This is a genomic window from Parvibaculum sp. (assembly GCF_035325945.1).
Taxonomy (GTDB): Bacteria; Pseudomonadota; Alphaproteobacteria; order Parvibaculales; family Parvibaculaceae; genus Parvibaculum.
Window position 1 is genome coordinate 26,093 of sequence record NZ_DAOKYX010000004.1, and the last position, 41,931, is coordinate 68,023.

Consider the following 41,931-nt stretch of genomic DNA (forward strand, 5'->3'; position numbering starts at 1 on the left):
GCGGTCAGCTTCTCGGGCGATGCGGCCACTTCGCTCTTTGGCGGCGATGCCAAGATCGACAACGGCACGAGCCGCGCCAAGTTCGTCCAGCAGTACAACGACCTGCTCACGCAGATCGACCAGCTTGCCGCTGACTCCAGCTTCAACGGCGTCAACCTGCTGCAGAGCGGCGCCACGCTGACCGTGAACTTCAACGAGAAGCAGACCTCGAAGCTCGACATCCAGAGCGTCAACTTCTCGGCTGCCGGCCTCGGCCTCGCGGCGCAGACGGACTTCTCGACCGACTCGGCGGTCAAGGCCGTCACCAACAAGCTCGACGGCGCCACGACCACGCTGCGTACGCAGGCTTCGACCTTCGGTTCGAACCTCGCCGTCGTGCAGAACCGTCAGGATTTCACGAAGAACCTGATCAACACGCTGCAGACGGGCGCCGCCGGGCTGACGCTCGCCGACACCAACGAGGAAGGCGCGAACCTTCTCGCCCTCCAGACGCGCCAGTCGCTGGCGACGACCGCCCTCTCGCTGTCCAACCAGGCGCAGCAGAGCATCACGCGAATCCTCGGCTAAGTCCGCAGGACCGCGCGATACCGGACGGGACGGCGGGGACGAAAGTCCCCGCCGTTTCATTTGGGGCAAGGCCCGGATAGGGTAATCTGCGATCAATCCCGCATGCGGGAATCACTTGCGGTTTGGACGAACCCCATGGCCCTGAAAGTCGAACTCAAGCCCGGCGAGCGCTTCATCCTCGGCGACAGCATCATCACCAATGACGATCAGCGCACGCGCCTCTTCATCGAGGGGGACGCGCCGATCCTGCGGGAGAAGGACATCCTGCGCCTCGACGAAGCGGATACGCCCTGCAAGAAGATCTATCTCGTGCTGCAGATGATGTATCTCTCGACCGATCCGATGCAGCACCACGAGCTCTACTTCCAGCTCGTGCGGGACGTTCTCCAGGCCGCGCCGAGCACCGGGCCGATGCTCGATAACATCAACAATAAAATCTTAACCGGGCAATTGTATAAAGCTCTCAAGGAAACTCGGAAACTGATCGAGTACGAGCGGGAGCTAATATCGAATGTCAAGACCGCATGAGGCCTACGCCGCAGTCGCCAAGAGCGCCGTCGATCCTCGCGAGTTCGAGGCTTCCGTGCTTCTGAAGGCTGCGAGCCAGTTTCAGCGGATCAAGGACAATTGGGAGACGGCCGCCAAGGGCGAGCTTCAGCCCGCCCTGCTCTACAATCGCCGGCTCTGGACGGTCTTTGCGACAGCCGTCACCGAGGCAGACCACCCGCTGCCGCGCGAGGTCCGTCAGAACATCGCCAATCTCGCCGTCTTCATTCTGAAGCATACGATCGACGTGCAGGCCAATCCGGCGCCCGAACGCCTCGACAGCTTCATCAACATCAATCGTCAGATCGCGGCGGGCCTTCTTCAGCGCCCGGCCTGAGCCGCGGACGGAACGAGCCGGAATCGAAAAAGGACCCGCAATGCGGGTCCTTTTTCTTTGCTCCCCGAACAGATCGGGTCTGACGGCTTATAGAACCGCCTCTCAGAGATAATTGACCAGCGACAGCTTGGAGAGCGTCGATGTCACCTGATAGCTCGCCTGGAGCTGCGTGACGAGCGTGGTGAGCTGGGTCGCCACGGTATAGGGATCGGCGTTCTGCGTGTTGTCGAGCAGCGTCTGGCTGGTCGAAATCTGCGTCTGGAGATTTTTCTTCGACATGTCGAGCGTCGAGGCTTTGAGACCGAGATCGGTGACGACGCTCTGCACAGATTGCGTGTTGTTGAAGGCGAGCGCGGCCGAGGTGCGCTGCGTCAGCGCGCTGTAGGAAGCCGGCGCATTGGCGTCCGTGGCGCTGTAGGACACGGCGGCGAGAACCGCCGTGCTCTGCACAACCGTGCGCAACGCGCTTTGATCGGCCCGTGCGCCATAGGCGATCTGCGAGCCGTCGCCGATGGTGGCGATGAAATTGTTTCCCGCCGTGCCGTTCGTATCGCCCTTGTACCAGAAGACCGTGTCGGCGGGCGTGCCCGCCTGCATCGCCGTCGCGGTTGCGAATGCCGGACCCGTCACGCGCATGGGCGGATTGGAGAAAAAGTCGTTGCCCGCCTGCACGGCCGAAGCCGCCTTCAGCGTCGTCTGTGCCTCGCCCTGAATGGCCGTATCGAGCGCGGCCCTGAAGTTCGCCGCCGTCGCCGTGGCATCGGGCCCCACGGTGAACTGCCCCTTGCCGGGCGGGTTGTCCGCCGTCGCGGTGAGCGTCACCGTCCTCTTCGTCCCGTCGGGCAGCATGAAATCCATCGAGATCGCATCGCCTTCGCTCGGTAGAGACGCGCCGAAATCGATATCGAGCGCGGCCGGTGTGCCCGCGGGGCCCGTCACCGTGGCGCCATTGAGCGTGGAGCTGACGGCCGAGAGCTTGAAGCCGAAGGGGCTCGGCGCCGCGTCCTCGGCCAGCGAAACGCTCGTCGGCGTCGGCGAGGAAAGCGCGAGGCGCCCGCGCCCGTCGCCGAGATCGGCCGCCGCCCTTTCGGCGATGACCTGCTTCAGCCCCGCGCGGCCCGTATCGCCATTGAGGATGAGATCGGCCGTCTCGACGGGTTCCGTCTGCGTGTCCTTGCCGCCGAAAAGCCTGCGGTCCGCGACGCTCAGATTGAGAAGGTCGACAAGTTCTCCGAGCCGCATGCCGGCATTGGTCTGAAGGCTCGTCTGCCCGCTGCCCGTCAGGTTGAACTGGCTCGTCAGACCGCCCGTCTTCATTTCAGAGGCGATCTGATCGACACGCGTCAGCGCATCGGAGCTGGCCTTGATGCGCGTCTGCGTCATGTTGATCGTGTCGAGATAGCTGTTCGACTGCGACACCTGATTGTTGAGCGCGAGCACGAGATTGCGCGCATCGCCGAGCTTGGCGAAGCTGTCGGCCTTCCGCCCCGATGCGAGCTGGCGCTGAAGATCGGCGAGCTGCGTCTGGATCTGCGACAGGTTGCTCCGCATGGTCGCCGACTGCGCATATGACGAGATCTGCATGACGTTACCTTCCGATGCTCAACAGGACCTGGAACAGCTCGCTTATCGTCGTGATGACGCGGGCATTCGCCGCATATGTGTTTTGCAGCATGATGAGGTTCGACATTTCGCTGTCGATATTGACGCCCGTATCGCTGTTGAACTTGTCCTCGAGCGTGTTCGAGACGATCTGCTGCGCCTGGGCGTCGCTCGAGGCGTTCGCGGCCTGCGATGACTGGAACGAGACGATGCGGCGCGCGAAACTGTCGAGTGAGCCGGCAAAGGGCGTCGTCGCGCTACCGATGCCCGTCGATGCCGAATAGAGGCGGCTTCCATCCGTCAGACGGCGCAGGAGATCGTTGGGCCGCGTATCGTCGCCGATCAGCGTCTGCGGGCTCGTCCGATAGATGACGAGGCTCGTATCGTCGGCGAGCACGGCCTTGTTGACGGCTATGCGTCCCGCAAAGCCGGTGATCTGCGGCGGGTTGTCGAAACTGCCCGAATAGGGTCGCTGCGCCGTGCCATCGACGAAGAGCGGCAATCCCGTCCCCGCATCCGCAAGCGAGGTCGGCGTAACGGTCGCGCTCACGCCGTTGACGTCGGAAGTTCCCGCCGCGCCGTCATCGAGGAAGCTCAGCGTCGTGCCGCCGGGGTTCGACACAGTGACGGAAGCCGGCAGCGCCGCCTGGATGTCGGCGACGATCCCCGCCATCGGCTGATTGAAATTGATGCCGATCACAACGTCGTTCGGGTCGCTCGTCGCCATGTTCGAGAGCGGCAGCGCCGAGGGATCCGTGACCTTGACGATGGTGACGTTGTGCTTCGTCCCGGCGGGCGTGTCCGTATAGGTGAGGTGGATCGTGTTGCCGGAGAGGAGCGCGCCCGTGTCGATGCTGTATCCGGTCGCGGCGCCCGAGGATGTCGCCGTCCCCGCCACCGTCTCCTGCGAGAGCGACAGCGCAAGCTGGCTCGCAAGCTCGTCGAGCTGCGCCTGCGCCTGCGGCAGCACCTTGTCGCGCATTTCGAGATAGCCGGCGATCGAGCCGGAGCGGAACGCGCCCGAGGCGATGAGATCGACCGAGGTCGTGCCGTTCTGCAGCGTCACCGTGCCGACGGTGCGCTTGCTCGCATCAATATTGTAGCTCGATCCCGCATCGAGGTTCAGATGCGCGTCGAATGTGAGCTGCACCGCCTGCTTGTCGAGGAGAAGCTGGCCGCCCCCGGTGAAGAGCGCCACCGTGCCGTCATCGCGCTCGAGCGCCTTGATGTCCATCAACTGCGAGAGCGAGTTGATGGCGGCGTCGCGCTTGTCCTGAAGGTCGGCGACCGAAAGGCTGCTCGCCTGCCGCTGCGCGATCTGGTTGTTGAGATCGGCGACCGACTTCAGCAGCGTGTTCGCCTGCGAGACGGCGGCGGAGATGTTCTGTTCCGCCTCCTGCCGCATGCCCTGTATCTGCTTCGTCATGCTGTTGAGCTGCGAAGCGAGATTGGAGGCGGCATTGAGGAAGGTCTGACGCGCGGCGGGATCGTCCGGCGTCGTCGCCAGCGCCTGAAGCCGGGTTTCAAGCGCCGTGACCGAGCCCGCGATCGAGCTGCTGCTCTCGGGTGTGCCGAACATGGTGTCGATGCGGCCGAGAAAGGTCGTATAGACATTGAGCCGCGCGGTGGCGGCGCCTTCCGTGCGGATCTGCTGCTGCAGGAAGCGGTCGACATTGCGCGTCGCGGCGAGAAGCTGGACGCCGATGCCCTCGCCGCCGGCGATGTTGTTCTGCACCACCTGCGTCTTGCGCGTGTAGCCGGGCGTGCCCGAATTCGCGATATTGCGCGAAACGAGATCGAGGCCGGCCTGGCTCGCATTGAGGCCGCTGATGGCGCTTCCGATGGCGGAGTAGAGGCTCATGACGCTTTACCTGCGACGATCTTGTCAGCGCTTCATGTTCAGCGTTTCCTGGATCAGCTGATCCGAGGTCGTGATGATGCGTGTGCCCGCCGTATAGGCTTGCTGCGCGATGATGAGCTTGGAGAACTCGTCGGCGAGATCGACGTTCGAGGCCTCGACCGCCTGCGCGATGATTTCGCCCGTCCCGCCGATGATCGGCGCGCCGGAATCCTGCGTCGCGGCGAAGGCCGTTCCGTTCATCTTCTGAAGCGCGTTCGGATTGTTGAACTTGGCGAGCGAAACCTGGAAGAGGTCGATCGTCTTGCCGTTCGTATAGGTGCCGGTGATGCGGCCATTGGCGGCCACGGCGACGCTGACGAGCTGGCCCGAGGCATAGCCGTCCTGATCGATCCTGTTCACTGCGACCGTGCCGTTCGTATCGGCGAACTGGGTCATGTTTCCGGGGCCGTGATGCAGCGTGATATTGCCGAGATTGACGCCATTGACGGTGAGCGCGCTGATCGTCGTCGAGTCGACCGGCGGATTGAGCTGCCCCGAAGCGTTGAAGGCATAGGACTGGCCGATATTGGTCCATTTGGCGGCGGTGCCGGTCGCGCTGTCGTCCGACTTGTAGAACGCCTGCCACACATCGCCCGCGGCGCCCGTGCCCTCGCCGGCGGTGTTGTTCACCTTCACCCAGCGGATCTGCACGTTCACCGGATTGCCCTGCCCGTCATAAACGGTGATGGCGCCGCCCGCGACCGAGCGGTCGAGGAAGGACTGCTCGTTCGCGGCCTGCACGAAGCCGTCGGTCGCCGTCGGCGGAATGACCGTCGGATCGTTGGCGAAGGGCGGCGTCGGCGATGCGGCCTCGGCGGCCGTTTGCAGGAGCTCCGAGCCCGACGCATTCATCATCATGGCCGCCTGCGCCGTCATGGGGAAGTTCGGCAGGTTGGCGGTGTAGTTGATCGTCGTCGACTGCTTGGCGGCGAGGAACTGGTTGTTGATCTGGATGACCTGCGGCGTGTCGCCGGTCGGATTGTTCGTCATCGGATCGATCGGCAGGCCCTGGAGATAGTAGCCGCCGCCATTCACGAGAAAGCCGTTCTTGTCCATCGCGAAGTCGCCGCGCCGCGTGTAATAAGGCACCTGCTGGAACACGGGCTTGCTGTCCACGGTCGCGACGCGCTGCGAGACGATGAAGAAGCCTTCGCCATTGATCGCCATGTTGGTGGAGACCTGCGAGGCATCGACCGAGCCCTGCACGGCGTTGGTGTAGCTCGGCTTGGCGACCACGGCGCCCGGCTGGTGGAAGTTCGGCGAGGACGCGGTCACGATGTCATAGAAGCTTGCATCGGTCCGCTTGAAGCCGGTCGTCTGGCTGTTCGCGATATTGTCCGAGATGTAGCCGAGCGCGCTCGACTGCGCGCGGATGCCCGTGATCGCGGTGGTCATCGACCCAAAAAAACTCATGGCCTTGTCTCCATGCCGGTGGCGCCGCCGAGGCGCATCTGTTCGGACCACAGGGAGCAAGGAGCGGGCCAGCCGCAAATATCAATTATTTCAACGCCTTAACCAGATGAAAACCATGGCCCGTCGGGTAGAAACCGCCCTGCCCGGCAGCTTTTGCCGGGTCGAATTGCAGGTCTGATCAGGCGGGCGGGCGGCGTTTGTCTTGAACCCGTGGAGCCCAGGCCCTAGTTTCGGTGCCGTTTAGCCATTGTCACGGGAGGGAGCGCGTGCCCCGGCCGCAGCTTCCGGAGAGAAAGCCCAAATCCATGAAGTTTGAAGGTACAAAGAATTACGTTGCGACCGAGGACCTGCGCGTCGCCGTCAACGCATCGATCACGCTTCAGCGCCCGCTTCTGATCAAGGGCGAGCCCGGCACCGGCAAGACGGTTCTGGCCGAGGAAGTCGCAAGCGCGCTCGGCGCCGAGCTGATCACCTGGAACATCAAGTCGACGACCAAGGCGCATCAGGGCCTTTATGAATATGACGCGGTGACGCGCCTGCGCGACAGCCAGCTTGGCGACGAGCGCGTGAAGGACATCCGCAACTACATCACCAGGGGCAAGCTCTGGGAGGCGTTCGAGCGCGACACGCGCCCCGTCCTGCTCATCGACGAGATCGACAAGGCCGACATCGAATTCCCCAACGACCTCCTTCAGGAGCTCGACCGGATGGAATTCTATGTCTACGAGACGAACGAGACGATCAAGGCCCGCCAGCGCCCCATCGTCATCATCACCTCGAACAACGAGAAGGAACTGCCGGACGCCTTCCTGCGCCGCTGCTTCTTCCACTACATCAAGTTCCCGGACGAAGACACGATGCGCGCCATCATCGACGTCCACTTCCCGGGCCTCAAGGGCAAGCTCGTGCAGGAAGCGCTCAACATCTTCTACGAGATCCGCGAAGTGCCGGGCCTGAAGAAGAAGCCCTCGACGTCCGAACTCATCGACTGGCTGAAGCTGCTGCTCTCGGAGGACATTTCGCCCGAGACGCTGCGCGAGAAGGACCCCTCGAAGCTCATCCCGCCGCTCCATGGCGCGCTGCTGAAGAACGAGCAGGATGTCCACCTCTTCGAGCGCCTCGCCTTCCTCGCGCGTCGCGAGAGGAACTAGGCATTTCCTCATCCGTCATGCCGGGCACGCCCCGGCATGACGATCGGAAACCGGCAGGATCGTCGCTCGAACGGCAAGGTGCGCCCCATGTTCGTCCATTTCTTTCATGAGCTGAAAAAGGCAAACATCCCCGTCAGCCTGCGCGAGTATCTGATGCTGCTCGAGGCGATGGATGCCGATGTCATCGACCGCAAGGTCGAGGACTTCTACTACCTCTCGCGTTCCTCCCTGGTGAAGGACGAACGCAATCTCGACAAGTTCGATCAGGTCTTCGGCCATGTCTTCAAGGGCCTCGACCTCATGAGCGACACCCAGACCGCCGACATTCCCGAGGAATGGCTGCGCAAGCTCACCGAAAAATTCCTCACCGAGGAGGAGAAGGCGCAGATCGAGGCGCTGGGCGGCTGGGAGAAGATCATGGAGACGCTGAAGAAGCGTCTCGAGGAACAGAAGGAGCGCCACGAGGGCGGCAACAAGTGGATCGGCACCGCCGGCACCTCCCCCTATGGCGCCTATGGCTACAACCCGGAAGGCGTGCGTATCGGCCAGAAGGAAGGCCGCCACGGCAAGGCCGTGAAGGTCTGGGACAAGCGCGAATACAAGAACCTCGACGATTCCGTCGAGCTTGGCACGCGCAACATCAAGGTCGCGCTGCGCCGCCTGCGCAAGTTCGCCCGCGACGGCGCGCCGACCGAGCTCGATCTCGAGGATACGATCCGCTCGACCGCGCATCATGGCTATCTCGACATCAAGATGGTCCCGGAGCGGCGCAACAAGATCAACCTGCTCGTCTTCTTCGACATCGGCGGGTCGATGGACAGCCACATCAAGCTCTGCGAGGAGCTGTTCTCGGCGGCGCGTACCGAATTCAAGAACATGGAGTATTTCTACTTCCACAACTGCCTCTATGAAGGCGTGTGGAAGGACAATCGCCGCCGTCACAACGAGAAGATGGCGACCTGGGACGTGCTCCACAAGTTCCCGTCCGACTACAAGGTCATCTTTGTCGGCGATGCGAGCATGAGCCCCTATGAGATCACCTATGCGGGCGGCTCGGTCGAGCACTGGAACGAGGAGCCGGGCGGCGTCTGGCTCGAGCGCGTCACGCAGATCTATGAGAGCGCGGTCTGGCTCAACCCCGTGCCCGAGCGGCACTGGGAGCACACGCCCTCGCTACAGATCATCAAGCAGATCTTCGCCGAGCGCATGTATCCGCTGACGCTCGAAGGTCTGGACAAGGCCATGCGCGAGCTGAGCCGCTAGGAGCGAAGTTATCTGACCGGCCAACAGGAAATGCCGCCGCGGAGAGACACCCCGGCGGCATTTTCATTGCGCCACGTTCAGCGCCGCTCGTCCTTCACGATCCTGCCATCGACGAGATGAATATTGCGCTCGGCGGCGGAAGCGAAGGCAATCTCATGCGTCACCGCAATGACCGTCCGTCCCTGCTCACGCACGAGACGACTGAAAATATCCTGCACGATCTCGCTGTTCTTCGTGTCGAGATTTCCGGTCGGCTCGTCGGCCAGAATGATGCCCGGATCGTTGGCGAGCGCGCGGGCGATGGCCACACGCTGGCGCTGGCCGCCCGATAGCTGGTCCGGCCGCTTGCCCGCCTGATCTTCTATATCGAGATCGGAGAGAAGCTGTCTTCCACGCGTCTCGATCTGCGCCTCGTCGAGCGCGCCGAGCCGCAGCATCGGCAATGTCACGTTCTGCAGGACGGTGAATTCCGGCAGCAGGAAGTGGAACTGGAAGACGAAGCCGAGCTTCCTGAGCCGGATCGCCGCCAGCGCGTCGGCGCTGTGCCCGCTCGTCGCCTCGCCGTCGATGAAGACTTCGCCTTCGGTCGGCACATCGAGAAGGCCGAGCAGATAGAGCAGCGACGATTTTCCGGAGCCGGAGGGCCCCGTGATGCTGACGAATTCGCCACGATTGACCGAGAGGTTGATATCGCGCACCAGCGTCACCGGCACCACCTCCTTGAGGATGCGCGTGACGCCGCGCATTTCGACCAGAGGCGCCTCCCCGCTCATGCCGCCCCCCGGATGATGTCGACGGGCCGCACCTGCGCGGCCTTGCGCGCCGGATACCACGCCGCCGCGATTGCGGCCGTCAGCGCGAAAATGCCGCCGATCGCGAACGGCCGGAAGCTCCTGTCGAGCACGAAGCCTTGCCTCTCCGTGACACCGGGCACGTTGAATTTGACGAGGGAGAGAAGCTCCAGAAGCCCGTAACCGATCGACCAGCCGATCGCCATGCCGAGAAGGCCGACAAGCACGCCCTGAATGAGAAAGACGGCCTCGATGTCCCTGGCGCGAAATCCCATCGACATCATGATGGCGATGTCGCGCCGCTTCTCCATCACGACTGTCGAGATGATGTTGAAGATGCCGAACGCGGCGACGACCATGATCGCGCTCACGATCGAATAGGTGATCGCGTTGCGGATGACAAAGAGGCCGAGAATGTCGCGATTGACCTCCTGCCAGGATTCCGAACGATATCCCCAGCGCGCCTCGAGCTGGGCGGCAAAGGTTTCGGCATCATCCGGATTTGGAATCTTGATGCGAATCTGGTTCGCGATGAAGGGCTTGTCGAGCAGCACCTGCGCGTTCTTGAGCAGCACATAGACCTGCCCCGTATCGAGAAGCAGATTGCCGACATGGAAGACCCCGACGACCTTCATGCGCTTGACAAGACCGGTCGGCGAAATGACGGTTGCCAGATCGTCCATCTTGAGCCCGATCTTGTCCGTGACGCCGGTGCCGATGACGATGCCGTCCGCCGTCGTGCGAAGCCGCTCGAGGCTCCCCTGCCGCATGTCGCTTTCGACTTGCGTCAGATATTTCTCCTTGTCGGGATCGATGCCGGCGACAGAGGCGCTCACATCCTTGTTCGCGAAGCGGACGATCACCTGCCCCGTCAGCGCCGCTTCGGCGATGACGCCGGGACGCTGAGAAAGCTCCTCGACCTTGGCGCTGTAATTCTTGATGCCGCGCAGATATTCGCGCGGCTTCGTGCGCACGAGCGAGATCGCGCCATGCCTGAAGGCGATGAAGACGGGCTGCGTCGTCGGGTTGCGGAACTCGTCCTTGATCGTGATGTGTGGTGCGTTGTTCACGAGCCGCTGCACGAAGTCCTGCTCCGAGCCCGACATGATCGAAGACGTCGCGATGAAGAAGCCGACGCCGAGCGCGACGCCCAGCATGGAAACGAGGGTCTGGCGGCGCCGGTTCATCAACTGCGCGAATGCAATCGACAGGGTGACGCGCCAGAACATCTGCTCAAGGCCCCGAGGCGCGAAGCCGAGTGCCCTCGGATAACCCCGCGGGCGGCGTCGCGATGACGAGCGCATCTTCCGCAAGGCCCGATTTCACTTCGGCCTTGTCCTTGCCGACCGCGCCGATCTCGACCTTGACGAGATGCGCGCGCCCCTCCGCGAGGGTCCAGACCGAGCCGCCGGAGAGCGCCGCCACGGGCACGAGCAGCGCGTTCTTTTCCTCCCGCACGATGATGTTGATTTCGGTCGTCATGCCGGAAAGAAGCGGCGTGTCGGAAGGCAGCGCGATGTGGACGCGATAGGTCCGCGCGACCGGATCGCCATAGGGCGTGATGTCCTTCACCTCGCCGTCGAGCACGCGGTCATTGAAGGCGTCGGCGCGGATCAGCGCCTTCTGCCCCGGCTTCACCAGCGGAATGTCCTCTTCATCGACTTCGGCGTCGATCTGGAGCGCGGACGGATCGCCGACGACGAACAGCGTCTGCTGCGGCTGCACCATGTCGCCAACCTTGAGCTGCAACTCCGAGCGCAGCACCGTGCCGTCTATGGGCGCGCGGATATAATGATCCTCGAGCCTGGCCTCCTCCGCGCGAAGCGCCGCCACGGCCGCTCCGAGCGCGCTTTCCGCCTGATCGAGCGCCGCGATGCTGATATTTCCGGACTGCCGGAGCGCGCGCGCGCGTCTGGCATCGCGCTCGGCAAGGGCGAGCTTCGCCTTGAGCTGCTCGACATTGTAGGTCTCTTCCGCGAAGTCGACGATGGCGAGGATGTCGCCCTTCTTCACCGTGTCGCCTTCCTTCGCGTGGATCTCCGCGACGCGGCCCGCGACCTTCGAGCCCGTCTGGGCATAGACGACGGGTTCGACCGTGCCGGTCGCATAGACCGCCTCGACGGCCGGTCCGCGCTCGGGCTTCACCACCACGACGGAAGCGGGACGAAACAGAAATACGGCCCCTGCAATTGCAACCACCGCCAGCGCGGCGCCGCCGATCCAGATCGACTTGGCTCTCAAGATGGGCTCCGCTTCTGCCTCGTGACTTGCGGCCGCAGGCCCGCAATTGCCGGATTGCAGGCAGGCGGAAAAGTCTATCCGTCCCCGTGCCGGTGCCGCCAGTCCGGGATTATACCGATGAGTTGCCGCCAAAAGGCCGGGGTCGACCCGCCGCCGCCCCTAAAAAATTGCGGATGAAACGCCGCTATTTCGCCCCGTTTCCATTTAATATGGAGCGGAACGAGGAGGCAGCCGGCATGAAGATGAAACGGATTTTATGGATTGGCGGCATATTGGGCTTCGGCCTCGCGCTTTCGGCCTGCGCCGACAGCGCCGCCGAAAAGGCCCGCCTTGATGCCGTGGATCATCAGAACTGTGTCGATCTCGGCTTCAAGCCCGGCACCGACGCCTACGGAAATTGCCGCCTCAAGATGCGGGAAATCCGTGCCAGGAACGAAGGCGCGCGGTCCCCGAATGTGAATTTCGGCGTAGGGGTGGGCGTCGTTCACGGATTTTAGCGACCGGCGGACAGAGGAGGCTCAAATGCGAAAATCCTTGGCGCTTCTATTCCTTCTTCTCGTCGCGTCCTGTGTGAGCCCCGAGGAACAGGCGGCCCGCGCGGCGGCGCAGCGCCAGGCCGATGCCCAGGAATGTCAGCGCCTCGGCTTCAAGCCCGATACGCCCGCCTTCGGCAATTGCATGCTGAAGCTCCGGGAAATCCGCGCGCAGGAAGAGAACACCCGCGCCATCGACCGCGCGAACACCATGCCGCCGCCCTGGTGGGGCCCCCGCTACGGTCCGCCCTATTGGTGGTGAGCCGGGCCGCCGCCCGCCTTCACGCCTCCGCCATGCCCCAATAGTTGAAGCCCGCTATGCGCGGCGTCGAGGGCAGATACATGCTCTGAAGATCGGTGATCCTGAACCCCGAGCTTTCGATGAGCGATGGCATCTGCCTGTTGAGGTTGCAGCCGCCGAAAAGCGTCCGCCAGACCGGGTTGACGCGGTTCTGCCATTTGAGGACATCGGCATCGGGCGCCGCGCCATGCTCGCAGAAGACGAGCTTGCCGCCGGGCTTCAGCACGCGCCGCATGCCCTCCAGCGCCTTCACCGGATCGGGAATGGTGCAAAGGCTGAATGTGACGAGCACCGTGTCGACGCTCTTGTCGTCGAGCGGGATCTGCTCGCCCGGCAGGCCGATGAACTCGACCGGAAACGGCAGATCCTTCGCCCGCTCCCCCGCCAGCTTCCATGAAGCCTCGGAGGGGTCGAGGCCGATCACTTTCTTCACCTTGGCCGGATCGTAATAGGGAAGATTGAAGCCCGTGCCGATGCCGATTTCGAGCACCGTGCCTTCCGCCAGCGGCACGACCTTCCTGCGCTGATAGCGGATCGGCTTCGTTCCGCACGCACAGTTGATGATGTGCGGCACGACATATTTTTCGTAAAGGCCCATGGCGCTCCTCCCTTTGCTCGGGCGGAATTATGGGCATGTCCGGTGCCTAGCGCCACTCCGAAACGCCGAAGCGAAGCAGCCGGTCGCCGTCGATGGGTCCGAGCGTGCGGCCGCGCCCCCTGAGCGCGAGGACGCAGGCGCGCAACAGCGCCTTCTCGCGCAGCGCGCTCGCCCGTTTCACGCCCCCGGACAGCGCCTCCCGGATCGTATCCGGCGGCAGCGCTCCCACCTCGCCGGTGAGCCTGCGCCCCTGAAAGGCGCTGGCCACGAGCGGGTCGGCAAGCCGCCCCTTGCGGTGAGCGGAAGGAGCCGCCGTTCCGTCGGCGATAAAGGCCGCGGCGAACGCCGCCATGGCCGCGCTCCTGGCATGCACCATCACCCCGTCGGCCGCGCCCGAGGTCGGGAAATGCCCGCGAAGACCGGCAAGCGCGACGCCCCCCTGCCCCGGCCCGAGCGCGCGCAGGAACTCGCCGAGCATGAGCGGCGCCGAATGGGTGGCGGCGAGCGCCGTCCTGCCCTCGACCTGCCCCTCGATATGGAACGCGGCGGCATCGTCGAGCGAGACGACGATCACGGGGCAGCCGCCCGCCTCGCGCATGGCGGCGAGCGTGGCGTCGCAAACGGCGCCGGGCAGCGCGACGAGCGGCGGCGGCACATCGGCGAGGCTCGCCCCGCCATTGGCCTGCATCAGCGCGCGCACGGCGTCGGGCACCATCCGGCCCGCCGCCCCGCGCGGCAGCATGTCGAGCGAGCCCGCCGCCCCCATCTTGGCGATGAGGTCGGCATCCGCGATGAGGTTGAGCGTCAGCTCGCGCGCCATGTCCATGCCGGCGTCGAGCGCGGCATGGGCGTTCTCTCCTGCGGCTGCAAAGCGCAGCACGCCCGGCCAAATCTCGAAACTTTTCTCGACAAGCGGTTCGGCGGCAAGCATGGCCCGTTTTCGCAAGGTAGATGTGGCTTGTCCAGTGGGCGCGGTCTATTCGACGACGCGCACCGGCTGGTCGGTGTGGAAAACGGCGTCCTGCCGGAAGCGCTTCACATAGGCCCGCTTGATTTCCCCGATCGCCTTCGCCGTCGCCACCGTTTCCGGATGCACGATGATGACGATCTTCGTCGGCTCGGACACGACCCTTGTCGACTTAGCCTTCGGATCGCGCCACTGGCCCGTCGCCGGAACGATGGTGAGCCCGTCGGGAAAGCGCGGCGTCACGACCTCGGCCACGAAGCGATGCCACTCCTTCTCGCTGACATGCCCGCCCCCCTTTATCCCGAGGCCGAAATAGAGCGTCGTCTGGATGGCGCCGCCATCCGCCAGCGCCGGCGACGGCAGGGGCTGAACGAGCAACAGGACGAGAAAGAGGGAAAGAACGAAGCGCTTCACGGTATCGGGCTTGCCTTTTGCTCCGGCCGTCATGCGACGGGCCGCGGCCGGAAGAAGTGGGATCTGCCTTGCCGCCCGACTATGCCATGCCACACCCGCCCGCGCATCCGGTCATGCGGGCCGCCATGCGCCCCGCCTCAGGCCGCGTCCTTCAGCGCCACATCCGCGATGCGGAGCCGGAGCCCGTCAAGCTCGGCAGTGAAGATGAGCTGGCAGGAAAGCCGCGACCACGGGCCGCCATAGTTCTGGTCCAGCATGTCGAGTTCGTCCTCTCGCGGATCGTGAAGCCGCGACGCCCATTCCGGATCGATCTCGACCTGGCAGGTGCCGCAGGCGCAGGCGCCGCCACATTCGGCGATGATCGGAAATCCGTGATCGCGGACGATCTCCATCACCCGCCAGCCCTCGAGCGCGTCGAGCTTGTGTTCGCGGCCTTCGCCATCGGTGAGATAGATATGCATGGGATAACCTCCGGGCGCGGAATTCCGGCGGCGCGGAGCCTGCTTGGCCCGCGCCCTGAACGATATGGAAAAGTGCGGCTTGCCTACGCGACGCCGAGCTTTTTCTGCAGGCTCGTCGATGAGGTCGTGTACTGGAACGTGATCTTCGCGTCCGGATTGATGTGCCGCGCCGCTGCCTGCGACATCAGCGCCGCCTCGTGGAAGCCCGAAAGGATGAGCTTCAGCTTGCCGGGATAGGTGTTGATGTCGCCGATGGCATAGATGCCCGGCTCGCTGGTGGCGAATTTCTCCGTATCCACCGGAATGAGATTTTCGTGAAGATTGATCCCCCAATTCGCGATCGGGCCGAGCTTCATCGTCAGACCGAAGAAGGGCAGAAGCGTGTCGCAGGCGACATCGAACTCCACATTGTCGTTGCCCTTGATGGTCACGCCTTCGAGCTGTCCGTTCGCGCCATGGAGCTTCGTCACCTGCCCGAGGTGGAACTTCATCTTCTCTTCCTGAACCAGCCGGTGCATCTCGTTGACCGAGGCGGGCGCGGCGCGGAAGCCGTCGCGGCGATGGACGAGCTGCATCGAGTCCACGATGGGCTGGAGGTTGATCGTCCAGTCGAGCGCGCTGTCGCCGCCGCCCGAAATGAGAACGTTCTTTCCACGGAATGTTTCCATCTTCTTCACCGCATAGAAGACGGACTTGCCCTCATATTCCTCGATACCGGGGATGGGCGGACGCTTCGGCTGGAAGCTGCCGCCGCCCGCCGCGATCACGATGACCTTGGTGTTGAAGACGAGGCCGCCATCGGTCTTGAGGCGCCAGCTTCCGTCCGGCTGGCGCTCGACCTCCTCCACCATCTCGTTGAAGTGGAATTCCGGATGGAAGGGCGCTGCCTGCTCCATCAGCCGATCGGTCAGTTCCTGGCCGGTCACGATCGGAAGGCCGGGAATGTCGTAGATCGGCTTCTCCGGATAAAGCTCGGCGCACTGCCCGCCCGGCCGGTCGAGAATGTCGACGAGATGCGCCTTGATATCGAGCAGCCCAAGCTCGAACACCGCGAAGAGCCCCACGGGCCCCGCGCCGATAATGACTACATCCGTCGTGATCGTCTCAGCCATGTCTCTCACCTGCTCTTGGTACCTGCCGTTGGTCCACGCGCTCCGGCCGCCGGAACAAAAAACATCGAATAAATGTTATTCATTCGATTTCACAATTCGGACCGCTTATATAGGTCGAGCCGGGCTCCGCGCCAAGCGCTTTTTCCGTCCGATGCGCGGGCCGAGCCGCCCGCCGCGCTTTGCCGCGGAAATCCTTGAAGATTCAAGGGTGACAAAGCCCGCCTCGTGGCTATGTTGTGGCCCGGATGCGGCGCTGCAGCAAAGCGCCTACGCCCCCCGGAGAGCAACATGATGAAATGTCACACGATGGAGGAGGTCCGCCGCGAGATCGACCGGATCGACCGGGAACTCGCGAAACTTCTCGCCGAGCGGCAATCCTATATCGACGAGGCCGGCCGCATCAAAGGCGAACGCTCGGCGGTGCGCGACGAGGCGCGGATCGAGGATGTGGTGTCGAAGGCGCTGGCCGCGGCCGACGAATACGGACTGTCCCGCGAGATCGCCGAACCCGTCTGGCGGCTCCTCATCGAAAAGTCGATCGAGCACGAATTCCGGGTTTTCGACGCCAAGATGCGCGCAGCGGGGGAATGACGGGCAAACGGGTCCCGAACGCAATCAAGCCCCGGATCGGCTCCGGGGCTCGTGCGTGCCCTGTAATGTAAAGGCCGTTCAGGCCGAAGAGGCGATGCCCCTCAGAACTGCTTGTCCGGCGTCGTCACCACGAGGCCGTCCAGCTCGTCCGTGATCTTGATCTGGCAGGAAAGCCGCGAGTTTTCGCGCACGTCGAAGGCGAAATCGAGCATGTCTTCCTCCATGCTCTCGGGCTTTCCGACCTTGCCGCTCCATGCCTCGTCCACATAGACGTGGCAGGTCGCGCAGGCGCAGGCCCCGCCGCAATCGGCGTCAATGCCGGGGATCATGTTCTTGATGGCCGCTTCCATCACGGTCATGCCGTTTTCGGCTTCCACCGTGCGTTCCGTGCCGTTGCTTTCCTTAAAGGTGATCTTCGCCATCGCCGTCTCGACTGCAAGAATGTGAACGCGCCGGTTGGACCGGCAGATCTCGAATTGCCGCTGAAAGAAGTCGCCGGAGCTTTTCACGGCCGGAGCTTTTCAAGGCATGGGGGGAGGTAGCATGGCCCACGGCCCCGGGTAAAGCCGCTTCTTGCCCTCCTCCGCCGCCCCCGGCCCTCGTTGCAGGCCCGCCCCATCCCGCGCATAGTTTCGCGAAAGCGAGAGGATCAGGGGAGAGGCCTTCCATGGGCGAACCGCTCAACGTCATTTTCATCACCGCCGACCAATGGCGCGGCGAGTGCCTGTCGGCGCTCGGGCACCCGCAGGTCCGGACGCCGAACCTCGATGCGCTGGCCAAGGAAGGCGTCACCTTCAGCCGGCACTATGCGAACGCCGTCCCCTGCGGCCCTTCGCGCGCCTCGCTCCACACCGGCATGTATCTGCAGAACCACCGTTCTGGCACCAACGGAACGCCGCTCGACGCCCGCCACACGAACTGGGCGAAGGAGGTGGCGAAGGCGGGCTACGATCCCGTCCTTTTCGGCTACACGGATACGAGCCAGGACCCGCGCGAGGAAGATCCCGAGAGCCCCTGGCTCAGAACCTATGAAGGGCCGCTGCCGGGCATTCGTCCGGTCTGCATGATGGGCACCTGGCCGACGCCCTGGACCGACTATCTGAAGGCCAATGGCTACGAGGTGCCGGACGACATCCGCTACGCCTATGGCCACCGGGCTTCCGGGCCGGACTATGAGGACGGCGCGCCGCACCCGAAGCCCCTCCTCTATCCGCAGGCCGAGGATGACACGGCCTTCCTCGTCAACCGGCTCATCGACTACATCGCCGCCCAGCGCGAGCCCTTCGTCGCGCATCTCTCGCTGCTCCGGCCGCATCCGCCCTTCGTCGCGCCCGAGCCCTATAACGCGATGTACGATCCGGCATCAGTGCCGGGCTTCACACGCTGCGCCACGCCGGATGACGAAGGCCGCCAGCACCCGTGGCTCGCCCACCAGCTCTCCCGCAGGCTCTTCCGCGCGCCCGCGAACGAGAAGAAGCTCCGCCGGCTCAAGGCCGTCTATTACGGGCTGATGAGCGAGGTCGATGCCGAGATCGGCCGCCTCATTCACTTTGTCAAAGAGCGCGGCCTCTGGGAGAAGACCCTCATCATCTTCACCTCCGACCATGGGGAGCAGATGGGCGACCACTGGCTCCTCGGCAAATGCGGCTATTTCGATGCCTCCTACCGCATTCCCCTCATCATCCGCGATCCGCGCCCCGGCGGGGACAAGTCGCGCGGAAAGATCGTCACGCGGTTCACCGAGAATGTGGACATCATGCCGACCATGCTCGAGGCGCTCGGCCTCGACAGCCCCGTCCAGTGCGACGGCAAGGCGCTGACGCCCTTCCTCTCGGGGGACGGCGCGCCCGGCGGCTGGCGGACGGAGGCGCATTGGGAATTCGATTTCCGCGACCCCGCCGACGATGCGGCGGAAAAGGCGCTCGGCCTCACCCTTCATCAGTGCACGATGAATGTGATCCGCGACGAGAAATTCAAATATGTCCACTTCACGAAGCTGCCGCCGCTGCTTTTCGATCTCGAAAAGGACCCCGGCGAATTCGTGAACCGCGCCGATGATCCGGCCTATCTGCCCGTCGTTCTCGAATATGCGCAGAAGATGCTTTCGTGGCGCATGAACCATGACGAGCAGACGCTGACACATATCGCGCTGACCGATGACGGCCCGGTCGCGCGCCGCTCGGCACGGTGGTGACACAAGGAAGTCATGGATGGCCCGCATGAAGCGGGCCATGACGGGCTGACGTTCCACCTCAAACGTCATGGCCCGGCTTGTCCGGACCATCCACGCCTTCACCCTGCGAAGGATCGCGGACACTCCGCCACTTCTACGCATCCGTCATGCCGCGCCTGGCATTTACGATACCGGCAGGAATATCCAGGCGCCCATTGCTTTCGGCGTGCCTGCCCGTGCTAGGCTGCGCCACCGGTTGTTTCAGGGGGTCAGCATGAAGGCGGGTACATTCGCGCGCGGCGCGGCGATGGCGGTTCTGACGGTTGCGGCTGCGGCTCTCGCAATGCCCGCTTTCGCGGCCAGCATGGAACCGCGCTTCGACAACACCATGGTTGGAACGCGGCCCGACGGCACCGTGCTGAAGCTCTATTACAACCGGGATCACACCTTCTCCGGCGAGATCACGCCCGCGGGCTCGCCCACCTCCTTCGAGGCGAAGGGCACATGGCGGCTCGACGGCGACAAGCTCTGCGTCACCCCTGAAACGCCGGGCGGCGAGCCCGGACCGGAAGCCTGCGCCGTTCTCAAGGGCGACAAGGTCGGCGACAAGTGGAAGACGACCGTTCAGGGCACGGATGGAAAGCCCGTCGTGCAGACGGTCGAGATCGTCAAGGGACGCTGAGGCGGCGGAAAATTCCGGCACCGAGGAGCGGTTGCCCGGCTCCTGCTCGCGGGGTGAAAACATCAGCCGCTTTTCCGGGCTGAATTCGCCCATCCCACTTGCCAAGCCCGCGCGAAAGCGGCACACCCCTTTGGTGGGCAATGCGAGGGGCGGACGGCGATGGCGCAAACCGAACTCGGACTGATCGAAGGCTTTTACGGCACACCCTGGGACTGGAAGACGCGCGCCGAAACGGTCGCCTTCCTGAAACCCCATGGCTACCGCTTCTATCTCTATGCGCCGAAAGCCGACGCCTATCTCCGGCGCCGCTGGCAGGAGGAGCACCCGGAGGCCGAGGCTGAAGGCCTCCGCGCCTTCGCCGCCACTTGCCGCGCCGAGGGCGTGCGCTTCGGCGTCGGGTTGAGCCCTTACGAGATTTACCGCGACTTCAACGCCGATGCGAAATCGGCGCTCGCACGCAAGCTCGCCTTCTTCGACGACATCGGCATCGAGGAACTGGGGCTGCTGTTCGACGACATGCAGGGCAGTCAGGCGGATCTCGCCGAGGCGCAGGCACGGATCGTCGATTGGGCCGCCGCGCGGACGCGGGCCACCCGCATCACCGTCTGCCCGAGCTATTACACGGACGATCCGATCCTCGACCGGATCTTCGGCGCCCGCCCGCCCGCCTATCTCGAAACGCTGGGCCGCCTTCTCGACCCGGCGATCCATGTCTTCTGGACGGGCGAGGAAGTCTGCTCGCGCGAATATTCGCCGGGCCATCTCGCCCGCGTCTCGGAAACGCTGCGCCGCAAGCCCGTGCTCTGGGACAATTATCCGGTCAATGACGGGCCGCGCATGTCGCAATATCTCCACATCCGCGCCTTCACCGGCCGGCCCGCGGCGATGGGCGGCCACCTCGCCGCCCATGGCGTCAATCCGGCGCTCCAGCCCGTGCTCTCGCGCATCCCAGCGCTGACGCTCGCGGCGAGCTACGCCGAGGGCGAGGCCTATGAATATGGCCGGGCGCTGGCGCGGGCCGCCGAGACCGTCGCGGGACCGGAACTCGCCGCCTTCATCCGCGACGATCTCCTCTTCCTTCAGGATGTCGGCCTCGACCGGCTGGGCAAGGCGGCCGACGGGCTCCGCGTCCGCTACGCCGCCATCGACCATCCTGCCGCCCGCGAAATCATCCGTTGGCTCGACGGCGCCTATCGCATCACCCAGGCCGCGATGGAGGCACAATGAACCATCGGGCGGCGTCCTCGCCGGAGGGCGGATGGTGAGTGGCGTCGACAAGATCGATGCAGTCGTTGTCGGCGCGGGCGCCGTCGGTCTTGCTTGCGCCCGCGCGCTCGCCATGGCCGGCCACGAAGTCGTCGTGCTGGAGCGCCACGCCGCCATCGGCACCGAAACTTCGGCGCGAAACAGCGAGGTCATTCACGCCGGCATCTATTATCCGGCGGGAAGCCTCAAGGCCCGGCTCTGCGTCGAGGGGCGCCGCAGGCTCTACGAATATCTCCAAAGCCGGAGCCTGCCCCACCGGGCTTGCGGCAAGCTCATCGTCGCGACCGACGAGCCGCAGATCGCCGAGCTTGAAGCGATCGCCCGCCGCGCCCGCGCGAACGGGGTCGATGACATCGAGGATCTGTCCGCTGCACGAGCCCGCGCCGAGGAACCCGCGCTCCGCTGCACGGCCGCCCTCGTCTCGCCCTCGACCGGCATCATCGACAGCCACGCCTATATGCTGAGCCTTCGTGGCGAATTGGAAGACCATGGCGGCGCCATCGCGTTCGGCAGCCCGCTCGAACGGGCAGAAGCGACCGGCCAGGGCTTCCTCCTCCATATCGGCGGGGCGGCGCCCATGCGTCTCGGAACACGGCTTCTCGTCAACAGCGCCGGGCTCTCGGCCGTCGCGCTCGCCCGCCGCATCGAGGGGCTCAGGCCCACCCATGTGCCGCAGGCCTTTTTCGCCAAGGGCAACTATTTCACGCTGTCCGGTTCCGTGCCCTTCTCCCGCCTCATTTATCCCGTACCCGAACAAGCCGGGCTCGGCGTTCACCTGACGCTCGACATGGGCGGCCAGGCGCGTTTCGGTCCCGACGTCGAATGGATCGCATCCCCCGATGACGGCATGAATGGCAGCTTCGACTACACGGTCGATCGCGCGCGCGGCGAAGCGTTTTACGCCGCGATCCGCCGCTATTGGCCGGCGCTGAAGGACGACGCGCTCGAGCCCGCCTATTCCGGCATCCGCCCCAAGATTTCCGGCCCCGGCGAAGCACCGTCCGATTTCATCATTTCCGGGCCGGAGGCGCATGGGCTTCCCGGGCTCGTCAATCTCTTCGGCATCGAAAGCCCCGGCCTCACCGCCTCGCTCGCCATCGCCGAAACCGTGCGCGCGCACCTCCTCGGGGAGGCGCCATGAGATTTCGTCCGCCGCTCCCCGCATCGCTCGCCCAGCGCCTGCGCACGATCAGCCGCATTCTCTTCTATCGCTACGCCGCCTTCCGCCGCGCGCTTCGGAGCTGGGAGGCGGGCGTCATCATTCTCTGCGCGCCGCTCGGCGCGCTGGTGGGCCTCGTCGTCTATGTCATCCGCGAGGCGGTCTATGCGCTTCACGACATCAATTTCGGCCTTGCGCCCGGCAGCTATCTCAGCGCCCAGACCTCGATCGACATCTGGCGGCTGGCTCTCGTGCCCGCGGGCGTCGGCCTCATCTTCGGCGTTCTCGCCTATTTCATTCGCAAAAACCGCTCCGCCGACATCACCGACCCGGTCGAGGCCAATGCGCTTTTCGGCGGACGCATGTCCATGCTGGATTCGATCCGCCTCACCGTGGCGACCATGCTGTCGAATGCGGCCGGCGCCTCCGTCGGCATGGAGGCGGGCTACACGCAGATGGGTGGAGCGATCTATTCATGGGTCGCGCAATATTTCCGCCTGCGGCGCGACGATGCCCGCATCTTCGTGACGGCGGGCACCGCATCGGCCATCGCCGCCGCCTTCAACGCTCCGCTCGCAGGCGCCTTCTACGGTTTCGAACTTATTCTCGGCTCCTATGCGCCGCGCGCGCTCGCGCCCGTCGCCATCGCCGCCCTCGCCGGAGCCCTCGTCGTGCGCATTCTCGGCGGCGAAGCGCCGCTCTTCGCCGTCGATACCGAGTTTCACATCACGCCCTTCATCTATCTTCTCTTCGCCATTGTCGGCATCGGGGCCGCGGGCTTCTCCATCCTCACCATGCGCGCGGTGACCTGGGCGGACTGGGCCTTGCGCTGGTTGCCCATATGGGCCCGGCCCGCGGTCGGCGGCGCGCTCCTGAGCGTGCTTGCGCTCGGCTCCCCGCAAGTGCTCGGCAGCGGCCATGGCGCGATCCAGTATCAGATCGAGCACTCGCGCTCCTTCCTTCTCGTCGCCGCCCTCCTGCTTGGCAAGCTCGCCGCTTCCGCCGTCTCGCTCGGCGCGGGCCTGCGCGGCGGCATGTTCAGTTCCTCGCTCTTTCTCGGCATCCTGCTCGGCGCCGTCATGGCCGAAGCCATGATCTTCATCGTTCCCGATCTGGAGACGCAGCGCATCGCCCTGATGCTCGCCGGCATGGGCGCGGTCGCCGCCGCGATCATCGGCGCTCCCGTGACCATGGTGCTGCTGGTGCTCGAAGGCACGGGCAGCTTTCCCGTCACCATGGGGGTGCTCGTCGCCGTCGTCATGGCCTCGACGGTCACGCGGCTCACCTTCGGCTATTCCTTCTCCACCTGGCGCTTCCACCTGCGCGGCGTGCCGATCACGGGCGCGCATGATGTGGGCTGGATCGCCGATCTCACCGTCGGGCGCATGATGCGCGCCGATCCATTCACCGTGCCTGTCGGCATGCCGCTGCTGAAGCTCCGCGACATGCTGCCGCTCGGCGCGGCGACGCGCGTCTTCGCCGTGGACGAGGCGGGCCGGTATTGCGGTATTGTCGACATGGCGGTCGTGCACGACCCCGACCTGACCGATGCGGCGGCGGGGCTCGTCGCCGGCGATCTCGCCAAGGGGCGCGGCTATTATCTTCTGCGCAACGAAAATCTGCGCGTGGCGCTCAAACGCTTCGAGGCGGCGGAGGTCGAGACGCTGCCCGTCCTCGACAATGTCGAGAACCTGCACGTCGTCGGCTATCTCACAGAGGCTTATGCGCTCAGGCGCTACACGCAGGAACTCGAGCGCCAGCGCGGCACGGAACTCGGACAGGAAGTCTTTCCGCTCGCGCCGACGAAGAACGTCTGAGGGCTGATCAGATTATCAGGCCATCAGCTCGTCGATGAAGAGATTGACCGCGCCGATGGCGCTCCTGATCTGCGCCACCATGAGAGCGCGCGCCGCGGGATCGGACGCCATTTGCTCGGCCTTCTCTGCAAGATCGCCTAGCTCCCATGCGCCGAGTCCCCTGGCTGAACCCTTGAGGCTGTGCGCTGTATCCTTCCAGTCCTTGTCGCTTTCCGCAGTGGCGAGCCGCTCGGCATAGAGTTCGGCCTGGACGCGAAAGAGGCCGAGCAATTCCGCCTCGAGGCCGCGATTGCCGAGCGTGTAACGCGAGAGATGAACGAGATCGAGCGGCCGCTGCGCGTCTCGTTCCTCGTCGGCGGCAAAATCCCCCGTGCCCACAGCCGCTGTTCCTGCCGCTTTCATCGCTCGTCTCCTTTGCAGTCCGGATGCTCGATCGAGACTAGGCCGCAACCCCGTACCGAAGCGTAAACCGGCCGCGCCGGATGCGGCGGCGCATCTCGATTTATGGTCAACAACGGGTTAACAACAGCCGCTGACGAATGTCGGATCACACGAATGGGCTGGCGCCGGTTGACGGCGCCGCCACCATCCGACACGCTGAAACTCAAAGGGGTGCGGAAGCGGGGACTCCCATGAAAACTCTGGAATTGGCGCCCAAGGCGCCCGAAGCCGTGAACGAAGCGGGCACGGTCGAACGTCCCGTGCAGGCGGCGAACGAGGACTCGCCGACCGCCGGCGCGCTCTACCGGCTGATCGCGCGGCGCCCCTCGAAAACCATTCCCGCAAGCGCGGCTATCGCGACCCTCTTCTGCCTCGGCATCATGGCCGCCTATGTCTGGGGTCTTTACGGCACCGAGGGCCTTGCCGGAATTTCGCGCGGCGAGATGACCGCTCTCGCCATCGCTTCGTCGATCCCTGTGCTCCTCGTCTGGATCACCGCCTTCGCCGTCTGGCGCGGGCAGGAGATGCGCCTCATGGCCGATGCGCTCGCGCAGACGGCGATCCGCCTGACCGATCCCGCCGACGCTGCAAGCGGAGAAATCGAAACCGTCTCCCAGACCATTCGCAGGGAACTCGACGGATTGAAGGCGGGGCTTGCTGAAGCTCTGGCCGAAACCACGCGCCTCAGCGCCCTCGTCGCGCAAGAGCTTGAGACGATCGACCGTGGCACGGAGCGGGCGGAAGCGCGCGCCCGCACCATGGAAGACCTGCTCGGCCGCCACCGGGAGAGCCTTCTCGAAATCTCGCGCGCGCTGGGCAGCGAAAGCGACACGATTTCGCGCGGGCTGCGCGATCAGGCCGCCGCCGCCCATGGGCTCATCAGCGAGGCGGAAGCGACGCTGCAAGGCGCGGGCGCCCGCATGATCGAACAGACCGAAGCGCTTGCCCGCGTCAGCGAGGCCGCGCGCGCGGGCGCCGATGCCACCGCCTCGACGCTCGACCGGCAGGCGTCCCGCCTCGAGGTCGTGGCCACGACGGCGCTCGCCAAGGCCGACGTGCTCGCCCAGCGCTATGACAACCAGCGCCAGGTGATCGCCGAGGCGGCCGCGAAGCTCGAAGCTGAGCGCGAACGCCTAGAAACCGTTTTCGATGCCCATCGCGATCAGATGCTCGCCGCCGACAAGGCCATGAGCGAACGGGCGCGGGAGATCGGCCGCGCCGCCGCCGATCTCGCCGAGCGGCTCAATGCGACATTCGACAATGCCGCCGAGCGCGCCGAGGCGCTCAGCGAAGCGGTGTCGGCCGATATTCTGCGTGCGGTGAACGAAATGAGCGAAGCCTCGGGCACGGTAAGCCGGTCGGCGGGCGCAGCGACACGCGCAATCGGCGTGACCGTCGATGAACTCAAATCCGCGACCGTCGCGCTCAGCGACGATGTGGGCCGGGCGGCGGCCGAGACGATCGGCAAGGCGACGGAACATCTGCGTTCCGCCATGACGGCCATGAGCACGGATGTCGCGCGCGCGTCGGCAGCGATGACGAACGACCTCTCCGCCCGCGCGGGGGAACTGCGCGATCTCGTCGGCGCGGCGATTTCCGAAAGCGACCTGACGGCCGAGCGCTTCAACGCGGCGATGATTCGTCTCGGCGGGACGGCGCGGGAAGCGGGCCGCGCCATTCACGAGGCGACTGGCGAACTCGAAACCCGCATCGCGCGCATGCCGTCTGAAGCCGCGGCAAGCGCGGCCTCGCTCAATCACGTTCTTCAGGAACAGGTTTCGGCGCTCGCCGCCATTGCCGACATCGTGGTGCGCCATGCACGCGTGCTCGACCGCTCGTCGCCCGCGGTCGCGGCCCCGACCGGCGCCCTGGCCGCGCCGCCCGCCGCCGCGCGCCGCGAGCCGCACTGGTCCGATGCGCCGCAGCCCGCCACGGACCGCACGGCGCGGCGCTGGGGCATCTCCGATCTTCTCGCCGCTGCCGAGCGCGAGCGGGACGCGCCGTCAACCGCCGCAAATCCGGCTGGCGACGCCGCCAGCGACAGCGAGTTCCACCGCTCGTCGCTTCAGGTGATCGAAACGCTGCAAGCGCTCGCCGTCGATCTCGATCGCGCGCTCGAGCAGAACCCTCCCCCCGAATTGTGGCAGCGCTATCAGGCCGGAGAGCGCAACGTCTTCGCCCGCCGCCTCTACAACATGGCCGGGCGCCAGCTCTACGACCGCATCGCCGTCAAATATCGCGACGACGCGGAGTTCCGCGAGCATGTCGACCGCTTCGTGTCGCTCTTCGAGAGATTGCTAGCTTCCGCCCGCACACGCGACCGCGAGAACATTCTCGTCGAAACCTATCTGACGTCGGATACGGGCAAGGCCTATCTCATTCTCGCGCAGGCAAGCGGCAAGCTCTCCTGATCCTCTAGCGGCCGGAGAGCGCCGTCTTGCCGCCTCCCGCCGCGGCCGCCTGCTGCGCCGCCCAATCCGCCATGCCGTCGAGAACGCCGCGCAGGGCCGCATCATAGGCCCGCACAATGGGTACGATGCCGGTTCCTTCGACCGGCGCGCGCGCGCTGAAGCGGCTGGAGGCGAGAATGTTGCGCTCGTCCTTCTTCACCAGCCGCGCGAGAAGATCGACCCGCACTTCGCTGGTGCCGCCATTCGTGGAAGGCACGGCCGCGAACTGGCGAATATCGCCCATGAGTTCGTAATCCACCCTGAGGCCCGCGCCCTGCGGCGAAACGGCGTTGAAGCGCCCCGTATTCTCGAGCGTCTCGACCATCAGCATCTGGATCATGCGCGGCGCCCGGTCCGCCCATCGCGCATCCGCGTAATAGGCGATCTCGTTCGGCGTCGATTGCTGGGCGATGCGCGTCGTGTCGAGTGCGGCGGGGGCGGAGAATTCCGCGACCTCGATGGGCGGACCCTTGGCAGCCGTCGCCTCAACGCTCGCGGGATGCGGCGCGGTCAACGTGAAGAGCTGCGGCGCCGGGCCGCTTCCCGCATTGGCGAGCGCGCAGGCACCGAGCGGCGCAATGGCGAGAGCGAGCGCGAGCCCCCTCGCCCAATCCCCGATACCCCGCATGACGAAAGGATGCTGCATCATCTGGCCTTCACTTCCGGAACATTGTTGCCGGTGAGATAGCGGGCGGGATCGTCCTGCGCGCGCGAGGCGATCCGGTCGAGCGCTGTCACGAGGGCGCGCGTCTCCGCGATGAGATCGGGTATCTGCGTCAGCCCTTCGCGGCCCAGCCTGTCGATGGCGGGACCGTTCGCCTGCACGAGCCGGTCGAGATTGTCGGCAACGCGGCGATAGGCCTGCGCCGTTTCTCGCGCATCCGCGACGAGGCCCTTCACATCGTTCTTCATGAAGCCATCGGCATTGCGACTGAAGGCCGCGAGATGCTGCGAGGCATCCGAAAGATTGGTAATCGCCTTCTGCATGTCGCCGGAGCTTCCGGCGAGCGCGGTCGAGATCTGGTCGAGGTTCTGAAGCGTGCTGCGGATCGTCTCCTGATTGACGCGGACGATCTCGTTGAGACGCGCAAGGAGCTTGTTCGCATTCTGCAACGTGTCGGGCGCCGACATGGCAAGCTCCTGAAGGGTCGAGGGCGCCCCCCGGATGGTCGCATAGGCTTCGCCCGGCTTCGGCAGCAGCGGCTTCGAGTCCGGCTTCCCGCCCGTCAGCTCGATGACGGCGACGCCGGTGATCCCGGAAAGCTCGAGCTGCGCCACCGAGCTTTCCTTCACCGGCGTGCGCGCGTCGATCTGGATGAGCGCGATCACCTTGTTGGGGTCGTCCTCCGCCAGATGCAGATCGACCACCTTGCCCACCGGCAAGCCGTTGAACTGCACCGTCCCCGACTTGCTCAGGCCCGACACCGAGCCCTGAAAGACGATCTGATAATAGGCGTATTGGCGATCGAGCTGGACATGGCCGATCCAGAGCGCGAAGGCGAAGGCGCAGAAGATGACCACCAGCGCGAAAGTGCCGATCAGGACATTGTTGGATTTGATTTCCATGAGCCTTTGCCTATTTGCCTGCGAAGGCCGCTCGCGCCCGAGGTCCGTGGAAATATTCCCGGATCCAGGGATGGTCGCTCCGCAACATGTCGTCGAGCGTCCCGATCAGGATAACACGCCGCTCCGCCAGAACCGCAATCCGGTCGCAGATCGCATGAAGCGTATCGAGATCGTGCGTAACGAGGAAAACGGTAAGGCCAAGCGTCCGGGCGAGGTCGCGGATGAGTTCGTCGAAGGCCGCCGCGCCGATGGGATCGAGCCCCGCCGTCGGCTCGTCCAGAAAGAGGATTTCAGGATCGAGCGCCAGCGCGCGGGCAAGCCCCGCTCGCTTCTTCATGCCGCCTGAAAGCTCCGAGGGATAAAGGTCGGCCGCCCCTTCCCTGAGGCCGACCAGGGCGATCTTGACTGCCGCCAGCTCGTCCATGAGCTGCGGGGCCATATGGAGATGCTCGCGGAACGGGACCTGAATGTTCTGCGCGACGGTCAGCGCGGAAAAAAGCGCGCCTTCCTGAAAGAGCACGCCCCAGCGCCGCTCCACGAGGCGGCGTTCTTCCTCCGTGACATTGTCGAGGTCGATATCGAACACTCGAATATGCCCGGCATCGGGCCTGCGAAGCCCGACGATGGAACGCATCAGCACGGATTTGCCCGTGCCCGAACCGCCGACAATGCCGAGCACCTCGCCGCGCCGCACGTCGAGATCGAGATTTTCATGCACGACATGGTCGCCGAACTGGTTCTTGAGGCCCCTCACCTCGATGATCGTATCGCCGGTTGCCATCGGTCAGATTCCGATCCTGGTGAAAAAGATCGCGAAAATCGCATCGAGAACGATGACGAGGAAAATCGACCTCACGACCGAGCTTGTCGTCTGCGTACCGACGGACTCCGCGCTTCCCGTCACATCGAGCCCCGCCCGGCAGCCGACGATCGCAATGACGAGCGCCATGAACGGCGCCTTCAGAAGGCCGACGCCGAAGGTCCAGAACTGCGCCGCGCTGTTCAGCCGTTCAATATAGACGGAAGGCGACATGTTCAGCTCGATCATCGCGACAACACCGCCGCCCAAAAGCCCCATGATGTCGGCGACGAAGGTGAGAAGCGGCAGTGTGAAGACGAGCGCGAGCACGCGCGGCACCACCAGCATCTCCATGGGATCGAGGCCGAGCGTGCGCATCGCGTCGATCTCCTCGCGCATTTTCATCGAGCCGATTTCGGCCGTGAAGGCGCTGCCGGAGCGGCCCGCGACGATGATCGCCGTGAGCAGGATTCCCACTTCGCGCAGGAAGATGATGGCGATGAGATTGACAGTGAAGATATCCGCGCCGAAGCGGCGAAGCTGCACCGCGCCCTGCTGCGCGATGACGGCGCCGATGAGGAATGTAAGCAGGCAGACGAGCGGCAGCGCGTTGAAGCCCGCCTTCTCCATGTGGTGCACGAGGGGGACGAGGCGGAAGCGGCGCGGCGACCTGATGCCGCGCCAGATCGTCGCGAGCACCGCGCCCAGAAAATCGACGAAGGCGACAGCGTCGTGCCCCGCCGCGACGACGGCCGCCCCGATCCTGCCGAGAACCTCGATATGGAAGGGCTCGCGGGCTGGCGGAGCCAGCTTGCGCCCACCCTCGCTCACCTTGTCGAGAATGATCCGCTGGCCCTCCTCGAGCCCCTCGAACCGGACTTCGACCCCTTGCGCCCTCAGCGCCGCCGCCGTCCGGTCGATGAGCCAGGCCCCGGCCGTATCGAGCCGCACAAGGCCGGACATGTCGAAAACCGCCCTGCTCTGACCGGCAGGCATGTCGGAAAAGCGGCGCAACTCCTCGTCGATCGGGAGAATCGAGGCGACCGACCAGTCGCCCGACGGCAGGAAACGCAGCGCGCCACCCTCCCTGTCGACCTTGAAAGAGGCTGCCTGCACGGCCTGAATAGCCCCTGTCGCTTGCGTCAAATTCGGTCCTCGCGAGCCCCGGCCCCGCGCCAGTTTGACGCAGTCCCTTACCTTGGACGAAACTTAGTTTAGCTTGCAGTTGCATACCAGAGCCAGCCGGGGGCCCAAATCCGCCCCGTCAGGCGCCCTGCAAGTTCGACACAGGATGGAAGGGAGATAATCCAACATGAAGGCAATTCTAAGCGGAATGGCCGCGCTTGCGCTCGCCATGACGGTATCGGCTGCGGCCCACGCCGATGGCGACGCCGCCAAGGGCGAGAAGATTTTCAAGAAGTGTCAGGCCTGCCATACGGTTGAAAAGGACGGCCCGAACCGGGTCGGCCCGAACCTCTACGGCATCTTCGAGCGCGGCGTCGCGGCCGAGGCCGGCTACAACTACTCCGCGGCCATGAAGAAGAAGGCGGCGGAAGGGCTGAAGTGGAATGACGATACGCTTCTCGCCTATCTCGAAAAGCCCCAGGCCTACGTTCCGGGCACGAACATGACCTTCCCCGGCCTCAAGAAGGAGCAGGACCGCAAGGACCTGATCGCCTATCTCGAAAAGGCGACCGGCCACGAAAAGTGATCCGAAATGCCGGCGCGACCAGCTCCGGCATATGAGTTGAATGTTGCACAAGCGGCCCTGCCAGTGATGGCGGGGCCGTTTTGCATTAGACGCCCGGCAAAAAGTCGGCCCCCACCCCTCCCCTTGCCCCTCTGGAATGGAATCTGCAGCGCATGTGCGGATACCCTTCGCCATTGTCCCGCAACAGGACAACGGCAAGGCAAAGCGTTCAATTCGGGGGAATCGGCGTCCTGCATGGGACACCGAGACGAAACAGACGATGAATTCGACACCAGCGTTCCGCAGACTTTCCGCGATCCTTCCGGGTCTCGTGCTCGTCGTGAGCCTGGGTCTGTCCCTCTATGATTTCGGCGGCGTCGCGAGCTGGCTTCAGAATCAGGTCTTCGACATTTACCAGCGCATCGAGCCACGCAAAGCCGGCGCCGAAGGTCCGCGCACGGTCTATATCGACATCGGTAACGAAGGGATGAGCAGCCTCGGCCCCTGGCCCTGGCCCCGCAAGCGTTTGGCGGACCTGGTTGAGCGCGTGCGCGCCGCCGGCGCGAGCGCCATCCTGCTCGATATGCCGCTTTCGGAGGATGATCCGACGGCCGCCTCCGAGCTTCTCAGGCTCTGGTCGCCGCTTCCGCAGCTTCCCTCCGGCGCAAATCTGCGTCAGGCCCTCGGCGAGTTGCCGGACCGCGACCGCGATTTCGCAAGGCTTCTCGGCTCGACGCCCTCGGTCGTCTCCTTCGTACCCGGAAAGACCCCGGTCAACGGCATGACTGCGCCGGAGAATGCGGGCTCCATCCTGACCGAAGGAAGCGACGCCCGCCATTACACACCCGGATTCCCGCTTTGGCGCCCGAGCCTGCCGACTTTCGAGCAGGCGGCGAAGGGAAATGGCGCGACGCTTGCCGACCGCGCGGCAACAGGCGTGGTGCGCAGCCTTCCCATGCTCGTCAATCTCGGCGGCACGCTCTACCCCTCGAATACGCTCGAGACGCTCCGGGTGGCGCGCGGCGGCACGGGCTACCGCGTCAGGGTGGTCGAATCCGACACCGGCTTCACCTTCGGCATGGAGCCCGGCATCGAGCGCATCGAGATCGCCGGGGCGGACCTTCTGGCGCTGACGAGCACGACGGGCGCGTTGCGTCTCTATTTCGGCGGGCCGGACACGCGGCCGTCCATTCCCGCCACGCAATTCCTCGACCGCAGCGCCGGGTTCCCCTCGCTCGCGGGGCGGATCGCCGTCATCGGCGTTTCGGCCAACGGCATCGAGCGCCTCTATGACACGCCCGCAGGCGTCGCCCTGCCTTCCGGCGCCATCGCGGCGAACGCCATCGACCAGATTCTCGACAGCGCCTTTCTGGTGCGGCCGGGCTGGGCGTCGAGCGCCGAGCAGCTCTTCATCTTTGCCGGCGGCCTTCTCGTCATCCTTCTTCTCAGCCGGTTCCGCTTCCGCTGGGGCTTTCTCCTGACGCTCATCCTCATCGGCGGCGAAGCCTATGCCTCGTGGTGGGCGTTCGAGACGCATCGCTGGCTCATCGATCCGGCGCTTGGCGCCGTGACGCTCATCCTCGCCAGCCTCACCTGCGCGCTGATGACGAAATTCCATTCCGAGGAGCAGACGCGCTTCATCGACGCGCAGTTCGCCCGGCGCCTTTCGCGCTCCGGCCTTGCCAAGGTGCATGCGCATCCCCGCCTCATCCAGGCGGAAGGCCAGCTCCGCCCCGTCACCTCGCTCGTGGTGGGCCTGCGCGGCTTCAACATCATCGCCGACCGCTATCTCGAAGATCCGAAGGCCTATGCCGACATTCTGAACCGCTTCTTCTCGCCCATGACGAAGATCGTGCAGGACCGCAATGGCATGATCGATCGCACCGTGGGCGATACGCTCTATGCCGTGTGGAACGCGCCCTTCGACATTCACGACCACCCGTCGAAAGGATGCGACGCGGCGCTGCGCATGGTCGAAAATCTGGAAGCGCTGAACGAATTTCTCGAGGAGGATGCGCGGCGCCAGCATCTGAGCCATGTGCCGCTCAGCCTTTCGATCGGCATCGACAGCGGAACGGCCATCACCGGCAATATGGGCGCGATCCTGAACTTCGAATATGGCGTCCTTGGCGAGCCAGTGAGCTTCGGGGCCTATCTCCAGCGCAATGCACGGAACTACGGCCCCGCGATCATCGTCGGCGAAGGCACCCAGCGGGCCGTCGGCGACCGCTACGCGCTGCTCGAAATCGACCTCATCGCGACGCCCCGCCACCCGGAAGGCCGCCGCGTCTATGCCCTGCTCGGCGACCCGATCATGCGCGCCAATCCGAAATTCCGCGCCCTTCAGGAAGCCCACGCGCTCATCTTCGCCGCCTATCGCAAGCAGCGCTGGGCCGATGCGCGCGCCGCCATCAAGGAATGCCGCAAGCTCAATGGCGCCATTCCGACGCTTTACGATTTCTACGAGGCGCGGATCGCCCAATATGAGGCGAACCCGCCCGGCGAGCACTGGAACGGTGCTTGGTTCGCTGGCCGCATCTGATCGCGTTTGGACTTCTTTAATCTTGGCTGAACGCGCGGCGCGCGGCATCATCCGCCCCTCCCAGTGAGAGGCCACATGCCCATGCGCGAAATTTCCATCGATACCGAAGTCTGGCCCATCGCGGGATCGTTCACGATTTCGCGTGGCTCGAAGACGCAGGCGGAGGTCATCACCGTTACCATTCGCGAAGGCGGCCATGCCGGGCGCGGCGAATGCGTGCCCTATGCGCGCTATGGCGAGACGGTGAAGGATGTCGCCGGTTCGATCCGCGCCATGAGCAATGCGATCGAGGATGGCATGACGCGCGAGGAGCTTCAGCGCGCCATGCCTCGCGGCGCGGCACGCAATGCGATCGACTGCGCGCTCTGGGATCTCGAAGCCAAGATCAGCGGCGTGCCCGTGTGGAAGCTCGCCGGGCTCGACGAGCCGAAGCCGCTCGTCACCGCCTTCACGCTGAGCCTCGCCGAACCCGATGCGATGCGCGAGGCCGCGAAGGCAGCCGCCGGTCGGCCGCTCCTCAAACTCAAGCTCGCCGGCGACGGCGCGGACATCGCCCGCGTCGCGGCGGTGCGCGAGGGCGCGCCGCGCGCAAGGCTCATCGTCGATGCGAATGAAGGCTGGAAGGCCGCCGATGTTCTGCCGCTCGCCCGCGAGCTTGCCGCCCTCGATGTCGCGCTGATCGAGCAACCGCTGCCCGCCAAGGAGGATGAAGCCTTGCGGGGGATCGAGTGTCCGATCCCTCTCTGCGCGGATGAATCCGCCCACGGCCTGGAAGGCATGACGCGGCTCGCCGGCCTTTATCAATATGTCAATGTGAAGCTCGACAAGACGGGCGGCCTCACCGAAGGGCTTTCGGTCATCCGCTGCGCGCGCCGCCGCAATCTGAAGGTCATGGTCGGCTGCATGGTCGCAACCTCCCTCGCCATGGCGCCCGCGACGCTTCTCGCGCAAGGCGCGGAGTTTGTCGATCTCGACGGGCCGCTCCTTCTCGCGAAGGATCGCGAACATGCGATCCGCTATGAAGACAGCACGATGATGCCGCCCATGCCCGCCCTCTGGGGCTGACGGGCGCCCGCGCCGCCTCCCCCGCCCTTGGGGAGAGGCGGCCCGGCAATGCCGCTAGGCGATGTTGAGGACGATCTTCCCGAAATGCGATGCGCCCTTCATCGTGGTGAAGGCCGCCTGCGCATCGCCAAGCGAGAAGCGCTTGTCGATCACCGGATGAATATCCGACTGCTCGATCGCCCGCACCATGTCCTCGAAATGGGTGCGGCTGCCGACGGTGATGCCGCTGATCTTCAGATTCTGCGAGAAGATCGCCGCCACGTTCACGTCCTTCACCATGCCCGAAAGAAGCCCGATGACGGCGACATGGCCGCCGAGCCGGGCCGCCATGATCGACTGCGGCAGCGTGTCGGCGCCGCCGACCTCGACCACATGATCAACGCCGCGTCCGCCCGTGAGCTTGCGCGCCTCGCTCGCCCAGTCGGGGGTCTTGACATAGTTGATGGTCGCATCCGCGCCGAGCGCCCTTGCACGCTCGAGCTTTTCATCGGACGACGATGTGATGATGACGCGCGCGCCCGCAGCCTTGGCAAATTGCAGCGCGAAGATGGAGACGCCGCCCGTGCCCTGCGCGAGCACCGTGTCGCCGGGCTTCAACCCGCCCTCGACGACGAGCGCGCGCCACGCGGTCAGCGCCGCGCAGGGAAGGGTTGCCGCTTCCTCGGCCGAAAGATTTTTCGGCGCCAGCGAAACACCCTCGGCGGAAAGCCGGATGTAGTCCTGCGCGCAACCATCGGTCGGGCCGCCAAGGGATGAGGCGAGCCCGGCGCCGGTCGGGCCGCCCGAGATCCACGCCTGGAAGAAGCTCGGGCAGACGAGATCGCCCACCTTGACCCGGCTCACGCCCGCGCCGACCTCGACCACCTCGCCCGCGCCGTCCGACAGCGGCACGAGCGGCACCTTCGGTTGAGCGCGGCCCAACCCCTGAACCATGGCGAGATCGCGATAGTTGAGCGAGCCTGCCTTCAGCCGGACGACGATTTCGCCGGGTCCGGCCTTCGGCACCTCGCGCGTCTCGAGTTTCAGACTTTCGATGCCATTGTCGTGAAGAACCATCGCACGCATATGCGTCTCCCTTATCGAGTTTCGTTGTCCCAATAAGCTGGAGCGCGCGGACGCATTGTCAATGCACAAGAATTTGCGCCGCGATTGACGCAGCGGAACGGCCTGTCATTCAGCACCCGGCGTCGTTCCGCCCCTGATCGCCGCTCTGCGTTCCCTCGCCTTGCGTTGCATCGGGAGCGAGCTTGCCCCCGCTCCACCATGCGCCGATCACCAATGTTCCGAGGAATGCGACGACACCGGCGCCCGCGCCGAGAAGATAGGCTCCCGCCCCGAACTGCTGATAGAGCGACCCCGCCGCTAGTGTCATCAGCCCCATCAGCACGCCGGCCGAGAGCGCTGCATAGAGGCTCTGCGCGGTCGCGGCGAAGGCGTTGGGCGTCGCCCGCGTGAGAAAATGGATCGTGCCCAGATGGGCGGCGCAATAGCTGAAGGCATGAAGCGCCTGAAGCGGAAAGAGCATCCAGAGTGGCGGATCGAACGCCATCATGGTCCAGCGGAAAACGGCGGCCGCCGCCCCGAGGCTCATCATCCGCACCGCGCCGACCCGCGCCACCACGCGGCCGGAAAAGGCGAAGAGAATGATCTCGGCCACGACGCCGATACCCCACAGAACGCCGATCACGTCGCTGCTGTAGCCGAGCTTCTGCCAGTTGAGCGTGCCGAATGCGTAATAGACCGCATGCGTCGACTGGATGAGGCTCGCCGCCGTCAGTGCGATGAGGAAGAGCGGCTGCCGCGTGAATGCAAGCGCCGCCCTGAACTGTCCGCCGGGGCGCACCGCGAGCCTCGGTTGCGGCACCTCGCGCGCAAGAAGATGAGCGCCGGCGAGATTGACCGCGATGGCGCCGACCAGACAGACGGCGATGATGCTCGCGGGTTGCCATTCGAGAAGCCATCCCGTGCCGGAGCTTGCCACTATGAAGGTGATCGAGCACCAGAGCCGCACGCGGCCGTAATCGATGCCCTGCTCATGCGCCGCCTTCATCGCCGTCGTCTCGATCAGCGGTGTGATCGAGGGGAAGAGCGACATGAGGATGAGCGTGGCGATCAGAATCTGCCAGAAGCCCGACGCCACCAGATAGAGCGAAACCGCCCCGAGCGATCCCCAGGACAGAAGGATGACGATGCGGCGTCTGTCGCCGAGGCGGTCGGCGATGAAAGCGACCACTGGCCCCGCGACGATGCGCAGAAACATGGTCGCGGCGATGATGTAGGAAATCTCCTGTGCTCCCAGCCCCTTCGATTTCAGCCAGACGGGAAAGAAGGGAAGCTGCACGCCCCCGAAGAGGCAGAGCGAGGCATAGAAGAGCGAAAGGCGGACGGCGAGCGGCATGGAACAGAGGCCCGAAAAGCCCGTGACCCGGGCCGCTCACTCATAGCCCAAAGCATCCCCGCCGCGAAGCGGGATTGTCTGAGCTAGCCGAAGGTCGGCAGAACGACGCGCCTGCGCTCGGCCGCGCCGACGATATAGTCCCAGATCTTCGCCTCGAAGGGTGCTGCCCAGTCGGCCTGCGATTCCTCGACATGCGCCTGAAGCTCGATCAGCAGCTTCGCCAGCGCGTCATTCGTGGCGTTGAGCGCGCTCACGCGGAACGAGCCGTCCTGCGAGGCGGCCGCCTCCTCGAGACGAGCCGCAAGCTCCCGGTCGCCGACGAGTTTCGCGGCTTCGGAGAAAAGCGCCCGCATCTCGCGGTTTTCCGCGACGCGGAGATCCGCCGCCCGGTCGAACTCCTGCGCGGCCATGCCGACCGTCATGGCGATGAGACCGACGCTGCCCAGCGAATATTCCGCCCCGAGCTGCGGCGCGATCTCCGTCAGCAGCGTTCCGAGAAATCCGCCGAGAACGACATCAACTTCCGGCTTCATGAGCGCGCCTCCTTCGAGAGCGTGGCAAGCGCATTGGCCAACACGCGATTGTGAACGTCGGTCGGATACCAGCTCGACAGGGCGAGGATCGGATCGCGGCTGGCGCCGGTCTGATATTCCTTGCCCGCAGAAATCCAGATCGCGAGCCCCTTGAGCGAATTGAAGATCTCCCACCAGCGCAGCGCCTTGGGATCGATCCTGAGCCCGCTCGTCTCCTCCCAGATGCGGAAGGCTTCGGCGCGGCCGATCATGCCGCCCGGCCGCTCCCTGTTCTCGAAGGCCCAGAGCGGGTCCGCCGCCCAGGCGAGATCCTCAAGCGGATCGCCCAGATGGCACATCTCCCAGTCGAGGATCGCCTTGATGTCGCCTTCGCCGTCGAACAGGAAATTGCCCGTGCGGTAGTCGCCATGCACGACGGAAATCTTCTGCGCCGGCGGTGGCGGATTGCGCCTCATCCAGCGGATCGCGGCGCGCGCGATCGGCTGCGGACAAAGCTCGTCCTCGTCGATCACCTTTTCCCAGTGCTCAAGCTCGCGCCGCCAGGTTTCATCCGGCGCGACGGGCTTCATATGCTGCGCGATGCCGATCGCCTCGGGATCGGCGCCGGCGATCTTGCCGAGATGGGTCCAGAACTGGCGACCGAGCTTATCCGCATGCGGACCATAAGGATCGGCATTGAAAGGCGAACCCGCCGCGCAGCCGACTATCTGCTCCATGACGAAGAAGGGCCGGTCGAGCCATTTGAGATCGGTCTCGAGATAAAGCGGCTCCGGCACCGGGAGCCCGGTCGGATGGAACGCGCGATAGGCGTTGTATTCGAGATCGCGTTCCGTCTCGATGAGGCTCGCCACCGGATCGCGGCGAAGGATGAGCGGCCGCGCGAGCTTGCGTCCCCCCTCCTCCCACGAGGCATTGAGCCTGAAGGTTTCGCGGCTTGCGCCGCCATGAATGCGCGAAACGCCGCTGACCTCGATATTCGAGGCCTGCGGCATCTTGTGTTGCAGATAGGCGGCGAAGCGCGTCGCAATATCTTCCATCGTCGCCCCCTTATGCCTGCGGCGCCGGGTCCATCGCGCCCTTGAATCCGGAAGGCGCGTGAGGACCGGCAATGAGCTGCTCGAGAATGCCTGCGCCCTCGCGCGTCTGGCCGTCCGGCAGCGTCATCTTCGCGGTGACGAAAGCCTGAATGTGGAGATGCGGCGGCACATAGGACTTGATGTCGTCGAGCCTGAAGGACTCGAAGCCGACCGCGAGCGGCCCCTTGTAAGCCCCGTGCCCCCACTCTGGATTCCCGTAGCCGAGACCCAGCATGTAGAAGTTCCACTTCGGCGTCAGTTCGATCCGCGTCGTGCCGCCCTTGCGGTGCTCGAAGAAGAGCGTCGCCGATCTGGCGTGGCGCGAACCCGGCACGTACTGAACCTCGGCGCGGCACTTCGCCATTTCTTCCGGCTCGGCGCCATCGAGGCCGCACATGACGGCGTTGATGTTCCAGGACTCGCCATGCTCGTCGTCATTGACATGGAAGAGCGTGATGCGGTCGTCGAAATTGAGCGGCGCCCAGAGCCAGTAGAACTGGAAGTCCATGGGCGGCACCATGGGCTGCGCGTCGGCCGCGCCGATCGGGCGCACGCCCCAGGACCGGTCGCGCGTGCCGACATAGGCATCCCGCGTGACCTCGATGCGCTCGCCCGCCACCTCGATCCAGCCCTCATAGGTGCCGTTCTGCGTGAGGCGCGTCACGTCCATCATCGTGCGCGGCCCGTTGCGGCGCGTGAAGCGGGGCTCCTTGAGCGGAATGGCGCGCGCATGGAAGGTGACGTCGGCCTTGATGCCATGCTCGTTATCCGCGACGCGGATGCGCAGCGACTTCAGCGGCTCGACGACATCGACCGCGATCGGGCCGACCTGCGTATCGAGGCGCTCCATGTTGAGATGGCGCGAGGCATGGAGATTGTACTGCACGCCCTTCACCACGACGCAGAAGGATGCGTCCATGATGTTGATGTGCGGATAGACGCCGAGCGCGGCGGCGAAAAACACATCGCCGTTCCGCGTATAGCCGTTGAAGAAATAGCGGTCGTAGAAATTCCGGTCGGTTCCCGAAAAGGCAATGGGCTCCGGCGTCTGGTGGATCGGATAATCGTCGGCTTTCGTGAGCATGCGCACTCCCTTGCCGGCTTTTTCGCCGGGCTTTCTGTTTGGATTTTCAATGCAGGATGAAGGGCGGCGGTAGCAAGGTCAACCTTGCCGCCGCGCTTCAATCATGTATGCGGGCAAGGCCCGTCACCCCATGCGAGGTGCCGGCCATTCCTCCGGCGGACGCCGCGGAACCGTTCAGTCCAGCTCGACCATGTCGAACTCGGCCTTCGGAGTGCCGCAGTCGGGACAAACCCAGTCATCGGGAATGTCCTCCCAGCGCGTGCCGGGCGCGATGCCGTCCAGCGGCAGGCCTTCGGCCTCGTAATAGATGAAGCCGCAGGTACGGCACTGCCATGTACGGAATGCGCCCGCCATCATGCGTTCCTTTCGGGTGAGACGTTCACTTCATCCTGTAGCGAACAGGAACGGACTTCGGACCGCAGACGAAATTCGCTTCGGAGAGCAGCGGCGTTCCGTTGAGTTCGATCGAGTCGAGGCGGCTCAGAAGCTCTTCCCAGAAGATGCGCATTTCAAGCCGCGCGAGATGCTGGCCAATGCAGACATGCGCGCCATAGCCGAGCGCGACATGCTTGTTCGGCGTCCGGTCGGCCTTGAAGGTGAAGGGATCTTCGAAGACTTCCTCGTCGCGGTTGCCCGAAGGATAGGCAAGCATGAGCCAGTCGCCCTTCGCGATCTTCTGCCCGCGCACTTCGGCATCCGCCGTCGCCGTGCGCATGAAGTGCTTCACCGGCGTCACCCAGCGGATCGTCTCCTCGACGAAGCTCGGGACGAGCGAGGGGTCAGCCTTGAGGCGCTTGAAGATGTCCGGCTGCTCGGCCAGCACGCGCATGCCGCCCGCCGTCGTGTGAGACGTCGTGTCATGGCCGGCCGTCGCCACGATGATGTAGTAGGACATGGCCGCGAAATGATCGAGCGGCTGGCCGTCGATCTGGCCATTGGCGATGACGCTCGCCACGTCCTCGCGCGGGCAGCGGCGGCGATCTTCCGTGATGCCGTTGAAATAGGTGATGAACTCGCCGATCGTCTCCTGGACGGCGACGAGCCCGGCCTCGAAATCGAGCTTCTCGCCGCGCCGGTTGAGATCGGGGTCGTTGCTGCCGAAAAGCTCCTGCGTGAGCTTGAGCATGCGCGGCTCATCCGCCTCCGGCACGCCCAGCACTTCCATGATGACATGCAGCGGGTAATAGAGCCCGATGTCGCGCGCGAAATCGCACTCGCCGCCCATCTCTGCCATACGATCGACGAAGACCCTGGCGATGTCGCGGAGGCGGCTTTCGAGTTTCTTCAGATTCTGCGGCAGGAACCAGCCTTGCGTCAGCCTGCGGTAGTTCATGTGGTCGGGGTTGTCCATCTGCACGAGCGAGCGCACGAGATGGGGCGAGCCGCCCATGATCTCCCGGACCTTGCGATCAACGAGCACGGGCGTCAGCGTCGCGGCGCGGTCGCCATTGTGGAACAGCTCGTTCTGGCGCTCGACTTCAAGAATGTCCGCATGCTTGGTCACCACCCAGAAGGGATCGTAGCCCTCGGGCTGAGCCTGCGCGAAGGGCGCTTCCTTGCGAAGATAGGCGAATGCCTCATCGACCGGCGTCTGGGCCGCATAGGCCTTGGGGTCGACGATCGTGTTGGCGATGTCCTGTGAAATCATCCGGGCCGCTCCCTTTCAGTGCAATTTGTCCGAGCGAATTTCCAGATTCCGCCCGCTTGATTATCGTTGGCGGCAATGTTGCTATACGTCCAACAACTAAGTAAAGAGCATAAATGGCCGACTCGACCGGAAACCTGACACTTCCCCGCCGCAGCCGCGCCCCGCGCAGGACGCAGGCCGAGCGGCGAGCGGAATCCGACCGCGGGCTTCTGCTGGCGGCCGCCGAACTCATCGCCGAAGAAGGGTTCAACGCCGCCACTTTCGAGAAGGTCGGCGCCCGCGCCGGCTATAGCCGCGGCCTTGCGAGCCAGCGCTTCGGCTCGAAGGACGGCATGATCGAGGCGCTGATCGACTACCTCCACGAACGCTCGATGGAGCTTGCCTCCGCGGAAGGCCGGGCCGACATGACCGGGCTCGACGCGATCCTCTCCTCAGTCGACATCTATCTGCGCAATTTCGAGCGCGAACAGGCCATCCGCTCCTATTTCGTCGCCATGGCGGGATCGGTCGCAACGCTTTCGCATCTCCGCGCGGCCTTCGCCGCCTCGCACATGAAGGCAAAGGAACGCTTCGAGGCGCATATCCGCGAGGGACAGGCGGAAGGCTCGATCTCGAAGGACCTCGACGCGGAAGCCGCCGCGCTGATGATCGGCAGCCTCATTCTCGGCATCAGCACGCAATGGCTGATCGACGCTTCGACCGATCTCGAACGCATCCGCAAGACCTCACTGGATACGCTGAGGCGAAGCCTCGC

42 protein-coding genes are annotated in these 41,931 nt (G+C 64.8%); 18 read left to right on the top strand and 24 right to left on the bottom strand.

The window, feature by feature from the left end:
• The 3 genes from PKA57_RS03835 to flaF form a co-directional block, all read left to right on the top strand.
• The coding region (locus tag PKA57_RS03835) for a flagellin (RefSeq protein WP_324297672.1) at nt 1–567 on the top strand (567 nt) is incomplete at its 5' end.
• Nucleotides 568–702: 135 nt separating this feature from the next.
• On the top strand, nt 703–1,095 hold the full coding sequence (gene flbT, locus PKA57_RS03840) for a flagellar biosynthesis repressor FlbT (protein WP_324297674.1): 393 nt from the start codon (nt 703–705) through the stop codon (nt 1,093–1,095).
• Nucleotides 1,079–1,450, top strand: a complete 372-nt coding sequence (gene flaF / locus PKA57_RS03845; RefSeq protein WP_324297676.1) for a flagellar biosynthesis regulator FlaF — start codon at nt 1,079–1,081, stop codon at nt 1,448–1,450. Before flbT ends, flaF begins: the two co-directional genes overlap by 17 nt.
• A 102-nt stretch (nt 1,451–1,552) precedes the next feature.
• Here flaF and PKA57_RS03850 read toward each other — a convergent pair whose 3' ends face one another.
• Genes PKA57_RS03850 through PKA57_RS03860 form a run of 3 tightly spaced genes read right to left on the bottom strand, consistent with a single transcriptional unit; the run spans nt 1,553 to nt 6,365 of the window.
• A complete protein-coding gene (locus PKA57_RS03850) occupies nt 1,553–3,034 on the bottom strand; it encodes a flagellin (protein ID WP_324297678.1) in 1,482 nt (493 codons plus the stop codon).
• A 4-nt stretch (nt 3,035–3,038) separates the two neighbouring features.
• On the bottom strand, nt 3,039–4,913 hold the full coding sequence (flgK, locus tag PKA57_RS03855; RefSeq protein ID WP_324297680.1) for a flagellar hook-associated protein FlgK: 1,875 nt from the start codon (nt 4,911–4,913) through the stop codon (nt 3,039–3,041).
• A 24-nt stretch (nt 4,914–4,937) separates the two neighbouring features.
• The gene (locus PKA57_RS03860; RefSeq protein WP_324297682.1) at nt 4,938–6,365 is read right to left on the bottom strand and encodes a flagellar hook protein FlgE; all 1,428 of its coding nucleotides are present in this window, start codon (nt 6,363–6,365) and stop codon (nt 4,938–4,940) included.
• 305 nt (nt 6,366–6,670) lie between these two features.
• On the opposite strand from PKA57_RS03860, the gene PKA57_RS03865 reads away from it, so the two are divergent.
• The gene (locus tag PKA57_RS03865; RefSeq protein WP_324297684.1) at nt 6,671–7,516 is read left to right on the top strand and encodes a MoxR family ATPase; all 846 of its coding nucleotides are present in this window, start codon (nt 6,671–6,673) and stop codon (nt 7,514–7,516) included.
• A gap of 87 nt (nt 7,517–7,603) precedes the next feature.
• A complete protein-coding gene (locus tag PKA57_RS03870) occupies nt 7,604–8,779 on the top strand; it encodes a VWA domain-containing protein (RefSeq protein WP_324297883.1) in 1,176 nt (391 codons plus the stop codon).
• Nucleotides 8,780–8,856: 77 nt separating this feature from the next.
• On the opposite strand, the gene PKA57_RS03875 is transcribed toward PKA57_RS03870, so the two are convergent.
• From PKA57_RS03875 to PKA57_RS03885, 3 genes are read right to left on the bottom strand one after another with little or no spacing between them, the layout of a single operon-like run.
• The gene (locus PKA57_RS03875; protein ID WP_324297686.1) at nt 8,857–9,552 is read right to left on the bottom strand and encodes an ABC transporter ATP-binding protein; all 696 of its coding nucleotides are present in this window, start codon (nt 9,550–9,552) and stop codon (nt 8,857–8,859) included.
• On the bottom strand, nt 9,549–10,799 hold the full coding sequence (locus tag PKA57_RS03880; RefSeq protein ID WP_324297689.1) for an ABC transporter permease: 1,251 nt from the start codon (nt 10,797–10,799) through the stop codon (nt 9,549–9,551). Before PKA57_RS03880 ends, PKA57_RS03875 begins: the two co-directional genes overlap by 4 nt.
• A 4-nt stretch (nt 10,800–10,803) precedes the next feature.
• Nucleotides 10,804–11,811 (bottom strand): efflux RND transporter periplasmic adaptor subunit, encoded by a 1,008-nt coding sequence (locus PKA57_RS03885; protein ID WP_324297691.1) that lies wholly within the window; start codon nt 11,809–11,811, stop codon nt 10,804–10,806.
• Between the two features lie 86 nt (nt 11,812–11,897).
• Here PKA57_RS03885 and PKA57_RS03890 point away from each other — a divergent pair, with 86 nt between their 5' ends.
• Together PKA57_RS03890 and PKA57_RS03895 are read left to right on the top strand one after the other, a co-directional pair.
• Nucleotides 11,898–12,308 carry a hypothetical protein gene (locus PKA57_RS03890; RefSeq protein WP_324297693.1) on the top strand — a complete coding sequence of 137 codons (411 nt, stop codon included), beginning with the start codon at nt 11,898–11,900 and terminating at the stop codon, nt 12,306–12,308.
• 25 nt (nt 12,309–12,333) lie between these two features.
• Nucleotides 12,334–12,606: a hypothetical protein gene (locus PKA57_RS03895; protein ID WP_324297695.1), complete on the top strand. Its 273-nt coding sequence runs from the start codon at nt 12,334–12,336 to the stop codon at nt 12,604–12,606.
• A gap of 19 nt (nt 12,607–12,625) precedes the next feature.
• On the opposite strand, the gene PKA57_RS03900 is transcribed toward PKA57_RS03895, so the two are convergent.
• The 5 genes from PKA57_RS03900 to PKA57_RS03920 all read right to left on the bottom strand — a co-directional run bounded on the left by PKA57_RS03900 (nt 12,626) and on the right by PKA57_RS03920 (nt 16,197).
• Complete coding sequence (locus tag PKA57_RS03900) at nt 12,626–13,243, bottom strand: class I SAM-dependent methyltransferase (protein ID WP_324297697.1); 618 nt, start codon at nt 13,241–13,243, stop codon at nt 12,626–12,628.
• A 46-nt stretch (nt 13,244–13,289) separates the two neighbouring features.
• A complete protein-coding gene (locus PKA57_RS03905; RefSeq protein ID WP_324297699.1) occupies nt 13,290–14,174 on the bottom strand; it encodes a hypothetical protein in 885 nt (294 codons plus the stop codon).
• A gap of 45 nt (nt 14,175–14,219) precedes the next feature.
• Nucleotides 14,220–14,657, bottom strand: coding sequence for a DUF3574 domain-containing protein (locus tag PKA57_RS03910; protein WP_324297701.1), 438 nt, complete (start codon nt 14,655–14,657; stop codon nt 14,220–14,222).
• Between the two features lie 104 nt (nt 14,658–14,761).
• Entirely contained in the window at nt 14,762–15,085 is a 324-nt protein-coding gene (locus PKA57_RS03915; RefSeq protein ID WP_324297703.1) for a 2Fe-2S iron-sulfur cluster-binding protein, read from the bottom strand.
• Between the two features lie 83 nt (nt 15,086–15,168).
• A complete protein-coding gene (locus tag PKA57_RS03920) occupies nt 15,169–16,197 on the bottom strand; it encodes an NAD(P)/FAD-dependent oxidoreductase (protein WP_324297705.1) in 1,029 nt (342 codons plus the stop codon).
• A 288-nt stretch (nt 16,198–16,485) separates the two neighbouring features.
• On the opposite strand from PKA57_RS03920, the gene PKA57_RS03925 reads away from it, so the two are divergent.
• Entirely contained in the window at nt 16,486–16,788 is a 303-nt protein-coding gene (locus tag PKA57_RS03925; RefSeq protein ID WP_324297707.1) for a chorismate mutase, read from the top strand.
• A gap of 101 nt (nt 16,789–16,889) precedes the next feature.
• Here the strand turns inward: PKA57_RS03925 and PKA57_RS03930 are convergent, their stop codons facing one another.
• A complete protein-coding gene (locus PKA57_RS03930) occupies nt 16,890–17,210 on the bottom strand; it encodes a 2Fe-2S iron-sulfur cluster-binding protein (RefSeq protein ID WP_324297885.1) in 321 nt (106 codons plus the stop codon).
• A gap of 245 nt (nt 17,211–17,455) precedes the next feature.
• Between PKA57_RS03930 and PKA57_RS03935 the strand changes: the two genes are divergently transcribed.
• The 5 genes from PKA57_RS03935 to PKA57_RS03955 all read left to right on the top strand — a co-directional run bounded on the left by PKA57_RS03935 (nt 17,456) and on the right by PKA57_RS03955 (nt 23,885).
• Nucleotides 17,456–18,982, top strand: coding sequence for an alkaline phosphatase family protein (locus tag PKA57_RS03935; RefSeq protein WP_324297708.1), 1,527 nt, complete (start codon nt 17,456–17,458; stop codon nt 18,980–18,982).
• 253 nt (nt 18,983–19,235) lie between these two features.
• Nucleotides 19,236–19,643 (top strand): hypothetical protein, encoded by a 408-nt coding sequence (locus tag PKA57_RS03940; RefSeq protein WP_324297710.1) that lies wholly within the window; start codon nt 19,236–19,238, stop codon nt 19,641–19,643.
• A gap of 159 nt (nt 19,644–19,802) precedes the next feature.
• On the top strand, nt 19,803–20,870 hold the full coding sequence (locus PKA57_RS03945; RefSeq protein ID WP_324297712.1) for a beta-N-acetylglucosaminidase domain-containing protein: 1,068 nt from the start codon (nt 19,803–19,805) through the stop codon (nt 20,868–20,870).
• Between the two features lie 31 nt (nt 20,871–20,901).
• On the top strand, nt 20,902–22,050 hold the full coding sequence (locus PKA57_RS03950) for an NAD(P)/FAD-dependent oxidoreductase (RefSeq protein WP_324297714.1): 1,149 nt from the start codon (nt 20,902–20,904) through the stop codon (nt 22,048–22,050).
• Complete coding sequence (locus PKA57_RS03955; protein ID WP_324297715.1) at nt 22,047–23,885, top strand: chloride channel protein; 1,839 nt, start codon at nt 22,047–22,049, stop codon at nt 23,883–23,885. The genes PKA57_RS03950 and PKA57_RS03955 overlap by 4 nt, the downstream gene beginning before the upstream one ends.
• 15 nt (nt 23,886–23,900) lie before the next feature.
• Here PKA57_RS03955 and PKA57_RS03960 read toward each other — a convergent pair whose 3' ends face one another.
• The gene (locus PKA57_RS03960) at nt 23,901–24,287 is read right to left on the bottom strand and encodes an Hpt domain-containing protein (RefSeq protein ID WP_324297717.1); all 387 of its coding nucleotides are present in this window, start codon (nt 24,285–24,287) and stop codon (nt 23,901–23,903) included.
• Between the two features lie 230 nt (nt 24,288–24,517).
• Here PKA57_RS03960 and PKA57_RS03965 point away from each other — a divergent pair, with 230 nt between their 5' ends.
• Nucleotides 24,518–26,737, top strand: a complete 2,220-nt coding sequence (locus tag PKA57_RS03965) for a hypothetical protein (protein ID WP_324297719.1) — start codon at nt 24,518–24,520, stop codon at nt 26,735–26,737.
• A gap of 4 nt (nt 26,738–26,741) precedes the next feature.
• On the opposite strand, the gene PKA57_RS03970 is transcribed toward PKA57_RS03965, so the two are convergent.
• The 4 genes from PKA57_RS03970 to PKA57_RS03985 are packed head-to-tail and all read right to left on the bottom strand — an operon-like array spanning nt 26,742 to nt 30,257.
• A complete protein-coding gene (locus PKA57_RS03970) occupies nt 26,742–27,425 on the bottom strand; it encodes an ABC-type transport auxiliary lipoprotein family protein (RefSeq protein ID WP_324297721.1) in 684 nt (227 codons plus the stop codon).
• Nucleotides 27,422–28,342 carry an MlaD family protein gene (locus PKA57_RS03975; protein ID WP_324297723.1) on the bottom strand — a complete coding sequence of 307 codons (921 nt, stop codon included), beginning with the start codon at nt 28,340–28,342 and terminating at the stop codon, nt 27,422–27,424. The genes PKA57_RS03970 and PKA57_RS03975 overlap by 4 nt, the downstream gene beginning before the upstream one ends.
• A gap of 10 nt (nt 28,343–28,352) precedes the next feature.
• Entirely contained in the window at nt 28,353–29,123 is a 771-nt protein-coding gene (locus PKA57_RS03980; RefSeq protein ID WP_324297725.1) for an ABC transporter ATP-binding protein, read from the bottom strand.
• Between the two features lie 3 nt (nt 29,124–29,126).
• Complete coding sequence (locus PKA57_RS03985) at nt 29,127–30,257, bottom strand: MlaE family lipid ABC transporter permease subunit (protein WP_324297727.1); 1,131 nt, start codon at nt 30,255–30,257, stop codon at nt 29,127–29,129.
• Nucleotides 30,258–30,453: 196 nt separating this feature from the next.
• Between PKA57_RS03985 and PKA57_RS03990 the strand changes: the two genes are divergently transcribed.
• The 3 genes from PKA57_RS03990 (at nt 30,454) to dgcA (ending at nt 34,438) form a co-directional block, all read left to right on the top strand.
• The gene (locus PKA57_RS03990; RefSeq protein WP_324297729.1) at nt 30,454–30,852 is read left to right on the top strand and encodes a cytochrome c family protein; all 399 of its coding nucleotides are present in this window, start codon (nt 30,454–30,456) and stop codon (nt 30,850–30,852) included.
• A 259-nt stretch (nt 30,853–31,111) separates the two neighbouring features.
• Nucleotides 31,112–33,373, top strand: a complete 2,262-nt coding sequence (locus tag PKA57_RS03995) for an adenylate/guanylate cyclase domain-containing protein (RefSeq protein WP_324297731.1) — start codon at nt 31,112–31,114, stop codon at nt 33,371–33,373.
• 81 nt (nt 33,374–33,454) lie between these two features.
• On the top strand, nt 33,455–34,438 hold the full coding sequence (gene dgcA / locus PKA57_RS04000; RefSeq protein WP_324297887.1) for an N-acetyl-D-Glu racemase DgcA: 984 nt from the start codon (nt 33,455–33,457) through the stop codon (nt 34,436–34,438).
• Nucleotides 34,439–34,492: 54 nt separating this feature from the next.
• On the opposite strand, the gene PKA57_RS04005 is transcribed toward dgcA, so the two are convergent.
• The 7 genes from PKA57_RS04005 to PKA57_RS04035 all read right to left on the bottom strand — a co-directional run bounded on the left by PKA57_RS04005 (nt 34,493) and on the right by PKA57_RS04035 (nt 41,177).
• Nucleotides 34,493–35,503: an NAD(P)-dependent alcohol dehydrogenase gene (locus PKA57_RS04005; protein WP_324297733.1), complete on the bottom strand. Its 1,011-nt coding sequence runs from the start codon at nt 35,501–35,503 to the stop codon at nt 34,493–34,495.
• Nucleotides 35,504–35,612: 109 nt separating this feature from the next.
• Nucleotides 35,613–36,836, bottom strand: coding sequence for an MFS transporter (locus tag PKA57_RS04010; RefSeq protein ID WP_324297735.1), 1,224 nt, complete (start codon nt 36,834–36,836; stop codon nt 35,613–35,615).
• An 83-nt stretch (nt 36,837–36,919) separates the two neighbouring features.
• Nucleotides 36,920–37,369: a hypothetical protein gene (locus PKA57_RS04015; RefSeq protein WP_324297737.1), complete on the bottom strand. Its 450-nt coding sequence runs from the start codon at nt 37,367–37,369 to the stop codon at nt 36,920–36,922.
• Nucleotides 37,366–38,406: a phosphotransferase family protein gene (locus PKA57_RS04020; RefSeq protein ID WP_324297739.1), complete on the bottom strand. Its 1,041-nt coding sequence runs from the start codon at nt 38,404–38,406 to the stop codon at nt 37,366–37,368. The genes PKA57_RS04015 and PKA57_RS04020 overlap by 4 nt, the downstream gene beginning before the upstream one ends.
• A gap of 10 nt (nt 38,407–38,416) precedes the next feature.
• Nucleotides 38,417–39,529 (bottom strand): hypothetical protein, encoded by a 1,113-nt coding sequence (locus tag PKA57_RS04025; RefSeq protein WP_324297741.1) that lies wholly within the window; start codon nt 39,527–39,529, stop codon nt 38,417–38,419.
• Between the two features lie 174 nt (nt 39,530–39,703).
• The gene (locus PKA57_RS04030) at nt 39,704–39,883 is read right to left on the bottom strand and encodes a rubredoxin (RefSeq protein ID WP_324297743.1); all 180 of its coding nucleotides are present in this window, start codon (nt 39,881–39,883) and stop codon (nt 39,704–39,706) included.
• A gap of 25 nt (nt 39,884–39,908) precedes the next feature.
• Nucleotides 39,909–41,177 carry a cytochrome P450 gene (locus PKA57_RS04035; RefSeq protein WP_324297745.1) on the bottom strand — a complete coding sequence of 423 codons (1,269 nt, stop codon included), beginning with the start codon at nt 41,175–41,177 and terminating at the stop codon, nt 39,909–39,911.
• 113 nt (nt 41,178–41,290) lie between these two features.
• Here PKA57_RS04035 and PKA57_RS04040 point away from each other — a divergent pair.
• On the top strand, nt 41,291–41,931 hold a 641-nt coding region (locus tag PKA57_RS04040; RefSeq protein ID WP_324297747.1), incomplete at its 3' end, for a TetR/AcrR family transcriptional regulator.

What these genes read in the sequence shown, in the direction of transcription:
- flbT (WP_324297674.1), top strand. Translation starts at nt 703, where the DNA reads ATGGCCCTGAAAGTCGAACTCAAGCCCGGCGAGCGCTTCATCCTCGGC.
- flaF (WP_324297676.1), top strand. Translation starts at nt 1,079, where the DNA reads ATGTCAAGACCGCATGAGGCCTACGCCGCAGTCGCCAAGAGCGCCGTC.
- PKA57_RS03850 (WP_324297678.1), bottom strand. Translation starts at nt 3,034, where the DNA reads ATGCAGATCTCGTCATATGCGCAGTCGGCGACCATGCGGAGCAACCTG.
- flgK (WP_324297680.1), bottom strand. Translation starts at nt 4,913, where the DNA reads ATGAGCCTCTACTCCGCCATCGGAAGCGCCATCAGCGGCCTCAATGCG.
- PKA57_RS03860 (WP_324297682.1), bottom strand. Translation starts at nt 6,365, where the DNA reads ATGAGTTTTTTTGGGTCGATGACCACCGCGATCACGGGCATCCGCGCG.
- PKA57_RS03865 (WP_324297684.1), top strand. Translation starts at nt 6,671, where the DNA reads ATGAAGTTTGAAGGTACAAAGAATTACGTTGCGACCGAGGACCTGCGC.
- PKA57_RS03870 (WP_324297883.1), top strand. Translation starts at nt 7,604, where the DNA reads ATGTTCGTCCATTTCTTTCATGAGCTGAAAAAGGCAAACATCCCCGTC.
- PKA57_RS03875 (WP_324297686.1), bottom strand. Translation starts at nt 9,552, where the DNA reads ATGAGCGGGGAGGCGCCTCTGGTCGAAATGCGCGGCGTCACGCGCATC.
- PKA57_RS03880 (WP_324297689.1), bottom strand. Translation starts at nt 10,799, where the DNA reads ATGTTCTGGCGCGTCACCCTGTCGATTGCATTCGCGCAGTTGATGAAC.
- PKA57_RS03895 (WP_324297695.1), top strand. Translation starts at nt 12,334, where the DNA reads ATGCGAAAATCCTTGGCGCTTCTATTCCTTCTTCTCGTCGCGTCCTGT.
- PKA57_RS03900 (WP_324297697.1), bottom strand. Translation starts at nt 13,243, where the DNA reads ATGGGCCTTTACGAAAAATATGTCGTGCCGCACATCATCAACTGTGCG.
- PKA57_RS03905 (WP_324297699.1), bottom strand. Translation starts at nt 14,174, where the DNA reads ATGCTTGCCGCCGAACCGCTTGTCGAGAAAAGTTTCGAGATTTGGCCG.
- PKA57_RS03910 (WP_324297701.1), bottom strand. Translation starts at nt 14,657, where the DNA reads ATGACGGCCGGAGCAAAAGGCAAGCCCGATACCGTGAAGCGCTTCGTT.
- PKA57_RS03915 (WP_324297703.1), bottom strand. Translation starts at nt 15,085, where the DNA reads ATGCATATCTATCTCACCGATGGCGAAGGCCGCGAACACAAGCTCGAC.
- PKA57_RS03920 (WP_324297705.1), bottom strand. Translation starts at nt 16,197, where the DNA reads ATGGCTGAGACGATCACGACGGATGTAGTCATTATCGGCGCGGGGCCC.
- PKA57_RS03925 (WP_324297707.1), top strand. Translation starts at nt 16,486, where the DNA reads ATGATGAAATGTCACACGATGGAGGAGGTCCGCCGCGAGATCGACCGG.
- PKA57_RS03930 (WP_324297885.1), bottom strand. Translation starts at nt 17,210, where the DNA reads ATGGCGAAGATCACCTTTAAGGAAAGCAACGGCACGGAACGCACGGTG.
- PKA57_RS03935 (WP_324297708.1), top strand. Translation starts at nt 17,456, where the DNA reads ATGGGCGAACCGCTCAACGTCATTTTCATCACCGCCGACCAATGGCGC.
- PKA57_RS03940 (WP_324297710.1), top strand. Translation starts at nt 19,236, where the DNA reads ATGAAGGCGGGTACATTCGCGCGCGGCGCGGCGATGGCGGTTCTGACG.
- PKA57_RS03945 (WP_324297712.1), top strand. Translation starts at nt 19,803, where the DNA reads ATGGCGCAAACCGAACTCGGACTGATCGAAGGCTTTTACGGCACACCC.
- PKA57_RS03950 (WP_324297714.1), top strand. Translation starts at nt 20,902, where the DNA reads ATGGTGAGTGGCGTCGACAAGATCGATGCAGTCGTTGTCGGCGCGGGC.
- PKA57_RS03955 (WP_324297715.1), top strand. Translation starts at nt 22,047, where the DNA reads ATGAGATTTCGTCCGCCGCTCCCCGCATCGCTCGCCCAGCGCCTGCGC.
- PKA57_RS03960 (WP_324297717.1), bottom strand. Translation starts at nt 24,287, where the DNA reads ATGAAAGCGGCAGGAACAGCGGCTGTGGGCACGGGGGATTTTGCCGCC.
- PKA57_RS03965 (WP_324297719.1), top strand. Translation starts at nt 24,518, where the DNA reads ATGAAAACTCTGGAATTGGCGCCCAAGGCGCCCGAAGCCGTGAACGAA.
- PKA57_RS03970 (WP_324297721.1), bottom strand. Translation starts at nt 27,425, where the DNA reads ATGATGCAGCATCCTTTCGTCATGCGGGGTATCGGGGATTGGGCGAGG.
- PKA57_RS03975 (WP_324297723.1), bottom strand. Translation starts at nt 28,342, where the DNA reads ATGGAAATCAAATCCAACAATGTCCTGATCGGCACTTTCGCGCTGGTG.
- PKA57_RS03980 (WP_324297725.1), bottom strand. Translation starts at nt 29,123, where the DNA reads ATGGCAACCGGCGATACGATCATCGAGGTGAGGGGCCTCAAGAACCAG.
- PKA57_RS03990 (WP_324297729.1), top strand. Translation starts at nt 30,454, where the DNA reads ATGAAGGCAATTCTAAGCGGAATGGCCGCGCTTGCGCTCGCCATGACG.
- PKA57_RS03995 (WP_324297731.1), top strand. Translation starts at nt 31,112, where the DNA reads ATGAATTCGACACCAGCGTTCCGCAGACTTTCCGCGATCCTTCCGGGT.
- dgcA (WP_324297887.1), top strand. Translation starts at nt 33,455, where the DNA reads ATGCGCGAAATTTCCATCGATACCGAAGTCTGGCCCATCGCGGGATCG.
- PKA57_RS04005 (WP_324297733.1), bottom strand. Translation starts at nt 35,503, where the DNA reads ATGCGTGCGATGGTTCTTCACGACAATGGCATCGAAAGTCTGAAACTC.
- PKA57_RS04010 (WP_324297735.1), bottom strand. Translation starts at nt 36,836, where the DNA reads ATGCCGCTCGCCGTCCGCCTTTCGCTCTTCTATGCCTCGCTCTGCCTC.
- PKA57_RS04015 (WP_324297737.1), bottom strand. Translation starts at nt 37,369, where the DNA reads ATGAAGCCGGAAGTTGATGTCGTTCTCGGCGGATTTCTCGGAACGCTG.
- PKA57_RS04020 (WP_324297739.1), bottom strand. Translation starts at nt 38,406, where the DNA reads ATGGAAGATATTGCGACGCGCTTCGCCGCCTATCTGCAACACAAGATG.
- PKA57_RS04025 (WP_324297741.1), bottom strand. Translation starts at nt 39,529, where the DNA reads ATGCTCACGAAAGCCGACGATTATCCGATCCACCAGACGCCGGAGCCC.
- PKA57_RS04030 (WP_324297743.1), bottom strand. Translation starts at nt 39,883, where the DNA reads ATGGCGGGCGCATTCCGTACATGGCAGTGCCGTACCTGCGGCTTCATC.
- PKA57_RS04035 (WP_324297745.1), bottom strand. Translation starts at nt 41,177, where the DNA reads ATGATTTCACAGGACATCGCCAACACGATCGTCGACCCCAAGGCCTAT.